Origin of the sequence: Bacteroides clarus, assembly GCF_015555825.1 — a bacterium.
Lineage (GTDB): Bacteria > Bacteroidota > Bacteroidia > Bacteroidales > Bacteroidaceae > Bacteroides > Bacteroides clarus.
Genome location: NZ_JADNLF010000004.1, coordinates 115344 through 173014, shown reverse-complemented (window position 1 = coordinate 173014; position 57671 = coordinate 115344). Strand labels below are relative to the sequence as shown.

At 41.0% G+C, this 57671-nt stretch carries 55 protein-coding genes and 1 tRNA gene (1 of these 56 only partly in view); 44 read left to right on the top strand and 12 right to left on the bottom strand.

Annotated elements, in window-relative coordinates; translation table 11 throughout:
* The first annotated feature begins 201 nt into the window (after nt 1-201).
* Nucleotides 202-1176: a type I phosphomannose isomerase catalytic subunit gene (locus tag I2F54_RS06415; RefSeq protein WP_195500782.1), complete on the top strand. Its 975-nt coding sequence runs from the start codon at nt 202-204 to the stop codon at nt 1174-1176.
* A 137-nt stretch (nt 1177-1313) separates the two neighbouring features.
* Here I2F54_RS06415 and I2F54_RS06410 read toward each other — a convergent pair whose 3' ends face one another.
* The 3 genes from I2F54_RS06410 to I2F54_RS06400 all read right to left on the bottom strand — a co-directional run bounded on the left by I2F54_RS06410 (nt 1314) and on the right by I2F54_RS06400 (nt 2855).
* Nucleotides 1314-2093 carry a DUF4373 domain-containing protein gene (locus tag I2F54_RS06410; RefSeq protein ID WP_195500781.1) on the bottom strand — a complete coding sequence of 260 codons (780 nt, stop codon included), beginning with the start codon at nt 2091-2093 and terminating at the stop codon, nt 1314-1316.
* 30 nt (nt 2094-2123) lie between these two features.
* Nucleotides 2124-2474 (bottom strand): SH3 beta-barrel fold-containing protein, encoded by a 351-nt coding sequence (locus I2F54_RS06405; RefSeq protein WP_410518262.1) that lies wholly within the window; start codon nt 2472-2474, stop codon nt 2124-2126.
* 186 nt (nt 2475-2660) lie between these two features.
* Nucleotides 2661-2855 (bottom strand): hypothetical protein, encoded by a 195-nt coding sequence (locus I2F54_RS06400; protein WP_009120607.1) that lies wholly within the window; start codon nt 2853-2855, stop codon nt 2661-2663.
* Between the two features lie 815 nt (nt 2856-3670).
* Here I2F54_RS06400 and I2F54_RS06395 point away from each other — a divergent pair.
* The 17 genes from I2F54_RS06395 to I2F54_RS06315 all read left to right on the top strand — a co-directional run bounded on the left by I2F54_RS06395 (nt 3671) and on the right by I2F54_RS06315 (nt 18324).
* A complete protein-coding gene (locus tag I2F54_RS06395; RefSeq protein ID WP_229097144.1) occupies nt 3671-4273 on the top strand; it encodes a UpxY family transcription antiterminator in 603 nt (200 codons plus the stop codon).
* A gap of 49 nt (nt 4274-4322) precedes the next feature.
* Complete coding sequence (locus tag I2F54_RS06390; RefSeq protein ID WP_022217688.1) at nt 4323-4784, top strand: UpxZ family transcription anti-terminator antagonist; 462 nt, start codon at nt 4323-4325, stop codon at nt 4782-4784.
* A 54-nt stretch (nt 4785-4838) separates the two neighbouring features.
* Nucleotides 4839-5474 (top strand): sugar transferase, encoded by a 636-nt coding sequence (locus I2F54_RS06385; RefSeq protein WP_009120610.1) that lies wholly within the window; start codon nt 4839-4841, stop codon nt 5472-5474.
* 74 nt (nt 5475-5548) lie between these two features.
* Complete coding sequence (locus tag I2F54_RS06380; RefSeq protein WP_229097143.1) at nt 5549-5743, top strand: hypothetical protein; 195 nt, start codon at nt 5549-5551, stop codon at nt 5741-5743.
* 115 nt (nt 5744-5858) lie between these two features.
* The gene (locus I2F54_RS06375) at nt 5859-7403 is read left to right on the top strand and encodes a polysaccharide biosynthesis protein (RefSeq protein ID WP_195500780.1); all 1545 of its coding nucleotides are present in this window, start codon (nt 5859-5861) and stop codon (nt 7401-7403) included.
* Between the two features lies 1 nt (nt 7404).
* Nucleotides 7405-8427 carry a glycosyltransferase family 2 protein gene (locus I2F54_RS06370; RefSeq protein ID WP_195500779.1) on the top strand — a complete coding sequence of 341 codons (1023 nt, stop codon included), beginning with the start codon at nt 7405-7407 and terminating at the stop codon, nt 8425-8427.
* Between the two features lie 32 nt (nt 8428-8459).
* Nucleotides 8460-9587 (top strand): UDP-galactopyranose mutase, encoded by a 1128-nt coding sequence (gene glf / locus I2F54_RS06365; protein ID WP_195500778.1) that lies wholly within the window; start codon nt 8460-8462, stop codon nt 9585-9587.
* 200 nt (nt 9588-9787) lie between these two features.
* Nucleotides 9788-10663 (top strand): DUF4422 domain-containing protein, encoded by an 876-nt coding sequence (locus I2F54_RS06360; protein ID WP_195500777.1) that lies wholly within the window; start codon nt 9788-9790, stop codon nt 10661-10663.
* Nucleotides 10664-10668: 5 nt separating this feature from the next.
* The gene (locus I2F54_RS06355) at nt 10669-11643 is read left to right on the top strand and encodes a glycosyltransferase (protein ID WP_195500776.1); all 975 of its coding nucleotides are present in this window, start codon (nt 10669-10671) and stop codon (nt 11641-11643) included.
* An 18-nt stretch (nt 11644-11661) separates the two neighbouring features.
* Nucleotides 11662-12822: a glycosyltransferase family protein gene (locus I2F54_RS06350; RefSeq protein WP_195500775.1), complete on the top strand. Its 1161-nt coding sequence runs from the start codon at nt 11662-11664 to the stop codon at nt 12820-12822.
* 8 nt (nt 12823-12830) lie between these two features.
* Nucleotides 12831-13916 (top strand): EpsG family protein, encoded by a 1086-nt coding sequence (locus I2F54_RS16320; protein ID WP_410518261.1) that lies wholly within the window; start codon nt 12831-12833, stop codon nt 13914-13916.
* An 83-nt stretch (nt 13917-13999) separates the two neighbouring features.
* Nucleotides 14000-15088, top strand: coding sequence for a glycosyltransferase (locus I2F54_RS06340; protein WP_195500773.1), 1089 nt, complete (start codon nt 14000-14002; stop codon nt 15086-15088).
* A 13-nt stretch (nt 15089-15101) separates the two neighbouring features.
* On the top strand, nt 15102-15857 hold the full coding sequence (locus I2F54_RS06335) for a glycosyltransferase family 2 protein (RefSeq protein ID WP_195500772.1): 756 nt from the start codon (nt 15102-15104) through the stop codon (nt 15855-15857).
* 18 nt (nt 15858-15875) lie between these two features.
* Complete coding sequence (locus I2F54_RS06330) at nt 15876-16100, top strand: hypothetical protein (protein WP_195500771.1); 225 nt, start codon at nt 15876-15878, stop codon at nt 16098-16100.
* A gap of 180 nt (nt 16101-16280) precedes the next feature.
* The gene (locus I2F54_RS06325; protein WP_195500770.1) at nt 16281-17480 is read left to right on the top strand and encodes an ATP-binding protein; all 1200 of its coding nucleotides are present in this window, start codon (nt 16281-16283) and stop codon (nt 17478-17480) included.
* A gap of 186 nt (nt 17481-17666) precedes the next feature.
* Complete coding sequence (locus tag I2F54_RS06320) at nt 17667-18155, top strand: HU family DNA-binding protein (RefSeq protein WP_009120625.1); 489 nt, start codon at nt 17667-17669, stop codon at nt 18153-18155.
* Nucleotides 18156-18222: 67 nt separating this feature from the next.
* Complete coding sequence (locus I2F54_RS06315; protein WP_022217707.1) at nt 18223-18324, top strand: smalltalk protein; 102 nt, start codon at nt 18223-18225, stop codon at nt 18322-18324.
* Between the two features lie 105 nt (nt 18325-18429).
* Here I2F54_RS06315 and I2F54_RS06310 read toward each other — a convergent pair whose 3' ends face one another.
* Genes I2F54_RS06310 through I2F54_RS06300 form a run of 3 tightly spaced genes read right to left on the bottom strand, consistent with a single transcriptional unit; the run spans nt 18430 to nt 19298 of the window.
* Nucleotides 18430-18690 (bottom strand): hypothetical protein, encoded by a 261-nt coding sequence (locus tag I2F54_RS06310; protein WP_009120627.1) that lies wholly within the window; start codon nt 18688-18690, stop codon nt 18430-18432.
* Nucleotides 18691-18696: 6 nt separating this feature from the next.
* Nucleotides 18697-19059, bottom strand: a complete 363-nt coding sequence (locus I2F54_RS06305; RefSeq protein ID WP_118467861.1) for a phage holin family protein — start codon at nt 19057-19059, stop codon at nt 18697-18699.
* 29 nt (nt 19060-19088) lie between these two features.
* The gene (locus tag I2F54_RS06300; protein ID WP_039950201.1) at nt 19089-19298 is read right to left on the bottom strand and encodes a YtxH domain-containing protein; all 210 of its coding nucleotides are present in this window, start codon (nt 19296-19298) and stop codon (nt 19089-19091) included.
* Between the two features lie 200 nt (nt 19299-19498).
* On the opposite strand from I2F54_RS06300, the gene I2F54_RS06295 reads away from it, so the two are divergent.
* The 16 genes from I2F54_RS06295 (at nt 19499) to rplT (ending at nt 35149) form a co-directional block, all read left to right on the top strand.
* Nucleotides 19499-19951 carry a lipocalin-like domain-containing protein gene (locus I2F54_RS06295; RefSeq protein WP_195500769.1) on the top strand — a complete coding sequence of 151 codons (453 nt, stop codon included), beginning with the start codon at nt 19499-19501 and terminating at the stop codon, nt 19949-19951.
* Nucleotides 19952-20000: 49 nt separating this feature from the next.
* Complete coding sequence (locus I2F54_RS06290; protein WP_009120632.1) at nt 20001-20504, top strand: SPOR domain-containing protein; 504 nt, start codon at nt 20001-20003, stop codon at nt 20502-20504.
* 248 nt (nt 20505-20752) lie between these two features.
* On the top strand, nt 20753-21568 hold the full coding sequence (gene cysQ / locus I2F54_RS06285; protein ID WP_009120633.1) for a 3'(2'),5'-bisphosphate nucleotidase CysQ: 816 nt from the start codon (nt 20753-20755) through the stop codon (nt 21566-21568).
* Nucleotides 21569-21584: 16 nt separating this feature from the next.
* Nucleotides 21585-23138, top strand: coding sequence for an SLC13 family permease (locus tag I2F54_RS06280; RefSeq protein WP_129618853.1), 1554 nt, complete (start codon nt 21585-21587; stop codon nt 23136-23138).
* A gap of 7 nt (nt 23139-23145) precedes the next feature.
* Nucleotides 23146-23754, top strand: coding sequence for an adenylyl-sulfate kinase (cysC, locus tag I2F54_RS06275; protein ID WP_195500768.1), 609 nt, complete (start codon nt 23146-23148; stop codon nt 23752-23754).
* Between the two features lie 6 nt (nt 23755-23760).
* Entirely contained in the window at nt 23761-24672 is a 912-nt protein-coding gene (cysD, locus tag I2F54_RS06270; RefSeq protein WP_022217715.1) for a sulfate adenylyltransferase subunit CysD, read from the top strand.
* Nucleotides 24673-24704: 32 nt separating this feature from the next.
* Nucleotides 24705-26165, top strand: coding sequence for a sulfate adenylyltransferase subunit CysN (cysN, locus tag I2F54_RS06265; RefSeq protein ID WP_195500767.1), 1461 nt, complete (start codon nt 24705-24707; stop codon nt 26163-26165).
* A 98-nt stretch (nt 26166-26263) separates the two neighbouring features.
* On the top strand, nt 26264-27370 hold the full coding sequence (locus I2F54_RS06260; protein WP_009120638.1) for a sulfotransferase family protein: 1107 nt from the start codon (nt 26264-26266) through the stop codon (nt 27368-27370).
* Between the two features lie 23 nt (nt 27371-27393).
* The gene (locus I2F54_RS06255; RefSeq protein ID WP_087425774.1) at nt 27394-28359 is read left to right on the top strand and encodes a PCMD domain-containing protein; all 966 of its coding nucleotides are present in this window, start codon (nt 27394-27396) and stop codon (nt 28357-28359) included.
* 146 nt (nt 28360-28505) lie between these two features.
* Complete coding sequence (ruvX, locus tag I2F54_RS06250; RefSeq protein ID WP_195500766.1) at nt 28506-28931, top strand: Holliday junction resolvase RuvX; 426 nt, start codon at nt 28506-28508, stop codon at nt 28929-28931.
* A 44-nt stretch (nt 28932-28975) separates the two neighbouring features.
* A complete protein-coding gene (gene def / locus I2F54_RS06245) occupies nt 28976-29530 on the top strand; it encodes a peptide deformylase (protein WP_009120640.1) in 555 nt (184 codons plus the stop codon).
* A gap of 117 nt (nt 29531-29647) precedes the next feature.
* The gene (locus I2F54_RS06240; protein WP_009120641.1) at nt 29648-31693 is read left to right on the top strand and encodes a tetratricopeptide repeat protein; all 2046 of its coding nucleotides are present in this window, start codon (nt 29648-29650) and stop codon (nt 31691-31693) included.
* Nucleotides 31694-31772: 79 nt separating this feature from the next.
* Nucleotides 31773-33713: a threonine--tRNA ligase gene (thrS, locus tag I2F54_RS06235; RefSeq protein WP_195500765.1), complete on the top strand. Its 1941-nt coding sequence runs from the start codon at nt 31773-31775 to the stop codon at nt 33711-33713.
* Nucleotides 33714-33831: 118 nt separating this feature from the next.
* Nucleotides 33832-34434 carry a translation initiation factor IF-3 gene (infC, locus tag I2F54_RS06230; RefSeq protein ID WP_009120643.1) on the top strand — a complete coding sequence of 201 codons (603 nt, stop codon included), beginning with the start codon at nt 33832-33834 and terminating at the stop codon, nt 34432-34434.
* Nucleotides 34435-34499: 65 nt separating this feature from the next.
* Entirely contained in the window at nt 34500-34697 is a 198-nt protein-coding gene (rpmI, locus tag I2F54_RS06225; RefSeq protein WP_009120644.1) for a 50S ribosomal protein L35, read from the top strand.
* Nucleotides 34698-34798: 101 nt separating this feature from the next.
* Entirely contained in the window at nt 34799-35149 is a 351-nt protein-coding gene (rplT, locus tag I2F54_RS06220) for a 50S ribosomal protein L20 (protein WP_004289896.1), read from the top strand.
* 464 nt (nt 35150-35613) lie between these two features.
* On the opposite strand, the gene I2F54_RS06215 is transcribed toward rplT, so the two are convergent.
* From I2F54_RS06215 to I2F54_RS06195, 5 genes are all read right to left on the bottom strand, one after another.
* Nucleotides 35614-36921 (bottom strand): phenylacetate--CoA ligase, encoded by a 1308-nt coding sequence (locus I2F54_RS06215; RefSeq protein ID WP_195500764.1) that lies wholly within the window; start codon nt 36919-36921, stop codon nt 35614-35616.
* Between the two features lie 18 nt (nt 36922-36939).
* A complete protein-coding gene (locus I2F54_RS06210; RefSeq protein ID WP_195500763.1) occupies nt 36940-37521 on the bottom strand; it encodes an indolepyruvate oxidoreductase subunit beta in 582 nt (193 codons plus the stop codon).
* Nucleotides 37522-37525: 4 nt separating this feature from the next.
* Nucleotides 37526-39118: a thiamine pyrophosphate-dependent enzyme gene (locus I2F54_RS06205; RefSeq protein ID WP_118046012.1), complete on the bottom strand. Its 1593-nt coding sequence runs from the start codon at nt 39116-39118 to the stop codon at nt 37526-37528.
* Between the two features lie 77 nt (nt 39119-39195).
* The gene (gene mltG / locus I2F54_RS06200) at nt 39196-40233 is read right to left on the bottom strand and encodes an endolytic transglycosylase MltG (protein WP_195500762.1); all 1038 of its coding nucleotides are present in this window, start codon (nt 40231-40233) and stop codon (nt 39196-39198) included.
* 145 nt (nt 40234-40378) lie between these two features.
* Nucleotides 40379-40451 (bottom strand) — tRNA-Thr (locus I2F54_RS06195).
* Nucleotides 40452-40810: 359 nt separating this feature from the next.
* On the opposite strand from I2F54_RS06195, the gene I2F54_RS06190 reads away from it, so the two are divergent.
* From I2F54_RS06190 to I2F54_RS06180, 3 genes are read left to right on the top strand one after another with little or no spacing between them, the layout of a single operon-like run.
* Nucleotides 40811-43324: an SLBB domain-containing protein gene (locus tag I2F54_RS06190; RefSeq protein ID WP_022217723.1), complete on the top strand. Its 2514-nt coding sequence runs from the start codon at nt 40811-40813 to the stop codon at nt 43322-43324.
* Between the two features lie 8 nt (nt 43325-43332).
* Complete coding sequence (locus I2F54_RS06185; protein WP_009120651.1) at nt 43333-44445, top strand: Wzz/FepE/Etk N-terminal domain-containing protein; 1113 nt, start codon at nt 43333-43335, stop codon at nt 44443-44445.
* Nucleotides 44442-44765 carry a UpxY family transcription antiterminator gene (locus I2F54_RS06180; protein WP_195500761.1) on the top strand — a complete coding sequence of 108 codons (324 nt, stop codon included), beginning with the start codon at nt 44442-44444 and terminating at the stop codon, nt 44763-44765. The genes I2F54_RS06185 and I2F54_RS06180 overlap by 4 nt, the downstream gene beginning before the upstream one ends.
* Nucleotides 44766-44861: 96 nt before the next feature.
* Here the strand turns inward: I2F54_RS06180 and I2F54_RS06175 are convergent, their stop codons facing one another.
* On the bottom strand, nt 44862-46070 hold the full coding sequence (locus I2F54_RS06175) for an ROK family transcriptional regulator (RefSeq protein ID WP_195500760.1): 1209 nt from the start codon (nt 46068-46070) through the stop codon (nt 44862-44864).
* Nucleotides 46071-46611: 541 nt separating this feature from the next.
* On the opposite strand from I2F54_RS06175, the gene I2F54_RS06170 reads away from it, so the two are divergent.
* The 7 genes in view from I2F54_RS06170 to I2F54_RS06140 are tightly spaced (at most 28 nt apart) and all read left to right on the top strand, a layout consistent with a single transcriptional unit that may run on beyond the window.
* Nucleotides 46612-48027 carry a sugar porter family MFS transporter gene (locus tag I2F54_RS06170; protein ID WP_195500759.1) on the top strand — a complete coding sequence of 472 codons (1416 nt, stop codon included), beginning with the start codon at nt 46612-46614 and terminating at the stop codon, nt 48025-48027.
* Between the two features lie 10 nt (nt 48028-48037).
* Nucleotides 48038-49213, top strand: coding sequence for a n-acyl-d-glucosamine 2-epimerase (locus I2F54_RS06165; protein ID WP_195500758.1), 1176 nt, complete (start codon nt 48038-48040; stop codon nt 49211-49213).
* 13 nt (nt 49214-49226) lie between these two features.
* Entirely contained in the window at nt 49227-50621 is a 1395-nt protein-coding gene (locus I2F54_RS06160) for a DUF4434 domain-containing protein (RefSeq protein ID WP_195500757.1), read from the top strand.
* A gap of 28 nt (nt 50622-50649) precedes the next feature.
* Nucleotides 50650-52395, top strand: coding sequence for a discoidin domain-containing protein (locus I2F54_RS06155; protein ID WP_195500756.1), 1746 nt, complete (start codon nt 50650-50652; stop codon nt 52393-52395).
* 17 nt (nt 52396-52412) lie between these two features.
* Nucleotides 52413-53648: a hypothetical protein gene (locus I2F54_RS06150; protein ID WP_229097142.1), complete on the top strand. Its 1236-nt coding sequence runs from the start codon at nt 52413-52415 to the stop codon at nt 53646-53648.
* Nucleotides 53649-53671: 23 nt separating this feature from the next.
* The gene (locus tag I2F54_RS06145; RefSeq protein WP_195500755.1) at nt 53672-56821 is read left to right on the top strand and encodes a SusC/RagA family TonB-linked outer membrane protein; all 3150 of its coding nucleotides are present in this window, start codon (nt 53672-53674) and stop codon (nt 56819-56821) included.
* Nucleotides 56822-56827: 6 nt separating this feature from the next.
* A protein-coding gene (locus tag I2F54_RS06140) for a RagB/SusD family nutrient uptake outer membrane protein (RefSeq protein ID WP_016661253.1) crosses the window boundary here: on the top strand, nt 56828-57671 show its 5' portion. Its footprint extends 746 nt past the window's final position; the window shows 844 of its 1590 coding nt (coding positions 1-844); it begins with the start codon at nt 56828-56830; the stop codon falls past the right edge of the window.

Below are 57671 nucleotides of genomic sequence, written 5' to 3'. Positions count from 1 at the left end.
ATTCATGGTATTATTTAATTTTCTTGCAAATAAAGAGAAATTCTTTTGTTCCCCCAAGTAATTGAGAAGAAATGTAGAGAACATTTTATGAAAGTTTAGCGTTTAACAATTAGAATACAAATTGATATTTTTTGTATGTTTGTCGCGTTAATCTGAAAAAGTATTGTAACAGTATTGAATTGTACTAATTAAAAACAACGAATGTATCCTCTAAAATTTGAGCCTATCCTGAAACAGACACTTTGGGGTGGCGACAAGATTATCCCATTCAAACACTTGGATGAAACTCTGCCGAATGTAGGTGAGAGTTGGGAAGTTTCAGCGGTAGAAGGTAGTGAATCGGTAGTAGCCAATGGTGCGGACAAAGGGTATACTTTGCCCGAAATGGTTCGTAAATATAAAGACGAGTTGGTGGGTGAAGCAAACTATGCGCGGTTTGGAAGTAAATTCCCGCTATTGATAAAATTTATTGATGCCAAATTGGATTTATCCATTCAGGTGCATCCGGGTGACGAACTTGCCAAGAAGCGTCATAACAGTTTCGGTAAAAACGAGATGTGGTATGTGATTGCCGCGGACAAAGGCGCGAAACTGATTTCCGGTTTTTCCGAGGAGATAACTCCGAAGGAGTATAAAGACAGAGTGCACAACGGAACGTTTGCCGAAGTACTTCAGACTTGCACAATAGAACCGGGGGATGTGTTTTATGTACCTGCCGGTCGCGTACATGGTATCGGAGCCGGAGCATTTGTTGCGGAAATTCAACAGACTTCCGATATAACTTATCGTATCTTCGATTACAATCGCAAAGATAAGGATGGTAAATCCCGTGATTTGCATACCAGCCAGGCGATGGATGCCATTAATTTTTCCGATGTGCAAGACGATTTCCGTACGGAATACGAGCGTATCCAGAATGAGCCCGTTGAAATGGTAGCAAGTCCTTACTTCACTACTTCCGTGTATGATATGACGGAAGAAATCACTTGTGACTATTCGGAACTGGACTCATTCGTTATTTTTATTTGCGTGGAAGGTGCTTGCCGTCTGACGGATGACAATCAGAACGAAATAACTCTGCGTGCGGGGGAAACGGTGCTTTTGCCTGCTGCTGTTCAGGAAGTAACAATCGTGCCGGAAGGCGGGAGAGTGAAACTGCTTGAGACTTACGTGTAAGAGTTGATAGTATTGCTGCGATGAAGTTAACTGTGTGCCATGCAGTTAGTTAACATCGTAGTTGCAATGAAGTTAACATCATGCGGCCAATGATGTTAACTTCATTTTTTTGCTGTTTTTTCTTTAATTTCCGGATATTAATTCCCTGTCTTTTTCTTCTCTTTGACTAATGCGGCGATGAGGTATTTCCCCTTGGCTACAATTTCACTCCAGCGCGTGTTGTGTATCACTTGCCATACGTAACCTTTCAGCCTTCCATAGTCGGACAGGCGCAAAATGGCATTCACTTCTTCGTTTTTTGTGATTTTCATTTGCCGTAGGGTGAATATCAATCCGTCATAATTATGCGTTTGCTTGTTGTAGGCATATCCCGGTACAGGCAGAAGAGAATGCTCGTCGGAACTCCCTTCTTCTGTTTCTGCTTTTATTTGCTTTACTTTACTTTGTTCGGAAATGTCTGCATTTTGGGATGAAATGTTTACAGGCTGCATGCAATATTCTTTGTTTGGTATACTGTTTTCTTCGTCCTGTATGCAGCTTTCCAATAAATAGGGTAGGGTGTTTAAGTCCCTTTTTCTCCGTTTGGTAGCTTCCAGCCATACCTTTTGGATGGTGGCGGACGTCAGCACGTATTGTTCTTCGTAATACTTACGGTCAAAAAATCCTTTGTCTATGAGGATACAGATTATCTTTTCCATGTTTGTTTCTTCAATGCCTGTTTTATGGGCAAAGAGCGTGCATTGCTCTTTGTCCCACAACAGATAATAGCCTTTCTCTTTGTACATCTTGCACAGTAGTTTTATTACGGCGGTAATTCCTGCCAGTCCGCATTTGGCTTCTACGAGTTCTATCGGTGCGTCATCAAAGAAATTCACATTCAATGGGAAATACATGATTCCCCCATAATTCATTGCCATAGTTTGTTTTAATTTTTGAGTGATTAATAATCAACATACGGGGCTCCATTCAAGGAAATTCTCAAGTTGGAAAGTTCTCCATGCTTGTTGTTCGATCTCCCAATATGCAATGGTAGTTGTAACTCTTGCGATGTCATAGTCTTGTCTGAACATGTTTTTGTAGGGAAGCAGTGTTGCCCTGACGAGTCTGAATGTTCCGTCCTGCCTATGATAGGCAATGAGCGCATGTCCGTATTGCATGTGGTCTATGAGACTTTCAATACGTTTTGCCATCCATGTGGCGCAGTTTTCCGTGTAATTCTTTTCCAGCATGATACGGATTTTCCATAGATTGCGAATGGCTTCGTGAAGTGAAGCGGGCTTTTTTCGGTTCATCATCATTTAATTTTGTAGATTTAAAAAACAGGTAATATTCAGTGGGGTTCAAGTAGTGGAAAAAAGAAAGATGCTGCTTCTCTTGAGGAAGAAACAGCATCCTTGCAGTGTGGCTTAATCCTTACTAATAGTTGGCAAAGGTAGAGCCTTTCCTGATAGGTTGTTCATCATTAATTACGGGCGTTTTTTTACTTATTTCTTGTTCTGTTTTCCTCTGGGATTTGCGCAGTTCATATCCTTTAGCAAATCGGTAAGTTCGCCTCTGATAGTATTGGTTGCTATGGGTTTATTACTCTTGGTTAAGAATAGTTTTTTCTCAAAAAGGAACTTTGCTAAAGTGGTTATTCCGGCTGTGGGAGCCACTTCCAAATATTCTTTCAGATACATTTCCAGAAAGGCTTTTTCAATGATTTCCCGATGTTCTTTTATACCTGTGATGGGAGCTCCGGGCTTGGCTCCCCGCTTTTTCTTAATGCCTTGATTTATTGTTGATTTACTAAATGCTTTACTTACACTTTTGTTTTTTTTAGTTTGTTGTTCTCTATAACTTTTTTCATCGTCTTCTTTGTTTTTATGCCCTATAATAATTAATGATGAAAAAATAATCGATGCCGAAAGTAGTTTTTATCGGTGATATACACAAACAAATTGAGTTATGTATTTTCTTTGGTAGAGGCGTGTGGAGAGGTAATGGGCTGGTAATTAATTTGCTATACCTGGAAGGGGGAAGTGTTTTTTAGACGTTCGTTTAAAAGACACTCTTTTTAGGAGGATTTTTTAAAGCATTATTTATATAAATAATAAAGTAATAATGGGGTCTTTTTAAGTGTAGATAATGAACTGGTTTAAAGATATTTATCTAAATAAGAGCTCCTGTTTGGAAATATTCTTATTAAACATTTTGCCCGTTTGAGAAATAGGTTGTATCTTTGTGCACAATAAACGAACGTCTAAAAGATGCTTTTTCTTTTTAGACTATTCGTTTTCAGCTTTTTGTAAGCTAATAACTAACATAACTGTTTTTCTACTTCTTTTTCCGTGATGGTAGGAAGTTCTAAAACAATATGGATGCTAACTAAACTATTGGAAATAACTGCATTACATGACTTGATCGGTAGGTACTACGCTACTCCGGTGTCCCTAAAGAACACCCTTTTCACAAGGCTTCATGTTATTCCCAATCTTGCGATTATCACAGATTAATGCCCCGTTTATCAACAAATAAATCTTCTGAGATACAATGTAAACCCGGTAGACAATTATCTACTGAAAATGACGTAGATAAATGTTGGTTTGCGATTCGTGTTTCTTATAGCCGCGAATTAGCGTTGAAAGCAATTCTGGATGCCGAGAATATTGAGAACTTCATTCCGATGCGCTATGAATATATCATGAAATCGGGGAAACGCGTCCGTAAACTGCTTCCGGCTATTCACAATCTCGTTTTTGTTTACTCCACCCGTAAACGTATAGATGTTTTGAAAGATAAACTCGAACCGTCTATGCCTATACGTTTTATTATGAATCGCGAGCATTGCCGTCCGGTTGTAATTCCCGAGGCGCAAATGCGTAGTTTTATTCTGGTGGCAGGCAATTGTGACGAAGCGGTTCTTTATGTAGAGCCGGCCGAATTGCATTTGGTTAAGGGGCAGAAAGTACGTATTACCGGTGGTGTCTTTGAGGGAGTAATCGGCGAGTTTGTCCGTATTCGCCATGACCGTCGTGTAGTAGTTAATATCGAGGGTGTCATGGCCGTAGCTACTACCTTTATTCCGCCTTCTCTGGTAGAACCCATAAAAGAGTAATTCTCTTTTTTCTAAGTATTATAATTCACAAATCATAATTCACAAATCAATGGATTCATTATTTTCCTTAGCCCATCGTCTTCTCACTTACGGGCTTGACGGGAGCCCTATCTATGTAGACGAATTTACACGTTTGAACCGTGAAGTTTACGAGCAGGCACTGGAGCTTTATGGCACTCGCGGCAAGACTGTAGAGTCTGAAGCTGAGCTTTGCCTCGGTCTTTTAGCTGCTTTTGCCGCTACCATTTATGATAATGGTCATAAGCAGCAATACATTCAGCAGGTATTGGACCGTAGTTGGGAAGTTCTTCCTAAACTGCCTGCATCTTTGCTCAAAGTTCAACTTCTTGTCTATTGTTATAGCGAAGTTTATGATGAAGAACTGGCAAGGCAAGCTCATGACATTATTGCCACTTGGAATAAGGCGGATTTGACTTTGGAACAAGTGGATATAATAGAAGAGCTAAAGAGCTTTGAAGAAAACCAATATCCCTATGAAGTGATAGAATAATTTCACTCATCAACCTAAACTATTCGACTATCTAAACTAAGACTTTTTAATTTTATGGAACCAATTGAGAAAGATGACCATTTTATCCCCGACGGAATGAATGCTTTCGAGCGCAATGTGAAGCGTATAGGTGATTGTTTTCTTGCCCTTGGCGCGCTTATTGTTTTTTCTCCTCTATTTTTGATTTGCTATATTGCTGTGAAACGTGAAGATGGTGGTCCTGCCATTTTCAAGCAGGAGCGTATCGGCAGATTCGGTCGCCCCTTTAATATCTATAAGTTCCGCAGCATGAAGTTGGACGCGGAGAAGTATGGCCCTGCCCTCTATGCCGGTGCTGAAGACCCTCGTATGACGAAAGTCGGCAGGTTTCTTCGTGACCATCATCTGGACGAACTTCCCCAGCTCTGGAATGTATTCTGCGGTGATATGGCCTTTATCGGCCCCCGTCCCGAACGTAAGTTCTTTATAGACCAGATTATGGAGGTAGATCCCCGTTATCGTTATTTATTCCAGATTCGTCCGGGAGTCACTTCGTATGCTACACTTTACAATGGCTATACCGATACTTTGGAAAAAATGATTCGTCGTTTGCGTTATGATTTATTCTATTTGGAGCATCGTTCCTGGGGCTTTGATACCAAGATACTTTTTATGACGTTTATGAATATTGCGTTCGGAAAGAAATTTTGAAATGTTACGAGATAAAGTTTCTTCTATTAGGAAGTACCATAATTCAGTGTATCTTTGAAGCAAAATAGGAGATAATGGATAAATCCAAACCATATAAACAGCAGGAGCCGGAAAGCCAGGTAGTGAATGAGGCTGCCATGATGTACGAAGCGTCACCCCGTAGTATAGATGATTTCATTGCATCCATTCCCGTGGACTTGATGCAGCGGTTGGCTGAGTTTGCCGTTTCGGATGCGAAGCGGGTAGGTGTATTCCGTATGAGCAGGTAAAGGCTATTTAAAAGGAACGTATGGGATGGAAATAATCTGGTTGCAAAACGAATGGTCTGTTATAGACTATTATTCCATAAAATTGCCTACGGGCAGATAAATAATAACTTTTTACGTGTCTGAACTTTCCCGGACTGCCAAGAGCTTCAAGAATGCTAAGGTAGCCCTTGCTTTTTATTTCATCAATTTAGTTCTCCAGTTTTTCTCCCGTAAGGTTTTTTTAGACTATTTGGGGGCGGAAGTGCTCGGACTAAACACCACTGCACAGAACCTTATCGGCTTTCTGAACCTGGCGGAGCTGGGCATTGGCGGTGCCATCGCTTTCACCCTTTACAAACCAATTTTTGAGAGGGACACGCAAGCCATCAACGAGATTGTTTCCGTGCAAGGGTGGCTCTATCGGCGGGTAGCTTACATCGTCATAGCCAGTGCCTGCGTGCTGATGTGCTTTTTTCCGCTTATCTTCGAGAAAGCGGAAGTTCCGATGTGGTATACGTACGGCGCATTTATTATATTTTTGATTAGTGCTCTGCTTGGCTATTTTGTCAATTATCGGCAGATAGTGTTGACTGCCGATCAGAAAGAGTATAAGATAACGCTAAATGTACAAGGATTAAAAGTAATAAAGGTCCTTTTACAGACAGTGGTCATTTATTATTTGAGCAATGGATATATTTTTTGGTTGGCTTTGGAGTTTATGGTTTCTGTGGTTACAGCTATTTTATTACACAAACTATTAAAGAAAGAATACCCTTGGCTAAAGACAATAGTACATAATGGCAGGCAATTGCGACAGAAGTATCCTGAAATTATCGGTAAAACAAAGCAAGTTTTTTTTCATCAAATCAGCGCTTTCGTTCTCTATCAAACCAGCCCCTTGATTATCTATGCTTATACCTCGCTGACTTTGGTTGCTATCTATGGTAATTATATGTTTATTGTTACAGGAATATCATTGCTGATGAATGCTTTATTCAATAGTGTAGGTGCAAGTGTGGGCAATTTGGTAGCAGAAGGTGATAAGTTTCGTATAAAATCTGTTTTTTGGGAATTGACCTCATTAAGGATATGGTTTGCATCGGTCATCTCTTTTTGCATTTATAAGTTAGGAGACGCATTTATAATTCTTTGGATAGGGAAAGAATTTGTTATGGAGCGGCAGGCCTTTATAATATTGATAGTTATTACTTTCATAAGTCTCTCTCGAACAAATGAAATCTTCTTGTCTGCCTATGGTTTATTTCAAGATGTTTGGGCACCGATAACCGAAGCTATATTAAATTTGGGACTATCCATTCTTTTAGGATATTTTTATGGTTTGCCGGGAATTTTATCGGGAGTTGTTATCAGTCTTCTGTTGATTGTTTGTATTTGGAAACCTTTTTTCCTTTATAAATATGGGTTTAAAGACAATGTCAGAGAATATTTGATTCGTATTTCTAAATATTTACTCCTAATTGCAATTTCGTGTATTTGCGTTTCATGGTTAGCTGATAAGTTATTCTTTGATACGATAAATACATATACAGAATGGTTGTTTTATGCTTTGAGGCTTTTTGTGCTATATACTATATTCAGTTTGGTTCTTTTTATGTGTTTTGATAAAGCCTCTTGTTCCTATATTATGAGATTGAAATTACTATTGATAAATAAAAAATAAGATGAATGTATCCGTTATTATTCCAGTCTATAATGTTGAAAAATATATAGAACGTTGTATACTTTCTATAATAAATCAGACTTATACAGAAGGGGTGGAGTGTATCATTATTGATGATTGCACACCTGATGACAGCATGAAGATTGTAGAGAAAATGGTAGCAGACTATAAAGGGGAAATATTATTTAAGTTACTTTATCATAAAAGTAATCAAGGGATAGCTTCAACTCGTAATATGGGTTTATGTGCTGCATCAGGAAAGTACATAATTTATATTGATAGCGATGATTATTGTGAGTTGGATATGTTAGAGAAAATGTATTCAAAAGCTGTTGAAGAGGATGCTGATATTGTGGTTGCAGATCATTGGTGCTCTTTTAAGGATCATGAAATATATTGTTTGAGTTGTGTTCCTGAGAGTCGTTTGGAACGTATAAAAAGTTTATTTGGTAAGTCGGGATTTCCGGATTCTTTATGGCTGCAATTAGTACGTCGCAAATTATTCATAGATAAAAATTTGAAATGTGTTGAGAATATTAATTATAGAGAAGATTTGATTTTAGTGAGTTTTTTACTTTACTACGCAGAGAAGATAGTACATATTCCTCAGGCATTTTATCATTATGTGAAGTATAATTCTAATTCTTCTACATTTGTGGCACGTAGTCGGAAATTATTGGAAGACCATTTTCTTAGTGAGCAAGTGATATTTGATTTTTATCGCGACAAGGGGATGATAAAAGAACTCCATAAAGAATATATAGGGTATAGAATTAGAAATATGCAAGAATTGCTTTTATATAGTGAAGGCACTTTGCAGAGAAAATGGTATGACTATTATTCTGATATAAATTTTATTGAGTTTATAAAATATAGAAGGTTCGAAAGTAGTGTGAATTTATATTGGAAAATAGCTTGTCTTTTTGTTCCATTACGGATGTTATGGGTTCATAATCTAATGAGAAAAGTTTGGAAAACTTTTCGAAAGAAACAGATACAACATCTCTCTTTCTATTCTAAATAAGTGTGTAATAAACGCATAATTAATATTTTGTTATGTTTCAATACGATTATTTGATCATTGGCGCAGGATTATTTGGCTCAATGTTTGCCTATAAAGCAAAATTGGCAGGTAAAAGAGTTCTCGTAATAGATAAACGCCCTCATGTTGGTGGAAATTTGTATTGTGAGAATATAGAAGGTATCAATGTGCATAAATATGGTGCACATATTTTTCATACATCAAATAAGGATGTTTGGAGTTTTGTGAATTCTATCGTTGAGTTTAATCGCTATACAAATTCTCCTGTTGCTAATTATAAAGGAAAACTTTATAATCTTCCTTTCAATATGAATACTTTCTATCAGATGTGGGGAGTGAAAACTCCAAATGAAGCACTGATGAAAATAAATGAGCAACGGAATTCTGCAATAGAAAAAATGCGTGGTGAAGGTATATCCACTCCGCGAAATTTGGAAGAACAAGCATTGTCATTGATAGGAAATGACATTTATGAGAAATTAATTAAAGGATATACAGAGAAGCAATGGGGGCGTTCTTGTACCGACTTGCCGGCTTTTATAATAAAACGATTGCCTGTTCGTTTAGTATTTGATAATAATTATTTTAATGATAAATATCAAGGTATACCAATTGGAGGCTATAATATTTTCATTAAAAATCTGCTTTATAAAGTTGATGTAAATTTGAATACAGATTTTTTCTCAAATCGTATCTACTGGGAAAATATGGCCGAAAAAATTGTATTTACTGGGAAAATAGACGAATTCTATAATTATTGCTTTGGTAAACTTGAATATAGAACTGTATGTTTTGAAGAAGAAATACATGATTGTACAAATTATCAAGGAAATGCAGTTATAAACTATACTGATAAATCAGTTCCTTATACCCGCATAATAGAACATAAGCATTTTGAGATGTTTGGTTTGGAAGTTGATGCTTGTCCTAAAACGGTTATTTCAAAAGAATACTCTATGGAATGGAAAGAGGGGATGGAACCTTATTATCCGGTAAATGACGAGAGAAACAGTCGATTGTATCAACAATATAAAGCATTGGCCAGCCAAGAGAAGAATGTGATATTTGGCGGCCGTTTGGCTGAATATCAGTATTATGATATGCATCAGATTGTAGAGAAAATTCTGACATTCAATTTGTAATTGATATAATTGGGGTCATGCGAAGGGGAAATATGTTGTCGAAATACCTCAAGATGATAGCGATACTTTATCTGGCACATTGTCTGATATAATAACAGGCAAGAAGAATATAAATGTTTATTCTACCTATAATAGAAAAGCATTGTCATGGAAGATTATGATTGATAAACTTAATTTGTTTCATATATAGTAGGGAAAGTATGGCAACTACTACAAAAATCTTGGTTTGCTCACATAAAGAGGACTACGTACGTAACGACAGTATATACATGCCGATTCAGGTAGGTAAAGTAAATGCGACAGCCAATCTTGGATTTCAAGGGGATGATAGCGGAGAGAATATAAGTTATAAAAATCTGAGTTATTGCGAACTTACAGCCTTGTATTGGGCATGGAAGAATCTGAAAAAAGTTGATTATATTGGTTTATGTCATTATCGGAGATATTTTGATTTTAGTAAAAGTGGATTGGCTACAGTTACTCCGGATATCATGGATAAAATAATCAGTTATCCGGATGTAAAACTCTTTGAAAAGTATGATGTAGTTTTACCACAGCCAATACCTATTAATTGCTCGGTATTTAGTTTTTATAATAAGATGCACCCCATTGAAGATATGCTGATACTGACAAAGGTTATTCAGAAAATGACTCCGGAATATTATACTTCATGGAAAGATTATATAAGAAATGTAAATCATTGGATTCCTTGCAATATGTTCCTATGTAAGCGTGAATTACTTTGCGAGTATTCCGGTTGGCTTTTTCCGTTGTTAGAGGAGTTGGAAAAATGGGTGAGACTTTCTCCTTATTCCTATCAGAAGCGAATATATGGTTTTTTGGGAGAAATATTATTACCTTTTTATTGTTATCATCACAAATTAAGAATATTACATCGGCCGATTGTTTTTGTCGGGGATTCTATCGTAAAAAGAAAAGTTTGGAAAACATTTATAGCTAAGTATGTAAGTAATATATCGTTTATTTTAGGAAGGATTGTTGATAAAGAAGACTTGCATGAACTAACGGAATTATTTCATCCTTACATGAAACGTGATGGCATTATTATTGAATGATACTTATGAAAAAGGATAAGAAAATATTGTATATAAATGATTATGCAAATAGCTCATCGGTTCTTTTTTTATGCGATGAGTTTAAATATCCACGTCAACATTTATGGGGTGCAGATGCATTGCGGAAAGAATATGATGTAACTTTTGCATCTTTTCCGTCCTGTAGAATAACATCTTTTACTAAGTTGTGGATAAACTTTCTCTTGTTTTTTAAATATTGGAGATATGATTTAATATATTCTGCTGTACCGAATTTCACTTTATTTTTTTCGTTGTGCAAACTTTTGCGATTGAAGAAGTATAAATTAGTGACGATAATACATCATCCGACGACATTGGCATTATTCATTTCTACTATTGATAAATTGATTTTTATATCTGAGGATGTCAAAAATGATTATATAAATAAAGCACACAATAAAAAACTTCCTGCTGAATATGTCTTTTGGGGTGGTGATATGGATTTTTATACTCATTATTATCATCAATATAATCATAAGTATGATTTTATCTGCGCCGGGAAGATTCATCGTGATTTTTCTTTATTACAGCAGTGTTTGCCAGCGGATGCCCGGTGTCTTATGATTGGAAATAAATCTTCTGTCAAAAATGAAATTAATGAATCGGAATTAATGGAATACTATCTTCAAAGTCGTTTTGTTATAATTCCTATTGTAGATTATGGCACAACGGATATTCCAGTATTGGCCGGATTAACTTCCTTTGTTGATGCATTATGTATGAGAATACCTGTTATTATGTCAGATAACACATTGATAGGTGTTGATATTGAAGAATTAGGATTTGGGCGTATCTATAAAGCCGGTAACTCGGATGAGCTAAGAGATGTGCTAAAAGAGATGCAGGGACTGTCTGACGAGGAGTATAAACAGATGAGGGATAAAATATCTATTTTTTTGCAAGGACATACGTATGAGGATTTTTGTAAGAAAATATATAGTATAATAACAAGTTTGTAAGAATATTATGTGTAACTTATGAAGTCGATAATCTTTTGTTCACAAGTTGATTTGTTTATAGATAATGGGGGAGCCTATGCAAATAGAGCGCAACTTGATTCATTTATAGAGTTAGGCTATGCCATCACTTTAATTATTCCTTTTACAGGAACTGTAATACCGGAATATTATAAAGATAAAGTAGAAATAGTGTATGTTCCGAAACGTTCAGGATTAGAGAAATTAGCAGGCTTGTTTATGGGAAGAATACACCGTTTTTCTCCTTTTGTAGAGAAATGGTATAAGGATAATGGAAAAAACAGGAAATATGCCTTTGTCTATATTAGTGGTGGTATTGTGGCTGGTGATTTGGCGCCTTTTTTTGTAAAAGAGGGATTAAAAGTCGTAACTTTTCATGCTAATGTGGAATATCATTATTATTTGGATAATAAAGATATTGCTACTATGTGGGGAATACTTCCATTTTGGGTGAGAAAGAAAGAACAAAATGCTTTAATGCATTCGTATTTGAATTTGACAATAACGGACGAAGATAGGTTGTCACTTATACAAATATATTCTTTACCTATATCTGTCAATATCGTATGCTGGGGGTGCTATGAATATAGAGATAAGGGTAAAGTTGAAATTGCAGATAAGGCAAACAATGGTATTTTTAGTATTTTGATAATGGGCACATTAAAAGACCCGCAAACGTATCTTTCTATATTGTCTATAAAAAGTGTATTGAAATATTATATTGCGAATAATGCTATGACACAGATTATCATAGCAGGCAGGAGACCGCCAAAATCTTTATATGATGAATTTGGAAATACAACAGGATTTAAGATTATTGATACTCCGGAAGATATGGGAAAAATTATAGCTTCAGCGGATTTATTGCTTAATCCTGTAAAGATGGGGAGTGGACTAAAGTTGAGAAACATGGATGCTTTGAGGTATGGACTGCCATGTTTAGTGCATACAGTGTCTGCTTGCGGGTATGAAAAAATGCAGCAATATGTTTTTTTCAACGTGTACAGTACAAATGATGAATTATACAGATTGATAGATGAAATGAAGTTGTGTAAAGATGAATATTCACGATATGATATCGCTACAATTTATAATAGCTTCTTTTCATTTTCGGTAGGGGTTGAAAATCTGAAATGTATATTGGCTAATTTTGCATTATAGCCACAACAATGCTAATATTTATATATTTTTTTGTTATTGTACTATTGTCTCTTTATTCATTATTTGTGAATAGACAAAAATCGGTATGGATTCTGTTGTTTTTATGTCTCTTTACTTTTATTTTAACCGGTATACGTTGGGAATATGGTGGAGATTGGGATGTTTATTTATCTTATTTTAAAAATATTGTTGATTGGGATTTTCAGGTTCCATTTGAATATGGTTGGGTGATATTCAGTACCATTATCAAATATGTATCAGATTCATATACACTTTTCCAGTTTTTAATAGCATCTTTTATTTTTTATGCCGTATACCATTATATAAAGGAGTTGTCTCCTTTACCTTTGATTAGCTATATGGTATACTTTTCGACAACGGCTGCTGACATTGGATATGTTAGGAGTTCTGTTGCAGTAGTAATCGTACTATATTCTATTGTCTTTGTAGTCAAGAAATCTAAGCTGAAATTCGCATTGTGCATTTTGTTTGCTTCTTCTTTACATTTATCAGCGTTAGTAGGATTTGTCCTATATCCTGTTTTTTATTGTAAAATACGCTATAGATACATATTGTTATTTTTTATAATCAATACTCTGTTATTTCTAAAGGTAGGTCCCATGATATTTCAAAGCATGTCTTTTTTAGGAGATGCTTTATACACTAAAATTCAAACATATATGGAGGCCACCGAAGCTGGGGAAACTTTTGGGTCTACCATAACAACGGAAAGAGCTATCATAGGACATCTGATAAAAAAGGTCTTTGTACTGGTATTTGTTTTAATGTATATGAGAGATATTGTAAAGGCGGATATGACTTTTCGTGGCCTATTTAATATCTATATATTTTCATCTATTTTTTATTGTGCTGTGTTTCCTGTGATAAGAGAGGCGGCTATGAGGATGTGTGGGTATTTTGAATGTGTGGATATGCTTATTTTTGCTTATATATTATCGAATTTGAAACTTTTGCAAAATAGAATAATTTTCTTTATTTTATTGTGTTTGTTCTCGTTTTTTAGATTGAATAGTCTTGTGTCAGGTAGTAGTTTCCATTCTAATTATCATTCCGTTCTTACTCAAATATATTAATAGGAAACGGTTTTAAATATTCGCTAAATTATAAAAACTGAGGTTGGATAAAATCTATATATTTTTATTTAAGAAGATAATTAATGAAAGTTCTTTATATCGGTCGCGAACTGCAAAGGAAAATTTGTGATGGTGGTTCTTATGTATCTCTGAAAAACAGGGAAATGTTGTTGGGCTTGTATGGAAAAAGCAATGTTGCTATTTTAGAGATACCTAAGGTTTCTGCATGCCGTCATTTAATAAATATATTGCTTCGAAGAGGGTATGGGTATACAGCGAGGATTAAATATTTATTAAAAGGTATCTCAAAAGAGAATTTTGATTTTTGCTTTGTAGATGGTACACACTATGGTAGGTACGTTGATGATTTGGCTAAATCGGGATGTAAGGTGATTGTATTCTGTCACAACGTAGAATATGATTATTATACAATTAAATACCGCATTCAGCGTTCATTCGCTAACTTATTAATGAAAGAGTATATCCATTTTAATGAACGATTAGCCATATCCCGTGCTCATACCGTAATTGCTCTGAATGAGCGAGATGCTATTGGTATAAAAAGATACTACAAAAGATGTCCGGAATTATTATTGCCAATTTCTTATTCACCGATTCCTGAAAATAAATTGCTTTCCTGTTCAATAGCTAATCCTTATATTCTATTTGTGGGTGCTGGGCAAATTGCGAATATAGAAGGAATAACGTGGTTTATTAAACATGTAAGCAGGCATTTGAATATTTCTTTATGTGTAGCGGGTGCTTGTTGCACGTCTTTAGAGAAGTGGTGTTTCCCAAATGAATATCCCAATGTAGTTTTAAAAGGGTTTGTTGATAACTTGGATGAACTTTATATTAATGCGTCTGCTGTAATATGTCCTATTTTCTCAGGCTCTGGAATGAAGACTAAAACAATTGAAGCCTTACGATATGGTAAACGTATATTTGGAACTGTGGAAGCTTTTGAGGGGATAGAAGCTGATTTTAGGGAGATAGGTGGTTTATGTAATTCGAGTGAAGATTATGTTTTGGGGATATTAAATATGAAGCAGACTACTTTTAATAAATATTCATATGAAGTGTTTATGAAGAGCTATTCGGATAATATTGTACATGAAAAATTTAACCGCTTTGTCAATAATGCTAACAATGGCTTGCGTGTTAACCATTAATTAGGTTTTGCATATGAGAACAACACTTGTTTCAGTCATTGTTCCTTGCTATAATGCAGTTCCCTATATAATAGAAGCAATTGAATCTGTAATTTCTCAATCTTACACTGATTGGGAAATGTTGATTATAGATGACTGCTCCAGTGATAATTCAGCTTCGATAATTCAGAATTATTGTGCTATTGATAATAGAATAAAGTATTACAAAACTAAAGAATCCTCCGGTTCTCCTACATTGCCACGAAATATCGGTATTGAAAATGCTATGGGACGCTATATCGCCTTTTTGGATAGTGATGATGTTTGGCTACCGAATAAATTGGAAGAACAATTAAAACTATTTGATAAATCCAAAGCTGCAATTGCCTATTCTAATTATGAGAAAATAACAGAGTCGGGTGAAAGAGAACAGAGAATAATAAAGGCTCCTGCAGAAGTAAGTTATAAACAGTTGCTTTTAGGTAATGTGATAGGTTGTCTGACTGCCATATATGATACAGATAAAACAGGCAAAGTCTATTTTTCAGAGCACGCGCATGAAGATTATATAATGTGGCTGTCTATTTTAAAAAGGGGCTATATAGCTAAAAATACCAATACTGTTACAGCCTTATATCGTGTCAGAAATCGGTCGGTATCTTCTAATAAATTGAAAGCTATTTTTTGGCAATGGAGCATTTATGTAAATGTAGAAAAAACAGGTTATTTAAAAGCTGTATATTACTTTGTTAATTATGCTTATAGAGCTTTCTTGAAAATACTTAAATAAATTCTATTCGGTCGTAGTATGGATGCCATAAATTATAAAGTTATAGATACTGCAAAAATAATAGACTACATAAGTCTTTTTGAAACGAGTGTCTGTGTGACTGATATTATCCAGAATTCAGGTGCTGATAAATTACGCGTATATCCTGCCTTGTTCGAACTGGAACAAAATGGTTTTCTTGAAGTGGTAGAGCGTGAAGAACTGGGGGCTCCATTGATAGTTCGTAAAAAGAAAGTTGAATAAACGACAGGTAACAGCGGTTACTTTGTTTTAGGCGCAGCCGGAATTACTTTTAAAGTGATTTCGGCTGTTTTTGTGGTATGAATTTTACAGTGTTTTGCTTTCTGCTCTAAACAAATTTTTCTATAATTTGCTTTCTGCTCTAAACAAATTGCTATATTTGTAACAAAATCAATTTCAGTTATGGATAGTCTGTTTTTAAAACAAGAAAGAATGTTGGTGCAGACAAGCACCGATATTATAAGAGAATTGATGAATAAGATTCATTGGAATAATCGCCTGATTGCCATTCGGGGTTCTCGCGGTGTGGGAAAAACAACATTGATGTTGCAATATATCAAACTAAACTATCCGCCGGGAAGCCGAATAGCACTTTACTGTACACTTGATAGTATTTATTTCAGTAATCATACACTATTGGAGTTAGCGGAAAAGTTTTATCTTCAAGGCGGTAAGCATTTGTTTTTGGATGAGGTGCATAAATATCCCACTTGGAGCAAGGAATTGAAAGAAATCTATGATTTGTACCCGTCGCTGCAGGTGGTGTTTAGCGGCTCGTCGCTACTCAACATATTGAATGCCGATGCAGACCTTTCAAGAAGATGTCTGGCATATAACATGTACGGATTGTCATTCCGCGAATACCTGATGTTTTATAAGAATATCCGCTTTCCGGTGATGACGTTGCCGGAAGTGCTGGAGAATGCCGGAAGTATCTGTCAGGATGTGAATGCACAATGCCGGCCGGTGCAAATGTTCAATGAATATCTGTGTGAGGGATATTATCCTTTCTTTACCGGCAATCGCGAGGATTATTACATGAACATTGAGAATGTGGTGAATTTCATTCTTGAACAAGAGATGCCTCTGTTGTGTGGTGTGGATCCTGCATATATAAGGAAGCTGAAAGCTTTGCTGGGTGTACTTGCATCGTCCGTGCCTTATGAGGTGGATATTACGAAATTGGCAGGCATGATAGGGCTGACCCGGAATTCAGTTATCACTTATCTGCAAAATTTGAATAGGGCGGAGTTACTTACACTGTTGTATTCTGATTTGACTTCTGTCAAGAAAATGCAAAAACCGGATAAAATATATCTCCAGAATCCGAACTTGCTTTATGCTGTAGCTTCGGCACCGGTGCAGATTGGTACGGTACGGGAGACGTTTGCGGTGAATCAATTGTCCGTAAACCATGAGGTGGAGTATGGAAAGGCGCAGGGGGACTTTGTAGTCGACCATAAATATATTTTCGAGGTGGGTGGAGCGGATAAGACTTTTAAGCAAATAGCCGATCTGCCGGATTCCTTTATTCTTGCCGATAATATAGAATTTGCTACGGGGAAGAAGTTACCTTTGTGGATAGTGGGAATGGTGTATTAGATGAACTGTAAAATCGAAAAAGATATAACCATAAGAAAATAAACGTATTATAAATCATTCTCAGAAAACAGCCCCGCATAGGCTGTTTTCTTTGTTTATACATGTATATATCATCACCTTTGCACTGTTGATCAACGAAACAAGAATTAAAATGAAGTTTAATTTAAAATGTAAAGGAGAGATAGTATGCCTCTATTTTATTATGCAAGACAGTCGCAACTGGCGACGAAAGCCGGTATTAAAACATGGCACTTGAGTTTGAAAAAAGTGGGAAAAGCGGTGGATACGCAGTCGCTGGCGGAAAGTATTGCCGAGAAGTCCTCACTGACGCCGGGTGATGTACAGAATGTAATCCGTAATTTGATGTCGACAATGCGGATGCACCTGCTGAATAGCCGTACGGTACGTTTGAACGGTTTGGGTACATTTACGATGAAAGCCCGTACACGTGGTAAGGGAACGGAGAAAGCGGAAGATGTAAATCCGAATCAGGTGACGGCGTTACGTTGTCAGTTTACTCCGGAATATACGCGTCCGGCTGCTATTGGCACTACTCGTGCATTGATACAGGGAGTGGAGTTTGAGAAGTGGAAAGGCACAACCGCCGATGATAATTCTTCCGGTAATGGTAATGGCGGCCCGGATAGCGGAGAAGAGGAAAATCCGTTAGGATAAGCCAAGTTGTGGTTTATAAATTACGATTTGCGATGAAAGATAAAGTAATAATTAAAATCAAAAGACAATGAGTATCAAAGTATCGGTTTGGGATAAGATTCTGAAAGTGATTATTGCGGTGGCAAGTGCCATTGCAGGCGTGATTGGCGGGCAAGTGATGGCTATATAAAGTCAACCTGATAATGAAAATGGGGGGTGCGTTAAGGCTTTGAATGACAGATATGTCAGGCATAGTTTTGGGCATCCTCGTTTATATTTTTAGGCCGGTTGATTTTCAGCGTCTGAATATTTTTCTGACTTTTCTCATCAGCTTTACTCCAAGCATAACTCCGTCGAATACGGCCATGCCGGTATTAAACGCACGCATGATAGCTGTTCCTTTGTCCGCAGCGGGAGCAATCGGAGCAAACAGGTTCCGGGCGGTATCGGCCATAATCTGCTGTTGGGCGCGCAATTCCTCTAATGCTTCAGCCTTTTGTTGCTGAAGGTCTTCCAGTGTGAGAATCTCTGTTTGGACGGTATCATTCATATTCATGATATTTTAGTTCTTATTGTTATCTATGAATAATCCTGCAATGAATTTGGTCATTGGATTAATAATGATTTTCTTGCGGAATACAACGATTAGCACAATCAATAAGATGTGGAAACAACTTATCATGGCGAAACTTACCATTAATCCGCCTACTATGGGGTCTAATATATAGGCCAGGGTGAAGGAGAGATAGAACAAAGCCACCATGCCGAGAATGACGACCAACAATACGAGTATGAGCGTTGAGAGTAATATGGTTAATTTCTCCGCTACTTCCAGTTGGGTATATTTCTTTTGTAGTTCCAGATATTTCTTGAAATCGAAAAATAACTGCTGGATATTCTCAATGCTGTTGTCGTCTGCGAACATAGTGGCTTTGTTTTGAAATGTGGTTTGAATCAGTCGTTTGCTTCGCCTTTAATTTCTGCGGCAATCTCATCAACGAGGTTTTCCATTTCATTACGGTTCAACCGGATGCCTTTCTTGCGGAGAATTTCCGCAATCTTGTGACGCGTATCTTCACCTTTTTCCGGGGCAAACAAAATACCGATGGCTGCACCTACCGCTGCACCACCCAAAAAAGCTGCTAAAACATTTAATCCTTTCATAATAATACTCCTTTCTTTTATTAGGTCTGATATGACAAAGCTAACAAAATATTTTGAATGATTGTTCATGGATTCTTGTTTTTTAGAAATCTGTACCATGAAAAACGACAAAACATACATTTTAATTATATTTAACGGCATTAGAGGCCATAAGATAAGCGGTTCGGCGTACTTTTGTTCTCTAAATAAAAAAGAGATATATGAAAAAATTGCTGAACGGGACAATACTGTTGCTTTTGATGTGTGCGGTGCTGGGATTGGCGTCTTGTATGAATGACGGCGGTTCCGACTGGGTAGGAAAATGGCAGTTGCGCGAATATCAGTATCCCGATGGTGAAGTGCAGAAAGTGGACAGTATCTTTTATGGTTTTCAAAAAGGCAGCTTTCTGGCGTATTGTATGAATGAAAGTGGAAACTATGAATCTTTTTATGGTTATTATAAGTTGAAAGATGATGAAATTTCTATAACTTTGTGGCCGGATAACAGTTCCGGAAACGAGGCTGCGCATGAGGAGTTGGTGAATTCGGCAAGTTATAAGAAATTCTTTGGTTGGGGAGACACCGGTGAGAGGACGTTCAAGGTAGAAGAGCTGACGAATAAGAAGATGCGATTGAACTATGAAGGAACGAAATACGTTTTTCGTAAATATTGAGTGTAATTTGAGAATAGACATAGTTACTAACAAAAAATAAAAAGAAAAGATGAAAAAATTGGCAGTGTTAGGAATGGGAGTATGTATGGTACTGGCATTCTCTTCTTGTAAATCAAGTGAAAGCGCTTACAAGAAAGCATACGAAAAGGCTAAACAGCAGGAACTGGCGGAGCCGCAGACTACCGCGCCGGTAGAGGAAGTCGCTCCTGTGGTTAGCGCTCCGGTAGAAGCTAAAGTGGTGGAAAGTGCACCTGTGGGTACGATACGTCAGGAAAAGGTGACGGTAGTGTCAGGTGTTGACGGACTGAAAGATTATAGTGTGGTATGCGGTAGCTTCGGCGTGAAAGCCAATGCGGAGAACCTGAAAAACTTCTTGGATAAGGAAGGTTATAATGCGGTCATTGCATTTAATGCGGATGCTGCCATGTATCGCGTGATTGTAAGCACATACGCAGACAGGAATTCTGCTGCCAGTGCTCGTGACGCTTTCAAGGCTAAATACCCTAACCGTCAGGATTTCCAGGGTGCTTGGCTGCTGTATCGCATTAATTAATTTGAATTCTTTTTGGTAATTCATAAGAAAGGGGTATTTCCCTCCTTTCAAGATAGGGCGGTAACTGGGAAGTTACTGCCTTTTTCATAATCTGTTGGAAATGATTATGAAAACTCTATTTTTAGTGATTGTGAAAAGTACTTATAAATATCTCTTTTTCGTTTAAAAGAAGTTATAAAACAAAATTAAAAACTTTTGGCGGTAAAAAAGTTTTTAATTTTGCACCTTGTATATTTTTAGAATACAATATGGAACGACAATATATACTTGACGCGATTGATGCAGCACTCTGTGCCGGCAAAGATATCCTCTCTATTTATAACGATCCGGCATCAGATTTTCAAATAGAAAAGAAAGCGGATAATTCCCCTTTGACGATTGCTGATAAAAAAGCGCACGCGACTATTGCCGGTTATCTGCAGAATACACCTTATCCGTTATTGAGCGAAGAGGGAAAACATTTACCCTATACGGAACGATGCGCATGGACGACTTTGTGGATTGTAGACCCTCTGGACGGTACGAAAGAGTTTATCAAGCGGAATGGCGAGTTTACCGTCAATATCGCTTTGGTACGTAATTCCGTTCCGGTAATGGGAATTATATATCTTCCGGTAAAGAAAGAGCTTTATTTTGCCGAAGAGACTTTGGGCGCTTACAAGCTTTCGGATGTAACAGCCCGCGGCGGGGCGTCGCTGGAAGAATTAACGGCGAAAGCCGTTCGTTTGCCGATAAAGGATAGCCGCGATAAATTTGTGATTGTGGCATCCCGTTCACATCTGTCTCCCGAGACTGAAGACTACATTGAAGAGATGAAGCGTTGTCATTCGGATGTGGAATTGATTTCCAGCGGAAGCTCCATTAAAATATGCTTGGTGGCGGAAGGCAAAGCGGATGTATACCCCCGTTTTGCTCCGACAATGGAGTGGGATACGGCGGCGGGGCATGCCATTGCACGTGCCGCAGGGATGGAAGTGTATCAAGCCGGAAAAGAAGAACCGTTGCGGTATAATAAAGAAGATTTGTTGAACCCCTGGTTTATAGTAGAGCCCGGGCGTAATTAAATAACGACTCGTATATATGACGTTTGAAATCATATTTGTGCTTTTAGCGCTGCTGGGCATGGTGATAGCCTTGATTCTGGACAAGATGCGTCCGGGAATGGTGCTTTTCTCGGTGGTGGTATTGTTCCTTTGCGCAGGAATCCTGACACCTAAAGAGATGCTGGAAGGATTTAGCAATAAGGGCATGATTACGGTAGCCATGCTTTTTCTGGTCAGCGAGGGTATTCGCCAGTCCGGTGCATTGGGACAACTTATCAAGAAACTGCTTCCGCAAGGTAAAACCACCGTTTTCAAGGCGCAACTCCGCATGTTGCCGACAATCTCCTTTATCTCGGCTTTTCTGAACAATACTCCTGTCGTTGTAATTTTTGCTCCGATTATAAAGCGTTGGGCCGAGTCGGTAAAGCTTCCGGCTACCAAGTTCCTGATTCCTCTTTCGTATGTAACGATTTTGGGCGGTATCTGTACGTTGATCGGGACTTCCACAAACTTGGTCGTGCATGGCATGATACTGGAAGCCGGTTATGAGGGATTTACGATGTTTGAGCTTGGAAAAGTGGGGATTTTTATTGCGGTAGCCGGTATTGTCTATTTATTTCTGTTCTCTTCCAGGTTATTGCCGGATGTTCGTAAAGATGCGGTGAAACTGGATGACGAGCCGGAAGAACATAGCGACCTGCATCGGGTAGAGGCCGTTTTGGGACCTCGTTTCCCGGGTATCAACAAGAAGTTGAAAGATTTCAACTTTAAACGCCATTATGGCGCTGAAGTGAAAGAGATAAAGCGTAACGGTCAGAGTTATACGCAGGATTTGGAAAATGAATATTTCAGGGAAGGCGATACGGTGGTTGTCATGGCTGACGATTCCTTTGTGCAGACCTGGGGAGAGTCTTCCGTCTTCGTGATGCTTGCCAACGGCAAGGATACGGAACCTGTTGCGAGCAAGGGTAAACGCTGGTTTGCGCTCGTTTTGCTGATTCTGATGATTACGGGAGCTACGGTGGGCGAACTGCCTGCGGTGAAAGAGGCTTTTCCGGATATTAAGCTGGATATGTTCTTCTTCGTGTCCGTTACGACCATTATAATGGCGTGGACGAAAATCTTCCCGGCCCGTAAATATACCAAATATATATCATGGGATATCCTGATAACGATTGCCTGCGCTTTTGCTATCAGCAAGGCTATGGTAAATTCCGGTGTGGCGGACGCTGTGGCTAAGTACATCATCGGCCTGACGGAGCATTACGGCCCTCAGGTGTTGCTGGCCGCCGTATTCATTATTACGAACCTGTTTACCGAATTGATAACGAATAATGCCGCCGCCGCGCTTGCTTTCCCGTTGGCTCTTTCCATCTCGTCACAGCTGGGAGTAAGCCCGATGCCTTTCTTCGTGGTTATCTGTATGGCTGCATCGGCAAGCTTCTCGACGCCTATCGGTTATCAGACCAATTTGATAGTACAGGGTATCGGTAATTATAAGTTCACGGATTTTGTCCGTATCGGACTTCCGCTGAACATTATCACTTTCCTTATATCCATCTTTCTCATTCCCTTAATTTGGCCGTTTTAATTGAATTATGACTGACAATAACAATAATATTTATCCTATCTTCGACCGTATGCTGGCACGCGAGGACAAGGAAGAACTCTTGAAGCAGCGCAGCGTGATGATTTGGTTTACCGGACTGAGCGGTTCGGGCAAGAGTACGATAGCCATCGCTTTGGAGCGTGAGTTGCATAAACGCGGATTGCTCTGCCGCATTTTGGACGGAGACAACATCCGCAGCGGTATCAATAACAATTTGGGATTTACGGAAGCCGACCGTATAGAGAATATCCGCCGTATAGCCGAAGTGTCCAAGCTGTTTGTAGATACGGGCATTATAACGATTGCGGCTTTTATCAGTCCCAGCAACGGCATCCGTGAAATGGCGGCGAATATTATCGGAAAGGATGATTTTCTGGAAGTGTACGTCAGCACGCCCATTGAGGAATGCGAAAGCAGGGATGTGAAAGGCCTGTATGCAAAGGCGCGCCGCGGCGAGATTAAGAACTTCACGGGTATTTCCGCCCCCTTCGAGGCTCCCGCGCATCCGGCGTTGACGCTGGATACATCCGCATTGAGCCTGGAAGAATCCGTCAATAAGTTACTGGAATTAATTTTACCGAGAATTCAGAAGAAATAATATATAATGAAAGAAGAATATAAACTGAGCCATTTGAAAGAACTCGAAGCAGAGTCTATTCATATTATCCGCGAAGTGGCTGCGGAATTTGAGAATCCGGTGATGCTGTATAGTATCGGTAAGGACTCATCGGTTATGGTACGTCTGGCCGAAAAGGCTTTTGCTCCGGGTAAAGTTCCTTTCCCGTTGATGCATATCGACTCCAAGTGGAAGTTCAAGGAGATGATTCAATTCCGTGACGAGTATGCCAGGAAATATGGCTGGAACCTGATTGTAGAGAGTAATACGGAAGCTTTCGAAGCCGGTGTAGGGCCTTTTACGCATGGCAGTAAGGTACATACCGACTTGATGAAGACGCAAGCCCTGCTGCATGCGTTGGATAAGTATAAATTCGATGCGGCTTTCGGCGGCGCCCGTCGTGACGAGGAGAAGTCGCGTGCTAAGGAACGTATCTTCTCTTTCCGTGACAAATTCCATCAGTGGGACCCGAAGAACCAGCGCCCCGAGTTGTGGGACATCTATAATGCGCGTGTCCATAAAGGAGAGAGCATCCGCGTGTTCCCGTTGAGTAACTGGACGGAGCTGGATATCTGGCAATATATTCGTCTGGAGAATATTCCCATCGTACCTTTGTACTTTGCCAAGGAGCGTCCTTGCGTAGAGATTGACGGTAACCTGATTATGGCTGATGACGAACGTTTGCCGGAGCAATACCGTGAAAAGATTGAGATGCGCATGGTGCGTTTCCGTACGTTGGGCTGCTGGCCGCTGACCGGAGCTGTGGAAAGCGGCGCCGACACCATCGAGAAGATTGTGGAAGAGATGATGACCACCACCAAGAGCGAGCGTACCACCCGCGTTATCGACTTCGACCAGGAAGCGAGTATGGAGCAGAAGAAGCGTGAGGGATATTTTTAGGAAATTAAGAATTAAAAATTGAGAATTAAGAAATGAATGATTCAAGACTTGATATAAAGGCTTTTCTTGATAAGGACGAACAGAAAGACTTATTGAGATTCCTTACTGCCGGTTCGGTGGATGACGGAAAGTCCACACTTATCGGCCGTCTGTTGTTCGATAGTAAGAAATTGTACGAAGACCAGTTGGATGCGTTGGAGCGTGACAGCAAGCGTATGGGTAATGCCGGTGACCACATCGACTACGCCTTGTTGCTGGACGGCTTGAAGGCGGAGCGGGAGCAGGGTATCACTATCGACGTGGCTTACCGCTATTTCTCCACCAATAATCGTAAATTCATCATTGCCGACACTCCGGGACACGAACAGTATACGCGCAACATGATTACCGGAGGCTCTACCGCCAACCTGGCGATTATTCTGGTAGACGCCCGCACGGGTGTCATTACGCAGACACGTCGCCACACTTTCCTTGTGTCTCTGCTGGGTATCAAGCATGTGGTGCTTGCCGTTAATAAAATGGACTTGGTGGACTTCTCCGAAGAACGCTTCAATGAGATTGTAGGCGAATACAAGAAGTTTATCGCTCCGCTGGGTATTCCCGATGTGACCTGCATTCCACTTTCTGCGCTTGACGGTGACAATGTGGTGGAGAAATCGGAGCGTACCCCCTGGTATAACGGTACGTCTTTGCTCGACTTCCTTGAAACCGTACACATCGATAACGACCATAACCTGAAGGATTTCCGTTTCCCCGTGCAGTATGTGCTGCGCCCCAACCTCGACTTCCGCGGCTTCTGCGGCAAGGTGGCTTCGGGTATCATCCGCAAGGGAGACGAGGTGATGGCTTTACCGTCCGGAAAGAAATCGCATGTCAAGAGCATCGTTACGTACGAAGGAGAACTGGATTACGCTTTCCCGCCGCAGTCCGTTACGCTGACGCTGGAAGACGAAATCGACGTTTCGCGCGGAGAAATGCTGGTGCACCCCGACAATCTTCCGATGATGGAGCGTAACTTCGAAGCCATGGTGGTATGGATGGACGAGGAGCCGATGGATGTGAACAAATCTTTCTTCATCAAGCAAACCACCAATTTGAGCCGTACGCGTATTGACAACATCAGGTATAAAGTAGATGTCAATACCATGGAGAAACTCTCCCTCGAGAACGGCCGGTTGACGGAAGAGACCCTGCCGATGCAGTTGAACCAAATTGCCCGCGTAGTGTTGACCACCGCCAAAGAGCTGTTCTTCGACCCTTACCAAGCCAACAAAGCCACCGGCTCTTTCATCCTGATAGACCCGATAACCAATAATACCAGCGCCGTAGGTATGATTATCGACCGTGTGGAAGATAAGGACATGCATATTTCCGAAGAGCTTCCCGTTCTTGACTTGCCGAAACTGGGAATCGCTCCCGAGCATTACGAGGCCATAGAGAAAGCCGCCAAGGAACTGGAGCGTCAGGGAGTAGCAGTGATGATTAAGAAATGAAAATTAAACATTAACAAATAAGAGTTGGATAGGAATTGTCGCATTAGTCCGAAAGGCTATTTCCCGATTTTCAATTCTCAATTCTCAATTAAACAAGAATGGGTTTATTAGAATTCAACAAACTGCCGATCAATACGCTTGTCGGTGCAGACTGGAAAACTTTCAATGCCATTACGAAAGGGCGTGAGATAGATGCCGCATACAAGGGCAAATACCGGCTGACGAAAGCTGTTTGCCGCCTGCTTTCCACATTGGCTCCTTTGCAGGACAAACGCTACGAGAAGCTGTTGGCGGACAAGCCGCTGGAACACGACCCTGTATTTATCCTCGGTCACTGGCGCAGCGGAACAACTTTCGTGCATAATGTGTTCTCTTGTGACAAGCATTTCGGCTATAACACAACTTATCAGACCGTATTTCCGCATCTGATGATGTGGGGGCAGCCTTTCTTCAAGAAGAATATGAGCTGGCTGATGCCCGACAAGCGTCCTACGGACAATATGGAGTTGGCTGTGGACCTGCCGCAGGAAGAGGAGTTCGCATTGGCAAACATGATGCCTTATACTTATTATAACTTCTGGTTCCTGCCCAAACACCAGCAGGAGTATGCCGACAAGTATCTGTTGTTCGACGATATAAGCGAGGCGGAGTTGAAAGTATTTGAGGAGACGTTTACCAAGCTCATCAAGATTTCCTTGTGGAATACGCATGGCACGCAGTTCCTCAGCAAGAACCCGCCGCATACCGGACGTGTGAAGGAATTGGTGAAGATGTTCCCCAACGCCAAGTTCATCTACCTGATGCGTAATCCTTACACGGTATTTGAAAGTACGCGCAGTTTCTTCACGAATACCATCCAGCCGTTGAAGCTCCAGGATATTACTCCGGCGGAGTTGGAGCGGAATATCTTGTCTGTCTACGCCAAGCTTTACCATAAGTACGAAGCGGACAAGGCAAGTATCCCGGCGGGTAATCTGATTGAAGTGAAGTTCGAAGATTTTGAAGCCGATGCGATGGGAATGACGGAACACATCTACGACGCGTTGTCCATCCCCGGTTTTGCGGATGCCCGTGCTGCCATCGAACAGTATGTAGGCGGTAAGAAAGGTTATAAGAAGAATAAATATAAATATGACGACCGTACGGTGCAACTGGTTCAGGACAACTGGGACTTTGCGCTGAAACAGTGGAATTATGAACTTTAATTGATTTGTAGGAGAATAAAGAAATGATTCGTAAAAGATTTCGTTTGTTGAGTTTGCTGTCCGTAATGCTCTTCAGTGTAGCGGTATCGGCGCAGCATAAGGTTGAGATGATTCCTTTCGGAAATATGGATCAATGGATTGACCGTCAAATTAAAGAGTCGGGAATTATCGGTGGCGCCACCAAGAATGTGTACGCTATCGGCCCCACGGCAACTATCCGCGAGAATAAGCCGTATAAGAACATGGGTGGTTCGCCCTGGGCTACTTCCAACGTAATGGCGCGTGTGGCCGGTATTACCAAAACCAATACTTCGGTGTTTCCGGAGAAGCGCGGCGACGGCTTTTGCGCCCGTTTGGATACCCGCATGGAAAGTGTAAAGGTGCTGGGCATCGTGGATATTACGGTATTGGCGGCCGGTTCCATTTTCCTCGGCGACGTGCACGAGCCTATCAAGGGAACGAAGAACCCGCAAAAGATACTGAACTCCGGTATTCCGTTCACCAAGAAGCCGATTGCCGTTCAGTTTGACTATAAGGTGAAGATGTCCGACCGTGAAAAGCGTGTCCATGCCACCGGTTTCAGCAAGATAACCGATGTGGAAGGAAAGGACTTCCCCGAAATGAATCTCTTTTTGCAGAAACGCTGGGAAGACAAGGACGGAAATATCTACGCCAAACGTGTGGGTACGGCGGTGGTGCGTTATTACACTACGACGGACGACTGGCGCAATAATGCCACTTACTCCATTATGTACGGCGACATCACGGGCAATCCCGAATACAAAGCGCACATGATGCGCCTGCAGGTGCAGGAACGCTATGCCGTGAACAGCAAGGGCGAGAGCGTGCCTATCAAAGAAGTGGCATGGGGTACGGAAGACGATATCCCCACCCATATCCAGTTGCAGTTTACATCCAGCCACGGCGGGGCATACATAGGTTCTCCGGGCAACTCGTTTTATGTGGATAATGTGAAGCTGGTATATTGATTTCATTCCTATACCGGCATATCTGATTTTGCCTATGGCGCGAAACTTGTTTGATGTACATCAAATGAGATTTTCACCATAGGCAAAATCTTTTTTGATACGTATGAAAAAGAGTTCAAATATAAATCGTAATTTTGTAGCCCATTATGAGTAGAATAATAGCTATTGATTACGGTAAAAAACGTACGGGCATAGCCGTCAGCGACACGTTGCAAATGATTGCCAACGGGCTTACCACCGTGCCTACCCACGAACTGCTCGCCTTTATCATGGATTATGTGGCCAAAGAGCCGGTGGAGCGAATTCTCATCGGATTGCCTAAGCAGATGAACAACGAGGCATCCGAGAATATGAAACGGATAGAACCGTTCGTGCGTTCCCTGCAAAAAAGGTTGCCCGATATGCCGGTAGAGTATGTGGACGAGCGTTTCACCTCGGTTCTGGCGCACCGTACCATGCTGGAAGCCGGACTGAAAAAGAAAGACAGGCAGAACAAGGCGTTGGTGGACGAAATCAGCGCGACTATTATCCTGCAAACTTATTTGGAGAACAGACGTTTCTCTTCTTTATAAGTGTATAGACAATAATTCATAATTGATAATTCATAATTAAAGAAATGATTTTACCTGTTTATGTATACGGACAACCCGTATTGAGAAAAGTGGCAGAGGATATTACTCCTGATTATCCGAACTTGAAAGAACTGATTCAGAATATGTTTGAAACAATGGACCATGCCGACGGCGTGGGACTGGCGGCTCCGCAAATCGGTTTGCCGATTCGTGTGGTGGTGGTAGACCTGGATGTGCTGTCGGAAGATTATCCCGAATATAAAGGGTTCCGCAAAGCGTATATCAACGCGCATATTCTGGAAGTATCGGGCGAAGAGGTGTCTATGGAAGAAGGTTGCCTGAGCCTGCCCGGTATCCATGAGTCGGTGAAAAGAGGTAACAAAATACGTGTGAAATATCTGGATGAGGATTTGGTGGAGCATGACGAGGTGGTAGAAGGTTATCTGGCGCGTGTGATGCAGCACGAGTTCGACCATCTGGACGGAAAGATGTTCATCGACCATATCTCCCCCTTGCGCAAGCAGATGATAAAGGGAAAGCTGAATGCCATGCTGAAAGGTAAGGCGCGCTGCTCTTATAAAGTGAAAACCATTAAGTAAGCAAACCATATAATAAGGTATAAAAGGCTCAAAAAATATAAAAAGTCTTCCGCATATCCTGATATGTAAATGAATAAACGTTACTTTTGTTTTGTTTACAAGCATTTATAAGACAAGATGATAAAAAAGATATTGCTGGCAATTCTGTTATTGCCCACGTTGTTATATGCGCAAATCAATACGGAACGGGTGATGACCATTGCCCGGAACGCGTTGTATTTCGAGGACTACGTGCTTTCTATCCAATATTTCAATCAGGTAATCAATGCGAAGCCTTATTTATACGAGCCTTATTTCTTCCGTGCGCTGGCCAAAATCAATCTGGACGACTTCCAGGGGGCGGAAGCGGATTGCGATTTGGCCATCCAGCGCAATCCTTTTGTCGTAGGCGCTTATCAGATAAGGGGGTTGGCGCGTATCCGCCAGGATAAGTTCGACGGTGCGATAGAGGATTACAGGACGGCTTTGAAGTACGACCCGGAGAATGTGGTGCTTTGGCATAACCTTTCCCTTTGCCACATGCAGAAAGAGGATTTCAATTCCGCCAAAGAGGACTTGGGCAAGCTGCTGACCATAGCGCCCCGCTATACGCGTGCGTACCTGATGCGCGGTGAAGTCAACCTCAAGCAGAACGATACGATACAGGCCCTGAAAGATTTTGATACGGCTATCGACATGGACCGTTACGACCCTGACGGTTGGGCCGCGCGTGCCATTGTCCGGCTTCAGCAATCCAAGTACAAGGAAGCCGAAAACGATTTGGATCAGGCGATACATTTGAGCGCGCGCAATTCGGGCAACTACATTAACCGTGCCTTGGCGCGTTTCCACCAGAACAATCTGAGAGGCGCGATGAGCGACTATGACCTGGCGCTGGACATTGACCCCAACAACTTCCTCGGACACTATAACCGTGGTTTGCTGCGTGCGCAGGTAGGCGACGACAACCGTGCGATAGAGGACTTCGATTTTGTGCTGAAGATGGAACCGGACAATATGATGGCCGCTTTCAACCGTGGCTTGTTGCGTGCGCAGACGGGCGATTATCGCGGCGCTATCAGCGATTACTCCAAAGTGATAGACGAATACCCCAACTTTATGGCGGGTTACTATCACCGTGCCGAAGCCCGCAAGAAGATTGGTGACCGTAAGGGAGCCGAGCAGGACGAGTTCAAAGTCATGAAGATGCAACTCGACAAGCGCAACGGTGTCACGACCGGCGGCAATGACAAGGATGTGGCGGATAATACGGACGGCAATTCCGGACAAGATAACGGCAAAACCCGTAAGAAGTCCGACAAGAACATGGAGAACTACCGTAAGATTGTGATTGCGGATGATTCGGAAGCCGACCAGCGTTACAAGAGCGATTATCGCGGACGTGTGCAAGACCGTAACGTGACTATCAAGCTCGAGCCTATGTATGCGCTGACTTATTATGAAAAGCTGAGTGATGTGAAACGTATGGTGCATTATCATAAATACATCGACGAGCTCAATCACTCGAAGATGCTCCCCAAGCCATTGCGTATCACCAATATGGAATCTCCGCTGACGGAAGAGCAGGTGCGTTTCCACTTCGCGTTGATAGACGCCCATACATCGGATATCGTGGCGGACGGCAAGAATGCCGGAAAACGTTTTATGCGCGGACTGGATTTCTATCTGGTGCAGGACTTTGCGAGCTCCATAGACGACTTCACGCAGAGTATCCTGCTGGATGATACTTTCTTCCCGGCGTACTTTATGCGTGCTTTGGTACGCTACAAGCAGTTGGAGTACAAGAAAGCGGAAGCCGGCATGAGCGAGGGAGCTGTTTCCGGCGCGCAAGAGGTGAAGAAGGCGGAAGTGACAGCGATGGATTACGATATCGTGAAGAATGATTTGGATCACGTCATCCGGTTGGCTCCGGACTTCGTTTACGGCTATTATAACCGCGGCAATGTATCGTCCATGCTGAAAGACTATCGTGCGGCGCTGGCTGATTACGATAAGGCAATCGAACTGAATCCCGACTTCGCCGAAGCGTATTTCAATCGCGGGCTGACGCATATCTTCCTGGGTAACAACAGGCAGGGCATTTCGGACTTGAGTAAGGCCGGAGAGCGGGGTATCGTTTCCGCTTACAACATTATCAAGCGATTTACGAATACGCAGCAATAACATTTTTTTGCTAAAAAATAGAATATCAATAAAGAATTAGCTATTTTTGCGTTCTAAAATTTGAACTATACATAACATTATGATAAAGATAACATTTCCAGACGGCTCCGTTCGCGAATACAACGAGGGAGTAACAGGACTGCAAATAGCAGAAAGCATTAGTTCGCGCTTGGCACAGGATGTGCTGGCTTGCGGCGTGAACGGAGAAATTTATGATTTGGGGCGTCCTATCAATGAAGACGCCGAAGTGGTTCTCTACAAATGGGAAGACGAGCAGGGTAAGCATGCCTTCTGGCATACCAGCGCCCACTTGCTGGCGGAAGCCCTGCAAGAACTGTATCCGGGCATTCAGTTCGGTATTGGTCCGGCCATCGAGAATGGTTTCTATTATGACGTAGATCCGGGAGAAGCTGCCATCAAGGAAGCCGACCTGCCCGCCATCGAAAAGAAAATGGCCGAGCTGGTTGCCAGAAAAGAGGCGGTTGTCAGAGAGAGCATCTCAAAGACAGACGCTTTGAAGATGTTCGGCGACCGTGGCGAGACTTATAAATGCGAGCTGATTTCGGAGCTGGAAGACGGTCACATCACCACCTATACGCAAGGCGCGTTTACCGACCTGTGCCGTGGTCCTCACCTGATGACTACCGCACCTATCAAAGCCATTAAACTGACTTCCGTTGCCGGCGCATACTGGCGCGGACAGGAAGACCGCAAAATGATGACCCGTATCTACGGCATCACTTTCCCGAAAAAGAAAATGCTGGATGAATATCTCGTATTGCTGGAAGAGGCCAAGAAACGCGACCACCGTAAAATCGGCAAGGAAATGGACTTGTTCATGTTCTCCGATACGGTAGGTAAGGGTCTGCCGATGTGGCTGCCGAAGGGTGCCGCACTGCGTATCCGTTTGCAGGAGTTCTTGCGCCGCATTCAGGCCCGTTACGACTATCAGGAAGTAATGTGTCCGCCTATCGGCAACAAATTGCTCTATATCACTTCCGGACACTATGCCAAATACGGTAAGGATTCGTTCCAGCCTATCCATACGCCGGAAGAGGGTGAGGAGTACTTCCTCAAACCGATGAACTGTCCTCATCACTGTATGATTTACAAGAACTCGCCCCGTTCTTATAAGGACCTGCCTTTGCGTCTGGCTGAGTTCGGTACGGTTTGCCGTTACGAGCAGAGCGGCGAGCTTCACGGGCTGACCCGTGTACGCAGCTTTACGCAAGACGATGCGCACATCTTCTGCCGTCCCGACCAGGTGAAGGACGAATTCCTGCGTGTAATGGACATTATCTCAATCGTATTCCAGTCTATGCACTTCGAGAACTTTGAAGCGCAGATTTCTCTGCGCGACAAGGTGAACCGCGAAAAGTATATCGGTAGCGATGAAAACTGGGAAAAGGCGGAACAGGCTATTATCGAGGCTTGCGAAGAAAAGGGATTGAAGGCCAAGGTGGAATACGGTGAAGCCGCTTTCTACGGTCCCAAACTGGACTTTATGGTGAAAGATGCTATCGGCCGCCGTTGGCAGTTGGGTACTATCCAGGTGGATTACAACCTGCCCGAACGCTTCCAGCTGGAATATACGGGAGCTGACAACCAGAAGCACCGTCCGGTAATGATTCACCGTGCTCCGTTCGGTTCTATGGAACGCTTCGTGGCCGTACTCATCGAGCATACCGCCGGTAAATTCCCGTTGTGGCTGACACCCGACCAGGTAGCCATCCTGCCTATCAGCGAGAAATTCAATGATTACGCCCAGAAAGTGAAAGACTATCTGAAGAGATACGATGTTCGCGCCATCGTGGATGAACGTAACGAAAAAATCGGACGTAAGATTCGCGATAACGAAATGAAACGTATTCCGTACATGCTGATTGTAGGCGAGAAAGAGGCTGAAAACAGAGAGGTTTCCGTCCGCAAACAAGGCGAAGGCGACCAAGGAACCATGAAATTTGAAGATTTTGCTAAAAAAGTGAACGAAGAAGTTCAAAATATGATAAATAAATGGTAACTTTGCGCCCAATTGTAAAAGCATAGCATACATACGATGTTCTAAAGACAGCTTTTACTTAACAAAAAATAATTTGGTAGTAATAAACAAGAAACAAACTGGAAGTAAACGTTATTTAATGAAGAATGACAGCTTAAAAGGGCAACATCGGATTAATGAGCAAATCCGTGCCAAAGAAGTCCGCATTGTGGGCGACGAAGTGGAACCAAAAGTATATCCGATAGCGCAGGCTTTGAAGATAGCCGAGGAAATGGAAGCGGATCTCGTAGAGATTTCTCCAAATGCACAACCCCCTGTTTGTCGTATTATTGATTACTCTAAATTTCTTTATCAGTTAAAGAAGCGTCAGAAGGAACAAAAGGCGAAGCAGGTTAAAGTCAATGTGAAGGAAATACGTTTCGGTCCTCAGACAGATGATCATGACTATAACTTCAAACTGAAACACGCCAAAGGATTTCTGGAAGATGGCGACAAGGTAAAGGCATACGTGTTCTTTAAAGGCCGTTCTATCTTATTCAAGGAACAAGGCGAAGTTTTATTGCTGCGTTTCGCCAATGATTTGGAAGACTATGCGAAAGTAGATCAGATGCCGATTCTGGAAGGAAAGAGAATGACTATTCAGCTTTCTCCGAAGAAGAGCGCCGCTCCCAAGAAGCCTGCCGCACCGAAACCCGCAGAGGCTCCGAAGAACGCTCCGGCTGAAGAACAAAGCGAAGACTAAAGAAATGAGCAACGCCGCAGGTATAGTGCGTTGCCATATAATTAAATAATTTAAAAATAAGTAAGATGCCAAAGATGAAGACTAACTCCGGTTCTAAAAAGAGATTTACTCTTACCGGAACAGGTAAAATCAAAAGAAAGCACGCTTTTCACAGTCACATTCTGACTAAGAAAACCAAGAAGCAAAAGAGAAATCTGTGTTACTCTACACTTGTCAGCCCGACAGATGTAAGCCAGGTTAAGGAACTCTTAGCTATGAAGTAACCAAAAGCGTACGAAGTATTATTAAAGTTATTAACCGAATGCATTAGCTTTAAGTCCGCTGCGTGAAGCATTGGCGCTAACATTCAAAAACAAGTAAAACTATGCCAAGATCAGTAAATCATGTTGCTTCTAAAGCAAGAAGAAAGAAAATTTTGAAATTGACCAGAGGTTACTTTGGTGCAAGAAAGAACGTTTGGACCGTTGCCAAGAATACTTGGGAAAAAGGTTTGACTTATGCGTTCCGTGACCGTAAGAATAAGAAAAGAAACTTCCGCGCTTTGTGGATTCAACGTATCAACGCTGCCGCACGTCTGGAAGGTATGTCTTATTCTAAACTGATGGGCGCTCTGCACAAAGCCGGTATTGAAATCAACCGTAAAGTTTTGGCTGATTTAGCAATGAATCACCCGGAAGCTTTCAAGGCTATTGTTGCTAAAGCAAAAGCTGCATAAGTTGAGGTAAAGAATAAAAAAGCTGCAAGGCGCTGATTACAACTACGTAATCGGCGCTTTTTGCTTTTAGCGATAGTGAGGAAGTGTGAAAACATTGGATGCAGGCAAACAATTTTCTTGTTTTTCTTGTTTCTTTCATAGAAACTCACTACCTTTGAAGTAGAAAAAATAGCCGCATTGATTGGATCGGGAAACTCATCAATTTTAATGAAATACCGAGACAAGCTTCAGTTCTTAATGGCGGGCCACGCCCTTCGGGGTAACTCTTGAGTCGGTGGATTACAAAGAGGACGGGCACTCAAATCATGTCATACGGAGTTTCATCACATCATCGGTGCGGCTTTCTATAAAAGAGGAACGGTAATCTTGGTTGACTACCGTTCCTCTTTCTTTTTTGCTTTTGCCGCGGTACTTCCGCGTTGTTAATATTGTAGTATAATAACGCGGAAAGTATTGGCAAAATGTTATTTATTGTCTCGTAAGTCTTTTACTCTGACGGCTTTTCCTTCGCTTTGAGGCAGGGAGCCTTTCTTGACGAGTTTCACTTTAGGGGTGACAAGGATTTCATCTTTCAGCTGACGGGAGATGGCTTTGCGTATTTTCTCCAGTTCTATATAGTTGTCTGTAGATAAATCGCTGAGTTCCACTTCTACAATCATTTCATCTTGATTGTTGATGGTTTCCAAAGTAATGAGGTAGTTGCTGCCCAGTTCGGGGAACTGTACCAACACCTTTTCCACCTGCATGGGGAAGATGTTGACGCCCTTGATGATAAACATATCGTCACTGCGGCCTTTGATACGGTCGATACGAAGGTGTGTACGTCCGCAAGGGCATTTGCCGGGAAGTATGCGGGTAAGATCGCGTGTGCGGTAGCGTATCAGCGGCATCATTTCACGGTCGAGGGTGGTCAGTACCAATTCCCCGATTTCGCCGTCGGGAACGGGTTCGCCGGTTTCGGGATTGATGATTTCAACCAGATAGCAGTCTTCCCAGAAGTGCATGCCGTTTTGTTCGGTACACTCAAAGGCGACGCCGGGACCGTTCATCTCGGTCATTCCGAAACTGTTATAAGCTTTGACGCCTAATATCCGTTCAATCTTCTTGCGTTGTTCGTCCGTATGCGGTTCGGCTCCGATGACAAGCGTCTTCAGTGTGGTCGATGCTGGGTCGATGCCTTCTTCCTGAAATACTTCCGCCAAACGTATGGCATAGCTGGGGATGGCATGCAGGGCGGTGGTTTTGAAATCCATGATGAATTTGATTTGCCGCTTGCTGTTACCGGCCGCTGCGGGTACGGTCAGCGCCCCGAGGCGTTCGGCTCCGTATTGAAAACCTAATCCGCCGGTAAACATACCGTATCCGGAGCTGTTTTGGAACACATCGGTTTTACGGATGCCGACTGTGTACAGGCATCGTGCCACGAGATTCGCCCAAGAGTCCAGGTCGTGCCGGGAATGGACAATGACGGTAGGGGTACCTGTGGTTCCGCTGGAAGAGTGGATGCGTACGCCGTCTTCGTGCATATTACCTGCCACAAGTCCGAAAGGATAGTTGGCGCGCATGTCCGCTTTGGTGGTGAACGGGATTTTCCGGATATCTTCTACCGACCGGATACTGTCCGCCGTAATACCGTGTGCTTGAAATACTTGTTTGTAATAGGGAGAATTTGCAGCAATACCGATTGTCTTTTTAAGCCGCTGAAGTTGCAGTTCACGCAACTTCTCACGCGGCATGGTTTCTATCTCTTCTTCCCAGTATTTGTCGTTCATGGTTATTGAAATTTGGATTTACATCAGGTTTTCTGCGATTTCCTTACCGGCAGCCAGTGCTTTGAGGTTCAATTCTACAATAGCTTCGCCTTTACGCTGGAAGATGTCGCGAATGCTGTCCTGTACTTTCTGGTAATCAATGCCGAGGAACGGAATGGTAGCTCCCAGCAACACGATGTTGGCTACGCGGGGAGAACCTGTTTCTTTGGCTACTTCGTTTACGTTCAGCACAATCTTGTGAGGAAGCTTGTCAAGTTCGGCCTTGAGCGCTTCTTCGGCAGGATAGCGGGGAATATTGATGAAAGGAGCCTCGTTGGTTACCAGCCAACCTTCGGAACTGAGGTAGGGGAGATAACGCAACGCTTCCATCGGTTCCAGGGATATGATAAGGTCGCATTTGCCCGTAGGGATGAGGTCGGAAGCGATGGGGCGGTCGCTGATGCGAAGGTTGGACTGTACGTCGCCGCCTCGCTGGCTCATTCCGTGTACTTCGGCTTGTTTCATGTATAACCCGTCTTTCAGGGCTGCCTGGCCGATTACGGTGGCGATAGAGAGGATACCTTGTCCACCTACGCCGGAAAGTATAATGTCTTTTTTCATGGTTTTACTTGTTTCGTTTCTTACGTGCTAAGGTTTGAATACATTCTCTTCGGGGGATAATGACGGATACTCCGTGGAACTCGATTTCTTCCCGGATGATTTGTCTCATTTCCTCGTAGTTCTTCTTCAATGGAACTACCACGCGGATGTGTTCCGGCGCTACGCCGATACCTGCGCAGATAGCTTCGAGGCGGCCTGTTCCGGCTGAATCTTGTCCGCCGGTCATGGCAGTGGTTTCGTTGTCGGAGATTACGATGGTGACGTTGGCGTTCTCATTTACGCAGTCCAGCAATCCTGTCATGCCGGAGTGGGTGAATGTGGAGTCGCCGATAACGGCAACCGCAGGATGTACTCCCGCATCCGAGGCGCCTTTGGCCATTGTAATGGAAGCTCCCATGTCTACGCAGGAATTGATGGCGTTGAAAGGGGCGTTGGCTCCTAATGTGTAACAGCCGATGTCGCTGAATACTTTATGGTCGGGATATTCTGCACGCAGAACTTCGGTGAGTACGGTATACATGTCACGGTGTCCGCAACCTTCGCACAAGGCGGGCGGGCGCATTTCCACGAGTGACGGAACTGCGAATTCGGCTTTGTTTTCTTTGCCTAAGGCGCGTGCTACGCTGTCCGGATTCAATTCTCCGTCTTGTGACAGTGTGCCGTCCAAGCGTCCTTTGACTTTTACGCCGATACCGAGATAGCCTTTCAGTTGTTTTTCTACAAACGGCTGCCCGTCTTCCAGTACGAGTATTTCATCACAGGCTTCTACAAGTTGCGTCAATTGTTTCTTGGGAAGCGGGTATTGACCGATTTTTAAGACCGGATATTCGCAGCCTTCGGGATAGTTCTCCATGAGGTAATTGTATCCGATACCGCAAGCTATGACGCCGAGTTTTTTGTTAGGGCCGTCAATATACTTATTGTATGGTGAATTCTCCGATGCTTTGATGAATTCGTCCTGGCGCTGCAATAGCTGTTTGTAGCGTTTGCGGGCATTGCCGGGAAGCAGGATGAACTGGCGAGGGTCATCGCTGAAAGAGATTTCGTTCTGGGGCTGTTGCGCTTTCCGCTCCACGCCGGAACGGGAGTGTGCCAAACGGGTTACCATGCGCATCAGCAGAGGTTCGCCGGTTTGCTCGGAAAAGGCAAATCCGTTGTAAACCATATCGTAGGCTTCTTGCTGGTTGCTCGGTTCATACATCGGAATTAAAGCGAAGTCGCCGTAGAATCGGCTATCTTGTTCGTTTTGTGATGAATGCATGCTGGGGTCGTCGGCTGCAATGACGATTGTGCCGCCTTTAACGCCGGTAATGGCGGAGTTGATAAAACAGTCGGCAGCCACATTCATGCCTACATGTTTCATGCAGACCAGTGAACGCTTTCCTGCGAACGACATTCCTAAGGCTGCTTCCATAGCGGTCTTTTCGTTGGAACACCAGCGGTTGTGGATACCTTTTTCGGCAGTAATCGGCGCTGTTTGAATATATTCGGTAATCTCCGTCGAAGGAGTGCCCGGATAGGCGTATACACCGGAAAGTCCGGCGTCTAATGCAGCTTGTGCAATGGCTTCATCGCCAAGTAAGAGTTGCTTGCTCATTTTTTATTGTTTAAGTGTTAGTCACGGTTTAAATAATAATCGCAAATATAGCTTTTTGCTTTTATTTTATTATAATATTAATTGAAAATCTTTCTTTCGTTTAATGCTTTCCAGTATTTTCTTGCATTTTTCATGTGGTCGGCATAGTTGGACGCAAAGTTGTGAGTGCCGGAAAAATCTTCTTTGGCGCACATGTAAATATAGTTGTGTCTGGTGTAGTTCAATACCGCATCCAGACCTATGGGAGAGGGAATGCGGATGGGACCGGGCGGTAAACCGGGGTTGCGGTAAGTGTTGTAGGGCGAATCGATAGCGAGATGCGCATTGGAGATCCGGCGCAGGCCGAAGTCTTGCAGGGCAAACTTTATGGTAGGGTCGGCTTGAAGCGGCATTCCGGTGTGCAGGCGGTTGATGTACAGGCCTGCAACCATGGGCTTCTCCGGGTTATTATTGGTTTCTTCTTCGATGATGGAAGCAAGGGTACATACTTCTTCCGGGGTCATACCGATGGCTTGGGCTTTGTTACGCCGTTCTTGGTTCCAGAATTTTTGGTATTCTTTCTGCATCCGCTTAAAGAAGTCGTCTACGCTCATATTCCAATATACCTGGTAGGTTTCGGGAATAAAAAGGCAGGCTATCGTTTCTTTTTCGTATCCCAGTCGTTGCCGGAACAGCGAGTCGTTCATTACTGCGGCTATTTCGGCGGAGTCAATCATCAGTTGTTTGCCTACGCTGCGTGCAAGTTTATCCAGGGTACGTACGCTTCCTATTGTCAGATTCATAGGCTCTTGGTAACCTCTGTAGAAGCGGCTGAATACATGATATACGTTTTCGCCGGGACGTATCGCGTAGCGTCCGGTGTGGATGTTGAGAGGGTAATCGCGCCATTGGGACATCCATTTGAAGCCGATGAAACTGTTGGGATTTCCTTGTGCTTTCACCTTATTATATATGGAGTCTGCCGTATCGTCACGGTCTACGTAGATATAAGTTGTCTTTTGCGGATGAAATTGCGGGGCGAACAGATAGTAATACACTGTTCCTGCGCCTGCAATGCCTATGAGCAGAATGAATGCCAGCGCTCCGAGAAGGATTCTTTTTTTCTTCTTGTCCATATTATCTTGATTGTTTTTGAGTTGGGCAAAGTTAGCAAGATTTTGGAATAAAGAGAATGCTTCTATTGTTTTATTCGTGAGGGATAGAGCAGGGCTTCGTGGGAAAAATAAAAAGACCGATATGATTAATATCGGTCTTTCGTCGAGCCGCTAGCCAGACTTGAACTGGCGACCTACGCGTTACGAATGCGTTGCTCTACCAACTGAGCTATAGCGGCAATAGCATTTCTTTACGGGGTGCAAAGGTACATCTTTATTTGAATTTGCAAAAAGATTTGCTCGATTTTTTAGAAATATTTCCGGAAGGCTGCCTTTCTTTAATATGAGGAGTTACCGAACACGTTGCGGTTGTAGCGCATGAAGTAAAAACATTTAACCTCGTTGGGATGATGGGATAAACGGCTTCTCCGGTAAGTGACAGCCATATGGAAACCCCGGCTGTATTGAGGAAAGGAATTAATTCTTTTTCCGAAACTTCAGAATGAAATAAATGTATATTATGAAAATAAAGTATTACCTTTGTCCCCAATTAAAAAACATTACTAGATAACTAAAAGATTAATCAAATATCTTACTTATGCGCAAATTTATACTATTGTGTTTGTTGATGTTTACAGTGTCAAGTGTGGTATTTGCCCAACAAATGACGGATGAACAAGTCATTCTGTATGTGCAAGAGGCTCAGAGTCAGGGGAAGACACAGCAACAAATGTTGGTTGAATTGATGAAGAAAGGAGTCACGAAAGAGCAAATCCAGCGAATACAGTCTAAATATTCAGGTAAATCGGACGGTAGCGCCGGAGATGATGCTGACTTCATGGGAGAGGCAAGTTCCCGCTTGCGTACGCAGAAAACTTACGAAAATAAAAATAAGAATATCTCCCAGGATGAGTCCGGTTTGGATGAGCTCAACTCTAAAAAACAAAGCATTAAGGGTTTGCGGACAAAAGCCAGCCAGCAAGGCAGCGGTTATGGAATGGGGTTGAATGGCAGTGAACAAACCGGGTATAATAACCTGGACGCTATGGAAGTCGATCCTACCCAACAGATTTTCGGGCATAATATCTTTGATAACGAGTATCTTACTTTTGAACCTAATATAAATGTAGCGACTCCGAGCAATTATCGTCTGGGTGCAGGCGATGAGGTTATCATCGACGTTTGGGGAGCTTCCCAGAATACGATTCGTGAAACAATCGCGCCTGAAGGTACTGTGCAAATCGAGAATCTGGGCCCGGTTTATCTGAGTGGAAAGACCGTAAAGGAAGCCAATGATTATTTGAAGCGTGAGTTCGCTAAAATATATGCCGGTGTTACGGGGGAAACTCCCAATACCCAAATAAAATTGACATTGGGTGAAATCCGTTCCATTCAGGTGAACGTTATGGGTGAGGTTGCCGTGCCGGGTACTTATACGCTTTCTTCATTCGCGTCCGTTTTCCATGCTTTGTATTGGGCGGGCGGAGTGAATAAAATCGGCAGTCTTCGCAGTATAAAGGTGATACGCGACGGAAAGACGGTTGCCGATTTGGATATCTATGATTTTATCATGGAAGGTCGGTTGAAAGATGATATCCGTTTGCAGGACGGTGATGTGATTCTCGTTAATCCCTACCAGACATTGGTTCAGATATTGGGTAAGGTAAAACGCCCCATGTATTATGAGATGAAGCCTACGGAAACAATCGGCACTTTGCTGAGATATGCCGGTGGATTTACGGGCGATGCATATAAAAAAGCTATCCGTCTTGTACGTAAGAGCGGACGTGAACATCAGATTTTCAATGTGGACGAAATGGATTATTCGGTATTCCGTCTTGAGGATGGCGATGTACTTACCGTGGATTCGGTTCTCAATCGTTTCGAAAATCGTGTGGAGATTCGCGGTGCTGTTTATCGTGAAGGTCTGTATCAGTTGAGCGGAGAGGTAAATACCGTGAAGCAATTGATAAAGAAAGCGGAAGGCGTACGTGGAGACGCTTTCTTAAATCGCGCCGTAATCAATCGTGAGCATGAGGATTTGACTCGTGAGGTGATTTCAATAGACCTGAAAGGGCTGTTGAAAGGTGTGGTTGCGGATATTCCTTTGCAGAAGAATGATATACTTTATATTCCCAGTATTCAGGATTTGAGAGAAGATCCTACGGTGACTATTCACGGTGAGGTTGCAGATCCGGGTACTTATCTTTATGCGGATAAGATGACCATTGAGGACTTGGTGCTGCAATCCGGCGGTTTGCTTGAGGCAGCTTCGACAACTAAAATAGATGTTTCACGACGCATCAAGTCTCCTAAGAGTACGGATGACAGTAACGTGGTCGGTCAGACTTTTACATTTGATTTGAAAGACGGTCTGCTGATAGGCGAGGGAAGCGAGAACTTCTATTTGGAACCTTTTGATGAAGTTTATGTCCGTAAAAGTCCCGCTTATCGCAAGCAGAAGAATGTGGGGATAATAGGCGAGGCGTTGTTTACCGGTACTTACGCTTTGTCCAAGAAGAACGAACGTTTGAGTGACTTGGTCGCTAAAGCCGGCGGGGTTACGTCCGATGCTTATGTAAGAGGTGCCCGTCTCATTCGTAAAATGTCAGAAGAAGAACTTCGCAGAAAGGAAGATGCTACCCGTATGGCTGTAAAGGTTGGTGCCGATTCAACTACTTTATATGTATATACGGTAGGTATTCACTTGGATGAAGCTCTGAAGAATCCGGGGTCGGATTATGATATGGTACTGCGTGAGGGAGATATATTGTTTATCCCTGAATATGTAAGTACTGTAAAAATCAATGGTGCCGTGATGTATCCTAACACGGTGCTGTATAAAGAAGGTGAAAACAGCCGCTTCTATATCAATCAGGCCGGCGGATATGCAACGAATGCCAAGAAGCGTGACGCTTTTGTGGTTTACATGAATGGTACCGTATCCCGCATACGCTCCGGAAGTAAAACGGCAATCGAGCCGGGATGTGAGATTATAGTTCCGAGCAAAGACCCGAGCAAGCGTATGAGTGTGGCTGAAATGGTAGGTATGGGTACTTCTGTTGCCACTTTGGGTACTATGATTGCTACTTTGGTTAATCTCTTTAAGTAATAAAGACAATGAGCGAAGGTAAAATACAAGAAACTCCGCAGAAACCGGAGGAACAGGAAATTGATTTGATAGAATTGGCTCAGAAAGTATGGGCTGAACGCAAAATGCTCTATAAGGTATGTGGTATTGCCGCAGTGATAGGGCTGATTGTGGGGTTCAGTATTCCTAAAGAATATTCTACGGAGGTGACGTTAGCTCCCGAAAGCGCCAGTAAAATGAATGCCGGAAGCATGGGAGCATTGGCTGCCATGGCCGGAATCAACTTAGGTGGTGCTTCTGCCGGAGAGGATGCCTTGTCACCCGAATTGTATCCTGATATTGTCAAGTCGACTCCTTTTCTGTTGGAGCTGTTTGATGTAAAGGTCAAAGATCAAAAAGGAAAAATCGACACGACTTTATACGCTTATCTGGATAAATACCAACGTTCATCATGGATGGGTACTGTGGTATCTGCGCCATTCAAGGCTTTGGGGTGGACATTGTCTTTGTTTAAGGATAAACCGGAGAAAAAAGAAGGGAAAATCGATCCGTTCCGTTTGACATTGGACGAAACAAGGGTAGCGGAGGCTTTGAGTAAACGTATTCTGGTTACGATTGATAAGAAAACCGGGGTTACGACCTTAGAGGTTACCATGCAGGATCCTTTGATTTCCGCTTCGCTGACTGATACCGTCATGCGTTGTTTGCAGAATTATATCACAGATTACCGTACCAATAAAGCCCGTCATGATTTAGCTTTTACTGAAAAACTTTATAACGAAGCAAAAGCTGATTATCAGAACGCTCAGAAAAAATATGCTACTTTCGCGGATGCTAATCAGAATGTGGTTCTGTTAAGCTATCGTGCCGAACAGGAGCGTTTGAAGAATGAGGTGGAGTTGGCGTATACCGTTTATACGCAGGTTTCCGGACAATTGCAAATGGCAAGAGCCAAGGTGCAGGAGATTACTCCGGTATATACGGTTGTACAACCGGCTACGGTACCGTTACGTGCCGCCAAACCTAATAAGATTATGATTCTTATAGGCTTTGTATTCCTGGCGGGAGTAGGTTGTGTCGGTTGGATATTATTTGTGAAAGATTTATTTAAGGATTGGAGAAAAGCAAATAAGGCGATATGATGACTAATAATAATATGAGTCGTTGGTGTGCTCTGCATACAGCACCAAAATCGGAGCGTAAATTGATGCAGCGTTTGAATGCTGCAGGATATACAGCATTTTGTCCTATGCAGATTGTATTCAAGAAGTGGAAAGGACAAACCAAAGAAGTGTTTGCGCCTCTTTTCCCCGGTTGTGTTTTTGTTGAAGAAACAACCGGCGTAGCATCCTTTGTTGCTTCACAGTGTGCGGCTCTTTTGGTAGATGCTGAGGGAAAGTATCTGTCTGTTTGTGCCGATAAGGCTGAATTACCAGCTAAGTTTGTGCATTTGCTGAAATAATCATTACGCCATTGCTAAAGGGAAAACTAAAGAAAAAAGATAACCTTCTATTCTACGCTAGGGAAGAGTAGAAGGTTATATTAATATATAGCTGTTTTAGCATTCGAACATTCGGCTTCTTGCCAGCATGCAAGCGCCTATAATACCGGCTTTATCTCTTAATTTTGAAAGCATGATAGCTGAATCCTGATTGACTAAATTCAGAGAGTATTTTCTTATGGCTGTTTTTATAGGTTGGGCTATATAATCATCTGTTAACGATAATGTTCCTCCAATAATCACAAGCTCAGGATTGAATATATTGATTAATCCTGCAATTTGTTTACCTAATTTTTGCCCGATTTCTTCTACAATCTCAATACATAGTAAATCTTCTTTGTTTACGGCGCCTATTATTTCATCCAATGTAAGCGCGTCTCCTTTTATATTAATTCGGTTGGATAGGATGGAGTTTTCTCCGCTGTTTATGCGCTCTAATAAAATGCGGTGCAGAGCTGAACCGGATGCTTCCGTTTCCAAACACCCTTTTTTACCGCAATGGCAGAGTATTTCATTTTCAAATACATTAATATGTCCGAACTCGCCGGAGAATCCTGATTTTCCAGTATATATTTTACCGTCTATAATTATTCCGATACCCAGTCCCCAGCTTATATTTACGAAAATAATGTTCTTCTCTCCTGTTACGCAACCTTGCATGTATTCTCCGTACGTCATAGCTCGGGTGTCGTTGTCTATGCAAACCGGACGCCCTATTTTTTCGGTTAGTATCTCTGCTAATGGCCGTTCAGAGAAATTAAACATACTGAAGCTGTATCCGGAATCCGGATTGACCCGCCCTGAAATATTGATGCAAATATTCATTATTTTTTCAGTGTTGATGCCGGTCTTTTTAATAAAGTTACTAATGAGTTTGCATAGTTCTTCCAGAGCTTCAGATGTGTTTTCAAACTTATAGGGAATATTCGTTTTTAATTCTATCATATCCCCTTTGAAATTGATAAGTCCTATATTGATAGAGAATTTTTTTATATCTACTCCTATAAAATAACCGGATTCAGGATTTAAACCATAAAGACTTGGGTGCCGCCCGCCAGTAGTTTCTAATTTTCCGTAATCATTAATATAACCGTCTTCGCACATTTCATAGATGAACTTGGTTATCGTAGGAACACTTAAATCCAGTTCTTTAGATAAATCAGTGATAGTAGAACTACCATTATATATATAATGAGTGATTATTCTTTTTTTTATGAGAGCATTTTTACTCCCCATTTCTATTTCTTTGAGTAATTCTTGTGCCATATTAATCTTTACTTTTATTAGATTTGACAAATATACTAAATTATTTAGTTAATATATCGTATATATACTTTTAATTATTGCTTAATTGGATTGAATTAATAAATGTATATATAGTTTTTAGGTTGATTCATAAAATTAAAGCTTCTATTTCTTTATTTATATGCGTATTTCATTCATATAAATTAAATAAAATACATTTATTTGGTGTATATAATAAAAATATTTAGTAATTGTTTGTGATATTAATAAAAAGATTATATATTTGTTGCGAATAAAACGAAATAATACTAAGAAAGACCTCAAATGAATATGAAAACAAACAAACAAAATAGTTTTCTGCACAAGAAGTGGATTATCTGTTTTACATTTGCTACACTTTGCTTAGAATTCTATAAATCTGCAGTTTATCTTTTCTTTAGTCTGTCAGGTAAACAAAAAATAGATTTAAAATTGAATTTATTGGCAGTGAGATTCTTCTACAATAGATGGGAGATTGCTTGTATATAATTATATAATTAATAGTCTTTTTAAAATAATAGGTATGAAATCAAATATTAATTTCCCTTATTTAATTTTTCTCTCTGTTGTGGCTGCATTAGGTGGTTTCCTTTTCGGATACGATGCCGCTGTTATTTCCGGTACTGTATCTCAGGTTGCCTCTCAATTTCAGTTAGAGGAAATTCAGGTAGGATGGTTTGTTGGCTGTGCTTTAGTAGGGTCTATTGTCGGAGTTTTGTTTGCAGGAAAATTGAGTGATAAATGGGGACGTAAAGTGACTATGTTGGTTGCTGCTATTTTCTTTTCTGTATCAGGTATTGGTTGTGCATTTACTCTGACTTTTGACCAACTGGTTTTTGCACGGATATTGGGAGGGGTGGGGATAGGTATAGTATCTGTCGTTTCTCCTCTTTATATATCCGAGGTCTCCATTGCTCAATATCGGGGTCGGCTGGTTTCTCTGTATCAGTTGGCTGTAACAATTGGTTTTTTAGGTGCTTATTTAGCCAATTATCAATTGTTGCATTTTTCTCAAAGTGGGGTGGTTTTGAGTGCTGATTGGATGAATAAGATTATGGTTAGTGAAGTTTGGCGTGGTATGTTAGGATTTTCAAGTATTCCGTCTATACTATTTTTTATAATTATCTTTTTTATTCCGGAAAGTCCCCGTTGGTTGGTTTTAAAAGGACGTGAAGTTTCAGCCGGAATGATTTTCCGGAAAATATATCTTTCAGAAGCGGAAGCTGGAGAACAATTGTACGAAACTAAATCCGTTGTTCGGTCTGAGGCTAAATCCGATTGGAGATTTTTATTACAACCAGAGATTTTTAAAGCAGTTTTGATAGGTGCAAGTATTGCCATCTTGGGACAGTTTATGGGAGTAAATGCTGTTCTTTATTATGGCCCTTCTATTTTTGAACAAGCAGGTTTGTCTGGTGGAGATGCTTTGTTCAGTCAGGTATTAGTTGGAATTGTAAACGCAGTAACTACGGTAATTGCTGTCTTTATTATAGATAAAATAGGACGTAAGAAACTTGTATATTATGGAGTTTCCGGTATGGTTATTTCTTTATTATTGATAGGTTTTTATTTCCGTTTCTCAACGACTTTTAATTTGCCAAATACATTCTTATTAATCTTTTTCTTATTCTATGTTTTTTGCTGTGCCATTTCTATCTGTGCGGTCATTTTCGTTTTGCTTTCAGAAATGTATCCTACACGTGTCCGTGGAATGGCAATGTCCATCGCTGGATTTGCATTGTGGATAGGTACTTATCTTGTAGGCCAGTTAACCCCCTGGATGCTTCAAAATCTGACTCCTGCAGGAACCTTCTTACTATTTGCAATCATGTGCGTACCTTATATTCTAATTGTATGGAAATTAATTCCGGAGACTACCGGTAAATCTTTGGAAGAGATAGAAAGATATTGGATGAAAAATAATCGACCTTATAATTAAATGATAAATTATGGATTTTAAAGAATTAGCAAAGCTTTATAAAAATGAGCTGTTAGAGAATGTTTTGCCTTTTTGGTTGAATCATTCTCAGGATCTTGAACTTGGAGGTTATTATACATGTTTGAACCGTAATGGTGATGTATTTGATACTGATAAATTCATATGGTTGCAAGGGCGCGAAGTCTGGTTGTTCTCTATGTTATATAATAAAGTGGAGAAGAAACAGGAGTGGTTGGACTGTGCTATTCAAGGCGGTGAGTTTCTGAAGAAGTATGGCCATGACGGCAATTATAATTGGTATTTTTCTTTGGATCGTCAGGGAAATCCATTGGTGGAACCGTATAATATCTTTTCGTATACGTTTGCTACGATGGCTTTCGGGCAGCTTAGTCTGGCGACCGGTAAGCAGGAATATGCTGATATTGCCAAAAAAACTTTTGATATTATTCTTTCTAAAGTAAATAACCCTAAAGGAAAATGGAATAAGTTACATCCTGGTACACGTAATCTAAAGGGTTTTGCTTTACCTATGATTCTTTGTAATCTGGCATTGGAAATAGAACATTTATTAGATGAAAAAATTCTATTGAATACTATTGATACTTGTATTCATGAAGTAATGGAAGTATTTTATCGTCCGGAATTGGGAGGTATTATTGTAGAAAATGTACTTGAAAATGGTGAATTATCTGATTCATTCGAAGGACGTCAAGTTACTCCCGGTCATGATATTGAGGCTATGTGGTTTATTATGGATTTAGGTAGGCGTTTAAATCGTCCGGAATTGATAGAGAAAGCTAAGAATATCACTTTAACTATGGCAGAGTATGGATGGGATAAAGAATATGGTGGTTTGTTCTATTTCATGGACCGTAAAGGATATCCGCTTCAGCAGTTGGAATGGGATCAAAAATTGTGGTGGGTACATATTGAAACATTGATTTCCATGATTAAAGGCTATCAGTTAACTGGTGATAAGAAATGTCTTGAATGGTTTAAGAAAGTGCATGACTATACTTGGAGTCATTTTAAAGATACGGAATATCCGGAGTGGTATGGATATTTGAATCGTCGTGGTGAGGTATTGTTACCTTTGAAAGGCGGTAAGTGGAAAGGCTGTTTCCATGTACCAAGAGGGATGTATCAATGCTGGCAAATATTAGAGGATTTGAGTATGAATAATTAATAAAGATAATACCATGAAGAGAAAAATATTTTTGACCTTGTGTTTTATCATGATTGTTGTTTCTACAGTCTATGGTGGAGATAATAGAGTAGGGCTAACTTTAATTCCACCGGGTACCATTACCAATAAGGTTGATTTGGATATTCGTGCAGGTATAGTGAATCAAGGAACAGAACAACAAGACTTTAAAATTTCTATTTACTTGAATAATGTGGAACAGCAGTCTTTACTACACTATTCTACAATAACACTGCCCATAGGAGCATCACATAGTATTAAATATGTATTGAATACTACCGATAAAGTGGGAAATAATCGTATTATCCTGAGAGTAGAAGATGGAAAACAGAGTTATGAAGTTACTAAGAAATTTGAAGTAATAGAGTCTGATATTCGTTCTACTCGTCTTATTGACGGGGCTTGGGCAGGTATCTACCATTGGAGTGAAATAGAAGGAAAACATTGGAACGCTGATATAAAACAGATGACAGATGCCCAATGGCATGAAATGGTGCGGTCTATGCACAATATTGGTATGGATGTCATTGTAATTCAGGAAGTATTTCGTAATCAAGAATATGTGGGACAACATAAAATGAACGTTGACAATTATCCGGGTAAGGCTTTTTATCCGTCAGAACTTTATCCGGATAGGGTACCTATTATGGCGCATGATCCGTTGGAGGCTATTCTTAGTGAGGCTGATAAACTGGGGATGTCGGTTATGATGGGTGTGGGAATGTTTGCATGGTTCGATTTTTCTGCGGAATCTCTTGAATGGCACAAACAAGTGGCCAAAGAATTGTGGAATAAATATGGAAGTCATCCTTCTTTTTATAGTTTTTATATTTCAGAAGAATGTGCCGGAAACCTTTATAATTCGGAGCAGACCTATGAAATGCAGTTAGTGAGAAAAAAGGAAATTTGTGATTTCTTCCGTGAATTCAAAAAGTATATCAAAAAGTTTGCACCAGAAAAACCTATTATGCTTGCAACAAACAGTATGGGAGTATTGGATGGGGCAGATGCATATCCCGCTTTACTGCAGAATCTTGATATTTTATGTCCGTTTGGCTTTGCACGTATGCCCAAAGGAGATTTAACAGGAAAAGAGGCTGCTGATATATTGCAGAATTTCTGTGACGATGCAGGGGCACATTTGTGGTTTGATCTTGAGGCATTTTTATTTAATCCGGATAATTCTCTATATCCGCGTCCCATAGAAGAAATCATTCATGATCTGACATTGCTTGATAATTTTGAAAAGGTACTTTGCTATCAGTATCCGGGAGTATTTAATGACCCTAAGATGTCTCGTAGAATAGGTGAGAAGCGCACTATTAAGTTATATCAGCAATATCAGAAGTATATGAATGATGTGAAGCGGATGCGCAGAAACAATAAATAAAACCTTTTGTATAATTAAATTTTATATTATGAAAATTATTAAAAGAATTTCTATTCTTTGTCTATGTTTGTCGTACATGATATTATCGTCATGTTCAGATGATTACGGAGCTAATCCGTTTGACAATTCACCATTTACGGTATCCAAATTGCCAAAGGTGCTTTCGTTTGAACCCATTGAAGGTAAGGCGGGTACTGAGGTTACTATAGTCGGCATTAATTTCTCTACTGCTACCGATGTGGCTTTTGATGGTAAAAAAGCTGAAAGCTTCGAGATTATTGATGATACCACTATCAAAGCCATAGTTAGTGAGAAAACTACGACAGGTCCTATATCGGTAACTAATGAGAAAGGTACGCGTGCTTCAAAAGAGAAATTTACGTTTATTAAAGAGGCTGCGGATGATACACCATTGGATGTCAATTTGGCGGAAGGCAAGGGTGTAACGGTATCCATTAATGAGGCGGCTAATTTCCATATAACAAATGGTAAATATGAAAATGCTTGGCAAGTAGTTGACGGAGCAACTCCTGCGGCCGAAGGTTGGTTTATTATAGACCTTGGAGATGTATATACTTTCGATAATATTGTCACAGCTTGGGATATGGGAGCTTATGCTACTGATTATGAACTTTTGGTTTCAGAGGATGGGGAGCAATACACTTCAGTTTCTCACACGACAGATTGGACTACTGCAAATACTGAAGTATCAGGTATTTTTACTGTTGGAAAACAAGATATCACACTTACTTCAGCTGTAAAAGCCCGTTATGTAAAAGGTATTGTAAAAGCATGTAATTCACCGTGGGCGATGACAGTTTGTGAGGTTGAAGTTTATAAGAGAAATGCTACTGGTGGAGAGGATGATACTCCGTATGATGAAAATATTGCTGTAAGTAGAAGTGTAACGGTATCCACTAATGAAGCTGCTAACTTTCATATAACAAATGGCAAATATGAAAATGCTTGGCAGGTAATTGATGCTGGAGCAAGCCCTATGGCTGAAGGTTGGTTTATCGTTGATCTTGGTGATGTAATGAGTTTTAATAATATTATTACTGCTTGGGATATGGGAGCTTATGCTACAGACTATGAACTCTTTATTTCAGAAAATGGTGATAACTATACTACAATTTCACATACAACGGACTGGACTACCAATAATATCGAACCTGTTGGAGTTTTCAATGTAGGTAAACAAGATATTAAACTCGGTAATTTAGTGAGGGCTCGTTATATAAAAGGTATCCTAAAAGGATGTAATTCACCATGGGCGATGACTATTTGTGAGCTTGAAGTTTATAAGCGGAAGGATGGCAGTGGTGATACTCCTACAATGCCGGAGGATATAACTCCGATGAATACAAACCTGGCTTTGAATAAACCTATTACAGTTTCTTCTACGCTTTATCCGGTTCCGCAAGAAGCTGTAGATGGCAATACTACTATTTCTAAGTGGGCTACTAATGATGTTAATACAGCGGAACATTCTCTGGTAATAGATTTAGAACAAGAATATACCATCAATAATATTGATATTTATTGGGGGTATAATAATCACAGTATCAAAACAAAAATCTTAGTTTCTTCTGATGGAATTAATTATACAGAATGTGCTTCAGAAAATTATAACCCGACAGCTCAGGCTGGAGAAGTAGTTATACATAATATAGCATTCAATAGTATAAAAACTCGTTATGTGAAAGCTGTTTTTACAGCATATATGAAAGAATGGGGACTTTGGTGCTATGAATTTGAGGTTTATAAACGATAATATTTATTACTGATAATATGAAAAAAGCATATATAATGGTCGTGATGTTTGCGACTCTTTCTTTAAGTACATTTTCAGCTTGTGGTGATACGAGTACTGCACCGCCACCCACTGTTTTAAATCCTGATGATGATAATTCTGATGGTTCGGATGAGGGAGAAGGGGATGAAGCGAGTGAAATGACTCGTATTTATGACGTAGTGAAAAAAAATCAGCTTGCTTATATTCGTTCTTTGCAAATATCCAGTGGTGCGATTAAAGATAATGAGCAATCTAATAGTCGGATTTGCCCTTATTTTTCCAACTTTGCTGTTATGGCATTGTTGAAAAATCCGGTAATGGAGAATGTGGAAGTGGTGAAGAAATACATTACTTGGTATTTGAATAAACTTAATAGAACTAATATCAATCCTCATACAGGACAACCGGAAATAATAGGCTCTGTTTATGATTATTATGGCGATACAGAAACAACCCATGGCACATATGATTCGGTAGATTCTTATGCTGCTACTTTTTTAGAGATTGTAATGGAATTGGCAAAGTTATCAGAGGAGAATAAAAACTGGTTACAAGAGAAAAAAGACGATATTTCCTTGGTAGCAAGTGCTATGATAAATACTATAGATACTGAATCTTTTTCTATCCCGACGGATTTTACCTCGGATGATAATGACTATCTAAGCATAGCTAAACTTGATTATCCAGTAAAATATTTAATGGATAATTGTGAAGTAAATATGGGACTTAAAGCTGCTTTATGGCTGAAAGATAATGGGTTAATAGATAATGCGGTAGATTTTTCAACTTTTCTTGCTCAGAATACAGCGTCTGTAAAGGCGTTGTATAATGGTACTGTTTTCCGTTGGAATAAAGGAGCTAACGGAACAGGAACCCCTGATTTAAGTAAGTTCTATGCTGATGCTGTATGCCAACTGTATCCTGGTTTGTTCCAAGTTATTGAACCGGATAGTGAGATTGCCAATAAGGTATATACACAATTCAATAGAAATTTTGGAAGTTGGGCGAGTGGAACGACTTATGATGATTACCCGTGGACTATTATAGCCTATGCTGCAGCTACTATTAATGATGTAACAAGAGTAGAAACTTACGTTAAACATATTTATTCTTATAACTCTAAAGGGCAGCAGAAAGATAGGTGGTATAGTGCAGAAGCTGGTAGCCTGCTTTTGGCTATAGATAGAATACAAAATCCGATAGTGGATAGTAAATATTCACATATCAACTAATATTTAATATAATGATACTACATATGAAAAATTTGAGACAAAATAAAGGTGAGAGTTTGATCATGACCTTGTGTTTTGTTCTGTTATTACTCGTCCCGTCTGTAATATCAGCACAAAATTCAAACATTACCGGTAGGGTGGTGGATACTCAAGGTGAACCGATTATTGGTGCTACAGTTATGCAGGAAGGAACAACAAACGGTGTGATAACCAATGTTGATGGGGAATTTGTTTTTTCTTCTTCTGAAAATGTCACATTGATTATAAGTATGATAGGTTATCAAACTGTGACTTTGAAAGCTACCCAAGGACAACGTTTAAATGTAATAATGAAAGAAATGTCCTATGAATTGGATGGAGTAGTTGTGATAGGTTACGGTTCGGTAGCTAAAAAGGATTTGACAGGTGCCGTAGGAGTAGTTAGCGGAAAAGATTTAAAAGATATGCCGGTAAGTAATATTAATAATGTACTTCAGGGTAAAGTTCCTGGTATGACAGTTAGTTCCAGTAGTGGTACGCCGGGGGCTGGAAGTGTTGCTCATATTCGTGGTATTGGTTCTATTACAGGGTCTACCACTCCGCTCTATATTGTGGATGGACTTCCGCAGGATGGTATTGATTATTTAAATCCGAATGATATTGAATCCATTGCAGTTCATAAGGATGCATCTGTGGCAGCAATCTATGGTTCTCGCGGTTCAAACGGTATTATCATCGTTACTACAAAGTCCGGTAGTCTTGAGAAGAAGACAGAGGTGGCCTATGATGGATATGTAGGTTGGCAGGCTCCTTGGAAACGTCCCTATATGCTTAATGCTGCCGATTATATTACTTATAAAAATATGGCTGCCGATAATGCAGGAGTAGACCGTCTTCCGGCTTTTTCTACTCAGGAAAATATTGATGCTGTACTGAACTTTGTGAATAAAAATTCCGGTCCAAACGGAACAGATTGGTGGAAACATATCACTAATGATGCTGCCTTTATGCACAATCATAATATCAGTATCAGTGGTGGAGGTAAAAATGTAGGAATTCTTTCCAGTTTGTCCTATACTGACCAAGATGGTATTGTGAAGGGTTCCAGTTATGAACGCATTTCATGGCGAAACAATTTTGACATGAAAATATCGAATCGTATTTCTTTGACGGCAAATGTGGGAATCATTGATGAAAAACGCCAATTGGTTGATGAAAGCGGTATGGCTACCGGTACTGTTTATACAGCTATGGGGGGGGATCCTATTACTCCTGTATTTCGTAATAATTTGGTCGATGTTCCTGATTTCCTAGGTGATATTTACAATGGTTATGAGCCCAACAATCTTTATTCTCAATATGCAGGGTTCTTGTTCTCGAACAAACGTAACCCGGTAGGACAGATTGAAAGAATGCGCCAGAGCACTTATGAAACTCTTTTTGTAAAAGCAGGTGCGAATTTGGAAGTGAGACTTTTTAATTTCTTAAAGTTTAATTCTCGTTTTGGGATGGATCTTGCCCGTTCAACAACGGAGGGACTACAACCTAAGTATTTCTTGAATGCTTTTGACAAAGCTGATGAAAATACTGTAATAGCAAATAATTCCAGAAATAATTATTTTGTATGGGAACAGACATTGACCTATGATCAGACTTTCGGAAAATTCAAAGTAGGAGCTTTGTTAGGTACTTCTGCCGAGAAGACGTATGTATCAATTGTAAATGCTTCCATACAGGGAATTATTAATAACGATAAGGATATGGCTATTCTGAATGCCGGAACTATCAATCCTTCAGTGTCGGGGTATCCTTATGATAATTCAATGTTGTCATTCTTCGGTCGTGCCAGTTTGGATTATGATAGTAAATATTTATTGGCGGTAAATTTACGCCGCGACGGTTCTTCAAAGTTTGCTGATGGCCATAAGTGGGGTACTTTCCCGTCTGTGTCGGCTGCATGGCGCTTTTCCAGCGAAGCATTTATGAAGACTGCACATAGCTGGCTGGATGATGCTAAATTACGCGTCAGTTATGGTTTAATCGGTAATCAAAATGTTCCCGGCGGACTTAATTATTCTCAATATGGAAGTTCAATATACGATTACTATTGCTTCGGTTCTCCAACTACTCCTTCTATCGGTTCCGGAGTGATTACGGTGGGAAATCCGGTAATGGAATGGGAAACTTCCAAACAATTTGACTTAGGACTTGATTTGCTCCTTTTCAATAATAGTCTTGAAATTGTGGCTGATTATTTTCGTAAAGACATTGATAATATGTTGATGCAGGAACCGTTGCCCACAACATTAGGTTTCCCAATGTTTCCTTATTCTAATGTCGGTTCGATGCGCAATACCGGTTGGGAGTTTGGTATAACTTATCGTAAGGCTTGGAGTGATTTTAACTTTACTGCTTCTGCTAATATTTCTACATATAAGAATGAAGTCACTTCATTGGGTAATGGCGATGCAATCTATGGGCATGCATTTGATAATGTAACAGTATTGACCAAGACAGAGGTCGGACAGCCGGTAGGTTATTTTTATGGATATGCTACTAATGGTATTTTCCAGAATGAGGAGCAAGTGGAAGGTAGTGCGCAAAGAGAATCGGCCAAACCGGGAGATATTCGATTCAAAGACCTTAATAGTGATGATGTATTAGATGAACAAGATCGTACTAAGATTGGTGACCCTTGGCCGGATTTTGTGTATGGTTTATCCTTGGGCGCTACTTGGAAAGGATTTGATTTTAACGTATTCTTTCAAGGGTCACAAGGAAATGATGTTCTGAATATGACTCTCCGTGATTTTGAATCGGGAACCGGTACGATGAATGCCCGTGAAGGTTTTCTGAATCGTGCATGGAATGGTGAAGGTTCTACGGATAAATACCATAGAATATCTGCCGAACAGGGACAGAATAGCGAAATCTCTGATTATTTTGTAGAAGATGGTTCTTATCTCAGACTGAAGAATTTGCAATTAGGTTATAATTTTTGTGAACGTTTATTGAAGATTAAAGGTATTAGCTACTTACGTCTTTATGTAAGTGCTCAAAATCTATTTACTCTTACCAAGTATTCAGGTCTTGACCCTGAAATTGGTTCCAGTAATGCTACTCTTAATGGTATAGATCAAGGGTTCTATCCCCAAGCGAGAACATGGACTGTTGGTTTAAATATTAAATTCTGATATAAAATGAAAAAGATAAAATTATTGATAGCATCTTTGGCAGCAATCTCATTCTGCTCTTGTTCCGATTTCTTGGATAGTACTCCTAAGGGGACTATGACCGAAGATAAGTTTTTCCTATCTCCTGATGCCGGGTATAGTACAGTTGTTAAATGTTATGATATGCTTGGGGATGCAATAGGTTATGAGATACCCCGTATGATGTTGTATAACATTGCTACTGACGATTCGGAAAAAGGCGGTTCGGATGCCAGTGACCGGCCTAGTGCTGCTGATTTAAGTTTCGGTCGTCCATTAGCTTCTAATGCGGATTTGGCTGCACTTTGGGAAGGCATGTATAAAGCTATTGCAAGATGTAATCTTTGTTTGGAAAATATCCCCAATAAACCTTTGGTAGATGCCGATGGTTATCCGATTGCGGCAGACGTGAAAGCCAGATATATAGGAGAGGTGAAATTTTTGCGCGCATTTTATTATTTCGAGCTCTGCAAAATTTTTGGCGGTGTACCTTTGGTAGAGCGTTCATTAACAGTAAATGACAGTAAAAGCTTGCAAAGAGCTACTGAGGCTGAGACTGCAGAATTTATTATGAACGATTTGGCCGATGCAGCATTGGAAGAGAATCTTCCTAGTCGGGTTTCATTGCCGGAGTCGGAAATCGGACGTGTCACCAGGGAAGCCGTATGGGCAATGCAAGCACGGGTATATATGTATTTTGCCAAGGATGATGCTTCTTATTATGAAGATGCACGTGATGCTGCAAAAAAGGTTGTGGAATCAGGTTGTGAATTAGCTCCCAATTTCCAGTCACTTTTTCTGGAAGGGAATTATTTACTGAGTGAATCTATCT

Coding starts and splice junctions, on each gene's coding strand:
- I2F54_RS06180 (WP_195500761.1), top strand. CDS start 44,442: ATGATGACTAATAATAATATGAGTCGTTGGTGTGCTCTGCATACAGCA.
- I2F54_RS06165 (WP_195500758.1), top strand. CDS start 48,038: ATGGATTTTAAAGAATTAGCAAAGCTTTATAAAAATGAGCTGTTAGAG.
- glf (WP_195500778.1), top strand. CDS start 8,460: ATGTTTCAATACGATTATTTGATCATTGGCGCAGGATTATTTGGCTCA.
- def (WP_009120640.1), top strand. CDS start 28,976: ATGATTTTACCTGTTTATGTATACGGACAACCCGTATTGAGAAAAGTG.
- infC (WP_009120643.1), top strand. CDS start 33,832: ATGAAGAATGACAGCTTAAAAGGGCAACATCGGATTAATGAGCAAATC.
- I2F54_RS06255 (WP_087425774.1), top strand. CDS start 27,394: ATGATTCGTAAAAGATTTCGTTTGTTGAGTTTGCTGTCCGTAATGCTC.
- I2F54_RS06400 (WP_009120607.1), bottom strand. CDS start 2,855: ATGTATCTGAAAGAATATTTGGAAGTGGCTCCCACAGCCGGAATAACC.
- ruvX (WP_195500766.1), top strand. CDS start 28,506: ATGAGTAGAATAATAGCTATTGATTACGGTAAAAAACGTACGGGCATA.
- rpmI (WP_009120644.1), top strand. CDS start 34,500: ATGCCAAAGATGAAGACTAACTCCGGTTCTAAAAAGAGATTTACTCTT.
- I2F54_RS06370 (WP_195500779.1), top strand. CDS start 7,405: ATGAATGTATCCGTTATTATTCCAGTCTATAATGTTGAAAAATATATA.
- I2F54_RS06360 (WP_195500777.1), top strand. CDS start 9,788: ATGGCAACTACTACAAAAATCTTGGTTTGCTCACATAAAGAGGACTAC.
- cysN (WP_195500767.1), top strand. CDS start 24,705: ATGAATGATTCAAGACTTGATATAAAGGCTTTTCTTGATAAGGACGAA.
- I2F54_RS06215 (WP_195500764.1), bottom strand. CDS start 36,921: ATGAACGACAAATACTGGGAAGAAGAGATAGAAACCATGCCGCGTGAG.
- mltG (WP_195500762.1), bottom strand. CDS start 40,233: ATGGACAAGAAGAAAAAAAGAATCCTTCTCGGAGCGCTGGCATTCATT.
- I2F54_RS06280 (WP_129618853.1), top strand. CDS start 21,585: ATGACGTTTGAAATCATATTTGTGCTTTTAGCGCTGCTGGGCATGGTG.
- I2F54_RS06315 (WP_022217707.1), top strand. CDS start 18,223: ATGAGTATCAAAGTATCGGTTTGGGATAAGATTCTGAAAGTGATTATT.
- I2F54_RS06320 (WP_009120625.1), top strand. CDS start 17,667: ATGCCTCTATTTTATTATGCAAGACAGTCGCAACTGGCGACGAAAGCC.
- cysD (WP_022217715.1), top strand. CDS start 23,761: ATGAAAGAAGAATATAAACTGAGCCATTTGAAAGAACTCGAAGCAGAG.
- I2F54_RS06390 (WP_022217688.1), top strand. CDS start 4,323: ATGGATTCATTATTTTCCTTAGCCCATCGTCTTCTCACTTACGGGCTT.
- I2F54_RS06160 (WP_195500757.1), top strand. CDS start 49,227: ATGAAGAGAAAAATATTTTTGACCTTGTGTTTTATCATGATTGTTGTT.
- I2F54_RS06205 (WP_118046012.1), bottom strand. CDS start 39,118: ATGAGCAAGCAACTCTTACTTGGCGATGAAGCCATTGCACAAGCTGCA.
- I2F54_RS06155 (WP_195500756.1), top strand. CDS start 50,650: ATGAAAATTATTAAAAGAATTTCTATTCTTTGTCTATGTTTGTCGTAC.
- I2F54_RS06210 (WP_195500763.1), bottom strand. CDS start 37,521: ATGAAAAAAGACATTATACTTTCCGGCGTAGGTGGACAAGGTATCCTC.
- cysQ (WP_009120633.1), top strand. CDS start 20,753: ATGGAACGACAATATATACTTGACGCGATTGATGCAGCACTCTGTGCC.
- thrS (WP_195500765.1), top strand. CDS start 31,773: ATGATAAAGATAACATTTCCAGACGGCTCCGTTCGCGAATACAACGAG.
- I2F54_RS06410 (WP_195500781.1), bottom strand. CDS start 2,093: ATGGCAATGAATTATGGGGGAATCATGTATTTCCCATTGAATGTGAAT.
- I2F54_RS06305 (WP_118467861.1), bottom strand. CDS start 19,059: ATGTTCGCAGACGACAACAGCATTGAGAATATCCAGCAGTTATTTTTC.
- I2F54_RS06190 (WP_022217723.1), top strand. CDS start 40,811: ATGCGCAAATTTATACTATTGTGTTTGTTGATGTTTACAGTGTCAAGT.
- I2F54_RS06260 (WP_009120638.1), top strand. CDS start 26,264: ATGGGTTTATTAGAATTCAACAAACTGCCGATCAATACGCTTGTCGGT.
- I2F54_RS06350 (WP_195500775.1), top strand. CDS start 11,662: ATGAAGTCGATAATCTTTTGTTCACAAGTTGATTTGTTTATAGATAAT.
- I2F54_RS06310 (WP_009120627.1), bottom strand. CDS start 18,690: ATGAATATGAATGATACCGTCCAAACAGAGATTCTCACACTGGAAGAC.
- I2F54_RS06380 (WP_229097143.1), top strand. CDS start 5,549: ATGGATAAATCCAAACCATATAAACAGCAGGAGCCGGAAAGCCAGGTA.
- I2F54_RS06185 (WP_009120651.1), top strand. CDS start 43,333: ATGAGCGAAGGTAAAATACAAGAAACTCCGCAGAAACCGGAGGAACAG.
- rplT (WP_004289896.1), top strand. CDS start 34,799: ATGCCAAGATCAGTAAATCATGTTGCTTCTAAAGCAAGAAGAAAGAAA.
- I2F54_RS06405 (WP_410518262.1), bottom strand. CDS start 2,474: ATGATGATGAACCGAAAAAAGCCCGCTTCACTTCACGAAGCCATTCGC.
- I2F54_RS06330 (WP_195500771.1), top strand. CDS start 15,876: ATGGATGCCATAAATTATAAAGTTATAGATACTGCAAAAATAATAGAC.
- cysC (WP_195500768.1), top strand. CDS start 23,146: ATGACTGACAATAACAATAATATTTATCCTATCTTCGACCGTATGCTG.
- I2F54_RS06145 (WP_195500755.1), top strand. CDS start 53,672: ATGAAAAATTTGAGACAAAATAAAGGTGAGAGTTTGATCATGACCTTG.
- I2F54_RS06295 (WP_195500769.1), top strand. CDS start 19,499: ATGAAAAAATTGCTGAACGGGACAATACTGTTGCTTTTGATGTGTGCG.
- I2F54_RS06335 (WP_195500772.1), top strand. CDS start 15,102: ATGAGAACAACACTTGTTTCAGTCATTGTTCCTTGCTATAATGCAGTT.
- I2F54_RS06150 (WP_229097142.1), top strand. CDS start 52,413: ATGAAAAAAGCATATATAATGGTCGTGATGTTTGCGACTCTTTCTTTA.
- I2F54_RS06240 (WP_009120641.1), top strand. CDS start 29,648: ATGATAAAAAAGATATTGCTGGCAATTCTGTTATTGCCCACGTTGTTA.
- I2F54_RS06385 (WP_009120610.1), top strand. CDS start 4,839: ATGGAACCAATTGAGAAAGATGACCATTTTATCCCCGACGGAATGAAT.
- I2F54_RS16320 (WP_410518261.1), top strand. CDS start 12,831: ATGCTAATATTTATATATTTTTTTGTTATTGTACTATTGTCTCTTTAT.
- I2F54_RS06290 (WP_009120632.1), top strand. CDS start 20,001: ATGAAAAAATTGGCAGTGTTAGGAATGGGAGTATGTATGGTACTGGCA.
- I2F54_RS06175 (WP_195500760.1), bottom strand. CDS start 46,070: ATGGCACAAGAATTACTCAAAGAAATAGAAATGGGGAGTAAAAATGCT.
- I2F54_RS06395 (WP_229097144.1), top strand. CDS start 3,671: ATGCCCCGTTTATCAACAAATAAATCTTCTGAGATACAATGTAAACCC.
- I2F54_RS06415 (WP_195500782.1), top strand. CDS start 202: ATGTATCCTCTAAAATTTGAGCCTATCCTGAAACAGACACTTTGGGGT.
- I2F54_RS06300 (WP_039950201.1), bottom strand. CDS start 19,298: ATGAAAGGATTAAATGTTTTAGCAGCTTTTTTGGGTGGTGCAGCGGTA.
- I2F54_RS06325 (WP_195500770.1), top strand. CDS start 16,281: ATGGATAGTCTGTTTTTAAAACAAGAAAGAATGTTGGTGCAGACAAGC.
- I2F54_RS06355 (WP_195500776.1), top strand. CDS start 10,669: ATGAAAAAGGATAAGAAAATATTGTATATAAATGATTATGCAAATAGC.
- I2F54_RS06170 (WP_195500759.1), top strand. CDS start 46,612: ATGAAATCAAATATTAATTTCCCTTATTTAATTTTTCTCTCTGTTGTG.
- I2F54_RS06340 (WP_195500773.1), top strand. CDS start 14,000: ATGAAAGTTCTTTATATCGGTCGCGAACTGCAAAGGAAAATTTGTGAT.